The organism is Streptomyces sp. NPDC020192, assembly GCF_044388685.1.
Lineage (GTDB): Bacteria > Actinomycetota > Actinomycetes > Streptomycetales > Streptomycetaceae > Streptomyces.
This window is the reverse complement of sequence record NZ_JBIRXG010000040.1, coordinates 1-48,532: the sequence shown is the minus strand read 5'-3', so window position 1 is coordinate 48,532 and position 48,532 is coordinate 1. Positions and strand designations below refer to the sequence as shown.

The 48,532-nt window shown below is 70.4% G+C and carries 35 protein-coding genes and 6 pseudogenes; 22 read left to right on the top strand and 19 right to left on the bottom strand.

Annotated features, from left to right (window positions below; genetic code table 11):
- The first annotated feature begins 612 nt into the window (after positions 1-612).
- The 5 genes and pseudogenes from ACH47Z_RS41635 to ACH47Z_RS41615 all read left to right on the top strand — a co-directional run bounded on the left by ACH47Z_RS41635 (position 613) and on the right by ACH47Z_RS41615 (position 3,984).
- A complete protein-coding gene (locus tag ACH47Z_RS41635) occupies positions 613-1,698 on the top strand; it encodes an alpha/beta hydrolase (RefSeq protein ID WP_399084029.1) in 1,086 nt (361 codons plus the stop codon).
- Between the two features lie 240 nt (positions 1,699-1,938).
- Positions 1,939-2,757 carry a hypothetical protein gene (locus tag ACH47Z_RS41630; protein WP_399084026.1) on the top strand — a complete coding sequence of 273 codons (819 nt, stop codon included), beginning with the start codon at positions 1,939-1,941 and terminating at the stop codon, positions 2,755-2,757.
- A pseudogene (locus tag ACH47Z_RS41625) lies at positions 2,658-2,906 on the top strand (FAD-dependent monooxygenase); the annotation flags it as partial. The gene ACH47Z_RS41630 and the pseudogene ACH47Z_RS41625, both read left to right, overlap by 100 nt.
- Positions 2,907-2,920: 14 nt before the next feature.
- A complete protein-coding gene (locus ACH47Z_RS41620) occupies positions 2,921-3,367 on the top strand; it encodes an FAD-dependent monooxygenase (protein WP_399084023.1) in 447 nt (148 codons plus the stop codon).
- On the top strand, positions 3,334-3,984 hold the full coding sequence (locus ACH47Z_RS41615) for an FAD-dependent monooxygenase (protein ID WP_399084020.1): 651 nt from the start codon (positions 3,334-3,336) through the stop codon (positions 3,982-3,984). The genes ACH47Z_RS41620 and ACH47Z_RS41615 overlap by 34 nt, the downstream gene beginning before the upstream one ends.
- Here ACH47Z_RS41615 and ACH47Z_RS41610 read toward each other — a convergent pair.
- Together ACH47Z_RS41610 and ACH47Z_RS41605 are read right to left on the bottom strand one after the other, a co-directional pair.
- Positions 3,891-4,951: pseudogene (locus ACH47Z_RS41610) on the bottom strand (IS701 family transposase); the annotation flags it as partial. The gene ACH47Z_RS41615 and the pseudogene ACH47Z_RS41610 sit on opposite strands and share 94 nt — an antisense overlap.
- A 414-nt stretch (positions 4,952-5,365) precedes the next feature.
- A complete protein-coding gene (locus ACH47Z_RS41605; RefSeq protein WP_399084017.1) occupies positions 5,366-7,348 on the bottom strand; it encodes a TIM-barrel domain-containing protein in 1,983 nt (660 codons plus the stop codon).
- A 285-nt stretch (positions 7,349-7,633) separates the two neighbouring features.
- On the opposite strand from ACH47Z_RS41605, the gene ACH47Z_RS41600 reads away from it, so the two are divergent.
- Complete coding sequence (locus ACH47Z_RS41600) at positions 7,634-7,870, top strand: hypothetical protein (protein WP_399084014.1); 237 nt, start codon at positions 7,634-7,636, stop codon at positions 7,868-7,870.
- A gap of 536 nt (positions 7,871-8,406) precedes the next feature.
- Here ACH47Z_RS41600 and yicI read toward each other — a convergent pair.
- The 7 genes and pseudogenes from yicI to ACH47Z_RS41565 all read right to left on the bottom strand — a co-directional run bounded on the left by yicI (position 8,407) and on the right by ACH47Z_RS41565 (position 17,750).
- Entirely contained in the window at positions 8,407-10,689 is a 2,283-nt protein-coding gene (yicI, locus tag ACH47Z_RS41595; protein WP_399084011.1) for an alpha-xylosidase, read from the bottom strand.
- Complete coding sequence (locus ACH47Z_RS41590; RefSeq protein ID WP_399084008.1) at positions 10,686-12,086, bottom strand: GH1 family beta-glucosidase; 1,401 nt, start codon at positions 12,084-12,086, stop codon at positions 10,686-10,688. The genes yicI and ACH47Z_RS41590 overlap by 4 nt, the downstream gene beginning before the upstream one ends.
- A 41-nt stretch (positions 12,087-12,127) precedes the next feature.
- The gene (locus ACH47Z_RS41585) at positions 12,128-13,111 is read right to left on the bottom strand and encodes an acetylxylan esterase (RefSeq protein ID WP_399084040.1); all 984 of its coding nucleotides are present in this window, start codon (positions 13,109-13,111) and stop codon (positions 12,128-12,130) included.
- A 271-nt stretch (positions 13,112-13,382) separates the two neighbouring features.
- Positions 13,383-13,924 (bottom strand): annotated as a pseudogene (locus ACH47Z_RS41580) (phytanoyl-CoA dioxygenase); the annotation flags it as partial.
- 93 nt (positions 13,925-14,017) lie between these two features.
- On the bottom strand, positions 14,018-14,971 hold the full coding sequence (locus ACH47Z_RS41575; RefSeq protein WP_399084005.1) for a carbohydrate ABC transporter permease: 954 nt from the start codon (positions 14,969-14,971) through the stop codon (positions 14,018-14,020).
- Positions 14,968-16,014, bottom strand: a complete 1,047-nt coding sequence (locus ACH47Z_RS41570) for an ABC transporter permease (protein ID WP_399084002.1) — start codon at positions 16,012-16,014, stop codon at positions 14,968-14,970. Before ACH47Z_RS41570 ends, ACH47Z_RS41575 begins: the two co-directional genes overlap by 4 nt.
- 53 nt (positions 16,015-16,067) lie before the next feature.
- Positions 16,068-17,750 carry a Tat pathway signal sequence domain protein gene (locus ACH47Z_RS41565; RefSeq protein WP_399083999.1) on the bottom strand — a complete coding sequence of 561 codons (1,683 nt, stop codon included), beginning with the start codon at positions 17,748-17,750 and terminating at the stop codon, positions 16,068-16,070.
- Between the two features lie 393 nt (positions 17,751-18,143).
- On the opposite strand from ACH47Z_RS41565, the gene ACH47Z_RS41560 reads away from it, so the two are divergent.
- The 4 genes from ACH47Z_RS41560 to ACH47Z_RS41545 all read left to right on the top strand — a co-directional run bounded on the left by ACH47Z_RS41560 (position 18,144) and on the right by ACH47Z_RS41545 (position 26,670).
- Positions 18,144-20,987 (top strand): glycoside hydrolase family 3 C-terminal domain-containing protein, encoded by a 2,844-nt coding sequence (locus ACH47Z_RS41560; RefSeq protein WP_399083996.1) that lies wholly within the window; start codon positions 18,144-18,146, stop codon positions 20,985-20,987.
- A gap of 92 nt (positions 20,988-21,079) precedes the next feature.
- Positions 21,080-22,594, top strand: coding sequence for a glycoside hydrolase family 43 protein (locus ACH47Z_RS41555; protein WP_399083993.1), 1,515 nt, complete (start codon positions 21,080-21,082; stop codon positions 22,592-22,594).
- A gap of 55 nt (positions 22,595-22,649) precedes the next feature.
- Positions 22,650-24,404, top strand: coding sequence for a cellulase family glycosylhydrolase (locus tag ACH47Z_RS41550; protein ID WP_399083990.1), 1,755 nt, complete (start codon positions 22,650-22,652; stop codon positions 24,402-24,404).
- A 127-nt stretch (positions 24,405-24,531) separates the two neighbouring features.
- Entirely contained in the window at positions 24,532-26,670 is a 2,139-nt protein-coding gene (locus ACH47Z_RS41545; RefSeq protein ID WP_399084038.1) for a beta-galactosidase, read from the top strand.
- Between the two features lie 7 nt (positions 26,671-26,677).
- Here ACH47Z_RS41545 and ACH47Z_RS41540 read toward each other — a convergent pair whose 3' ends face one another.
- Both ACH47Z_RS41540 and ACH47Z_RS41535 read right to left on the bottom strand, forming a co-directional pair.
- Complete coding sequence (locus tag ACH47Z_RS41540) at positions 26,678-27,610, bottom strand: RICIN domain-containing protein (protein WP_399083987.1); 933 nt, start codon at positions 27,608-27,610, stop codon at positions 26,678-26,680.
- A gap of 6 nt (positions 27,611-27,616) precedes the next feature.
- Complete coding sequence (locus tag ACH47Z_RS41535; RefSeq protein ID WP_399083984.1) at positions 27,617-28,522, bottom strand: hypothetical protein; 906 nt, start codon at positions 28,520-28,522, stop codon at positions 27,617-27,619.
- A gap of 179 nt (positions 28,523-28,701) precedes the next feature.
- Between ACH47Z_RS41535 and ACH47Z_RS41530 the strand changes: the two genes are divergently transcribed.
- The 3 genes from ACH47Z_RS41530 (at position 28,702) to ACH47Z_RS41520 (ending at position 34,100) form a co-directional block, all read left to right on the top strand.
- Positions 28,702-30,687, top strand: a complete 1,986-nt coding sequence (locus tag ACH47Z_RS41530; protein WP_399083981.1) for a beta-galactosidase — start codon at positions 28,702-28,704, stop codon at positions 30,685-30,687.
- 44 nt (positions 30,688-30,731) lie between these two features.
- The gene (locus ACH47Z_RS41525; RefSeq protein ID WP_399083978.1) at positions 30,732-32,891 is read left to right on the top strand and encodes an alpha-galactosidase; all 2,160 of its coding nucleotides are present in this window, start codon (positions 30,732-30,734) and stop codon (positions 32,889-32,891) included.
- Between the two features lie 108 nt (positions 32,892-32,999).
- On the top strand, positions 33,000-34,100 hold the full coding sequence (locus ACH47Z_RS41520; protein WP_399083976.1) for a LacI family DNA-binding transcriptional regulator: 1,101 nt from the start codon (positions 33,000-33,002) through the stop codon (positions 34,098-34,100).
- A 61-nt stretch (positions 34,101-34,161) separates the two neighbouring features.
- Here ACH47Z_RS41520 and ACH47Z_RS41515 read toward each other — a convergent pair whose 3' ends face one another.
- Positions 34,162-35,214, bottom strand: coding sequence for a substrate-binding domain-containing protein (locus ACH47Z_RS41515; protein ID WP_399083973.1), 1,053 nt, complete (start codon positions 35,212-35,214; stop codon positions 34,162-34,164).
- 200 nt (positions 35,215-35,414) lie between these two features.
- Positions 35,415-36,624: pseudogene (locus tag ACH47Z_RS41510) on the bottom strand (IS110 family transposase).
- 1,038 nt (positions 36,625-37,662) lie between these two features.
- On the opposite strand from ACH47Z_RS41510, the gene ACH47Z_RS41505 reads away from it, so the two are divergent.
- On the top strand, positions 37,663-38,463 hold the full coding sequence (locus tag ACH47Z_RS41505; RefSeq protein WP_399083970.1) for a hypothetical protein: 801 nt from the start codon (positions 37,663-37,665) through the stop codon (positions 38,461-38,463).
- 390 nt (positions 38,464-38,853) lie between these two features.
- On the opposite strand, the gene ACH47Z_RS41500 is transcribed toward ACH47Z_RS41505, so the two are convergent.
- The 3 genes from ACH47Z_RS41500 to ACH47Z_RS41490 all read right to left on the bottom strand — a co-directional run bounded on the left by ACH47Z_RS41500 (position 38,854) and on the right by ACH47Z_RS41490 (position 40,074).
- Positions 38,854-39,492, bottom strand: a complete 639-nt coding sequence (locus ACH47Z_RS41500) for an ankyrin repeat domain-containing protein (protein ID WP_399084035.1) — start codon at positions 39,490-39,492, stop codon at positions 38,854-38,856.
- A 163-nt stretch (positions 39,493-39,655) separates the two neighbouring features.
- Positions 39,656-39,859, bottom strand: coding sequence for a hypothetical protein (locus tag ACH47Z_RS41495; RefSeq protein ID WP_399083967.1), 204 nt, complete (start codon positions 39,857-39,859; stop codon positions 39,656-39,658).
- The gene (locus ACH47Z_RS41490) at positions 39,832-40,074 is read right to left on the bottom strand and encodes a LexA family protein (protein WP_399083964.1); all 243 of its coding nucleotides are present in this window, start codon (positions 40,072-40,074) and stop codon (positions 39,832-39,834) included. The genes ACH47Z_RS41495 and ACH47Z_RS41490 overlap by 28 nt, the downstream gene beginning before the upstream one ends.
- 565 nt (positions 40,075-40,639) lie before the next feature.
- Between ACH47Z_RS41490 and ACH47Z_RS41485 the strand changes: the two genes are divergently transcribed.
- Positions 40,640-41,035 (top strand): DUF6924 domain-containing protein, encoded by a 396-nt coding sequence (locus ACH47Z_RS41485; RefSeq protein ID WP_399084032.1) that lies wholly within the window; start codon positions 40,640-40,642, stop codon positions 41,033-41,035.
- Here ACH47Z_RS41485 and ACH47Z_RS41480 read toward each other — a convergent pair.
- The gene (locus ACH47Z_RS41480; protein WP_399083961.1) at positions 40,986-41,906 is read right to left on the bottom strand and encodes a hypothetical protein; all 921 of its coding nucleotides are present in this window, start codon (positions 41,904-41,906) and stop codon (positions 40,986-40,988) included. The two genes, ACH47Z_RS41485 and ACH47Z_RS41480, sit on opposite strands and share 50 nt — an antisense overlap.
- A gap of 130 nt (positions 41,907-42,036) precedes the next feature.
- Between ACH47Z_RS41480 and ACH47Z_RS41475 the strand changes: the two genes are divergently transcribed.
- Positions 42,037-42,387, top strand: a complete 351-nt coding sequence (locus ACH47Z_RS41475) for a DUF6233 domain-containing protein (protein WP_399083958.1) — start codon at positions 42,037-42,039, stop codon at positions 42,385-42,387.
- On the opposite strand, the gene ACH47Z_RS41470 is transcribed toward ACH47Z_RS41475, so the two are convergent.
- Positions 42,384-42,875 (bottom strand): cupin domain-containing protein, encoded by a 492-nt coding sequence (locus ACH47Z_RS41470; RefSeq protein ID WP_399083955.1) that lies wholly within the window; start codon positions 42,873-42,875, stop codon positions 42,384-42,386. The two genes, ACH47Z_RS41475 and ACH47Z_RS41470, sit on opposite strands and share 4 nt — an antisense overlap.
- Positions 42,876-43,231: 356 nt before the next feature.
- Positions 43,232-43,813 carry a DinB family protein gene (locus tag ACH47Z_RS41465; RefSeq protein ID WP_399083952.1) on the bottom strand — a complete coding sequence of 194 codons (582 nt, stop codon included), beginning with the start codon at positions 43,811-43,813 and terminating at the stop codon, positions 43,232-43,234.
- Positions 43,814-43,908: 95 nt separating this feature from the next.
- On the opposite strand from ACH47Z_RS41465, the gene ACH47Z_RS41460 reads away from it, so the two are divergent.
- From ACH47Z_RS41460 to ACH47Z_RS41435, 6 genes and pseudogenes are all read left to right on the top strand, one after another.
- A complete protein-coding gene (locus tag ACH47Z_RS41460; RefSeq protein WP_399083949.1) occupies positions 43,909-44,100 on the top strand; it encodes a hypothetical protein in 192 nt (63 codons plus the stop codon).
- Between the two features lie 161 nt (positions 44,101-44,261).
- Positions 44,262-44,621: pseudogene (locus ACH47Z_RS41455) on the top strand (hypothetical protein); the annotation flags it as partial.
- 676 nt (positions 44,622-45,297) lie between these two features.
- On the top strand, positions 45,298-45,864 hold the full coding sequence (locus tag ACH47Z_RS41450) for a dihydrofolate reductase family protein (RefSeq protein ID WP_399083947.1): 567 nt from the start codon (positions 45,298-45,300) through the stop codon (positions 45,862-45,864).
- 221 nt (positions 45,865-46,085) lie between these two features.
- Positions 46,086-46,982, top strand: coding sequence for an aminoglycoside phosphotransferase family protein (locus ACH47Z_RS41445; protein WP_399083944.1), 897 nt, complete (start codon positions 46,086-46,088; stop codon positions 46,980-46,982).
- Positions 46,983-47,259: 277 nt separating this feature from the next.
- The gene (locus ACH47Z_RS41440) at positions 47,260-48,036 is read left to right on the top strand and encodes a hypothetical protein (RefSeq protein WP_399083941.1); all 777 of its coding nucleotides are present in this window, start codon (positions 47,260-47,262) and stop codon (positions 48,034-48,036) included.
- A gap of 210 nt (positions 48,037-48,246) precedes the next feature.
- A pseudogene (locus ACH47Z_RS41435) lies at positions 48,247-48,532 on the top strand (aminoglycoside phosphotransferase family protein); the annotation flags it as partial.

The window sequence follows — 48,532 nt, the reverse complement described above, 5'->3', positions numbered from 1 at the left end:
GCCACGGCTTCAGCACCGCCGATATCGCGGCCTCCAGACCGCACTTGCGGACCGTCCCGACCAGCAGCACCGACCCGGCCTGCAAGACCACCCCACGGCCGCCGCCCTCGACACGGACACGCGGATACAACCCGCTACGCTACTTCACTGGAGAGTGCTTCTTTCCTCGCAACTGACAGGATCCTCGACAAGTCCCATCGTTGCAGGTCAACAGCACTCTCCGCTTGCCGCCCGGGCCCGGAGGCGTGATGGATCCGCCGAAACTCAGAACCGGGGAAGGCCCCGCTCCGCGAGTTCCGCCCCGATGCCGTACCGCTGCCTGACCGCCGCGCAGCGGCGCGACGCGCACCGGCTGGGCTGACCGACGCCCCGCTACGACCGCGGGCCCACGCCGCCACCCCCGCCAGGGTGCCGCACACCCGGCCCAACAGGGCCCGCACGCACAGGAACTGACCGCGAGGTACGTTGTCCGCACCCGCCCGTCCGGCGCCGTGCCCGGCTCGGCGACCCCGAGCCGGGCACGGCCCGCGGGAGGCCGCCACCCCGCGGCCGGTACCCCGCAGGACGGCACGCCAGAGAGCTGATGCTTCACCACCTTCCGGAGTGACCCCCATGCCATCCCCCGACGTGACCCCCCGCCCCCTGCCGCCGCGTGCCCGTGTCCAGCGGCAGGTGATGCGTACCGTGTTCCGGCTGCCCACCGCGCTCAAGCGGCGTCTCGCGGGCGCCCCCATCAGCATCGACGGGCAGACCCTCGCCCTCGACGCCCAACTCATGGCCGTGCTCGGCCGGCGCACCGGCACCCGCATGGTCGTCGACGCGTCCCCCGCGGCCTCCCGCAAGGCCATGGAGGACGGTGCGCCCCTGCTGCGCGGTGCCCCCATCCCCTCGGTGCGCAGCCGCGACATCACCATCCCCACGGGGGAACAGCCCCTGCGCGCCCGGCTCTACCAGCCCGGCGGGCGTTCGGGCCCCGGGCCACTGCTGGTCTGGTTCCACGGCGGCGGGTGGGTCATCGGCAGCATCGACTCCTACGACGCGGTGCTGCGCTTCCTCGCCCACCACTCCGGCACCGCGATCCTGTCCGTCGACTACCGCCTGGCCCCCGAACACCCGCATCCGGCCGCCTGGCACGACGCCCTGGCCGCCTTCGCCTGGGCCCGGGAACACGCCGGGGAGCTGGATGCCGACCCGTCCCGTATCGCCGTCGGCGGCGACAGCGCCGGCGCCCACCTCTCGGCCGTGCTGTGCCAGACGCTCGCCGAACGGGGCGGCCCCGGCCCCGTCCACCAGGTCCTGTTCTATCCCGCGGCCGACTTGACCACCCGGCACCCCTCGCGGTCCCTGTTCGCCGAGGGTTTCGTGCTGACGGACGCGGAGATCGAGTGGTTCAAGGAGCAGTACGCGCCCGGCGCCGACCACTCCGATCCGGCTCTCTCCCCGCTGCTCGCCGAGGTCCACCCCGACACGGCGCCCGCCACCGTCACCACCGCCGGCTTCGACCCGCTGCGCGACGAGGGGGAGGCCTTCGCCGGCCATCTCAAGGCGGCCAGAGTCCCCGTGACGCTGCACCGCGAGGCGGACCTCGTCCACGGCTACCTCAACTTCTACGCCCTGAGCCGCCGTTTCGACACCGCCGCCAAGGCGGCCGCGGCCAGGATCCGCGAGGCGCTGCACCCGGCCCTCGAACGTTCCTGACCGCGCGGGCCGGGTGGGCCGCCACCGGGTCACCACCCTGTTCGCGCAGCCGAGCTTCCTGGCGCGGCTGCTGCTGGAGCCCGGCCGCGCCGAGGTGCTCGGCCGACTGCGGCAGGTGACGAGCGCAGGGGAGGTACTCCCGCCACCCGCGGCGTCGCCCGGAGCAGCCCCGGCCCCGATCAGCTCACCGACACCTGGTGGCCGACCGGGGACCTGGCGTCGCTCGACGAGGACGGGGTCGTGCGCGTCCACGGGCGGCTCGACGACGTCGAGGTGATCGGCGGGCGGAACGTGGTGCCGGGCGAGGTCGAGCGGCTCCTGGAGACCCACCCGCGCGTGTTCGAGGCGGCGGTCAGCGCCGTGCGGCGACCGGCCGGGGACACGAGCCTGCGCGCTTATGTGGTGCCCGTCCCCTCGACCGCGTCGGACGCGGGCACGGACGGCGACACCCTGGCCGCCGAGCCGACCGCCCCCTCGCCCGTGCCCACCTGTCCTGGTACAAGGTCCCGGACGACGGCGCGAGGGCGGCAGTGGCCGTCGCTCTCCAGGGCGAGCAGCACGGTGCGGAGGTCGTCGTTGAGCGGCGCCGGCGCTCCGCGGACAGCGGTGGCACCAGCCGCAGTTCGGTCTGCGTCTTACAGCGGGGGCATGAGGGCTGCTCGGGAGAACATCGGCGCCTTGGTCACCGCCGAGGGCATCGCGGCCGCCCTGCCCTCGCTCTGGCAGACCGTCACCCACATCACGGACGACACCTACCGCGTCCCGGAGGTGCGCCACGGCAAGGGCCATGTGCAGTACCACATGGCGCGGGAGACCCTGATCACCGCCGGGGCGCTGGGCACCGTCGCGATCGGCGTCCTGCGGGGCCGCGGCGCGGGCGCGCGATGTGGCGGGGGATGGCCGCCGCGGCGGCCGGGTTTCACGGCGGCCATGTGGTCCGGCGGGCCGACCACCGGCGTGTGGGCGCCCAACCGCACGGCGCTCGCCCTTCACGCCGCGTCCACCACCGGCCTGACCGCCGGGATCCTGCTGCTGTGCCCGCGGGAAGCCGGCCGGTGAACACCGATGTCGCCGTGGCGGGGGCCGGTCCGGTCGGGCTGCCGACCGCGGCACTGCTGGACGCCGCCGGAGTGGCCGTCCAGGTCTTCGAGCGCGACGAGGGGCCCAGCGTGCACTCGAAGGCCACCACGGTGCACCCCCGCACGCTGGAGGTGCTCGCCACATGCTGGGGGCCGACGGCAGGCGCATGTCCGACATCCTGCTCGACCAGGGGCGGCCGACGCCGCACGCGCACTTCGCGGCACTGCCGTCGATGCTGGACTACTCGGCGCTGGACACACCCTTCCCGTTCGCCTTGCCGATCCCGCAGGCGCGCACCGAGCGGGCGCTCGCCGACCACCTGCGGGACCGCGGCGTCCCCGTGCACTACGGGCGGCCCGTCACCGGGCTCGAACAGGACGCGGACACGGTGCGGGTGCACACCCCGAAGGGGGTGTGCGAGGCCCGTTACGTGGTCGGCGCGGACGGCGCCCACAGCCTGGTCCGCAGGCTGGCGGGCATCGGCTTCCCCGGCACCCCGCCCACCCTCGTCGCCTTCGCCGCCGACGTGGAGCGGCCGATCCGCCCGTCGGGCCGGTGCACCGCTGGTACCGCGAGACCGGCAACGTGAGCGTCCTGCCGCTGACCGACGGCCTGTACCGCGTCTTCGGCACGGAGGCGGCCGACACCGGCCTCACCGCCGAGCAGGTGCGGGAGCGGCGCGCGCGGCCGCTGCCACTGGCGGAGCTGCGCGCCACGCTGCGGCGGATCACCGGCACCGACTGCGGCGTACGCGCCGCCGCGTGGATCTCGCAGGCGACGGACAGCACCCGGCACGCCGACCGGTACCGGTCCGGGCGGGTGCTGCTCGCCGGTGACGCCGCGCACATCCATCTGCCCGCGGGCGGCCAGGGCCTCAACGCCGGGCTCCAGGACGCCACCAACCTGGCCTGGAAGCTCGCCGCCGAGCACCACGGCTGGGCCCCGGACGCGCTGGTCGACGGGGTGTCCGACTACGACCGCGAGCGCCGGCCGGTCTCGGCGCTGCTGGCCGCCAACGCCCTCGCCCAGGGCCCTTTGATGAACACCTTCACCCCCGCGGGCGAGGCGCTGAGAGCCCTTTTCAGCGACCTCATCGCCCGGGGCGGCGCAGTTCAGCAGGTCCTGGAGGGCGTCGAGGATCTGGTAGAGGGTGAGTCCGTTGTGTCGGCTTTTGGGGCCAGCCGCTGCTCGGTGAGGAACGCGTGAGCGGCGGTGACCAGGGTGGCGTGGTGGTGCCCGCCCGGCCAGGAGCGGCCTTCGAAGTGGTCCAGTCCCAGGCCGTGCTTGAGTTCGCGGTAGTCGTGCTCGATGCGCCAGCGGATCTTCGCCAGGCGGACCAGTTCCGGGATCGGGGTGGTGGCGGGCAGGTCGGACAGCCAGAACCGGGTCGGTTCGTCCTCGCCGTCGGGCCACTCGGCCAGCAGCCGCACCTGGGGCAGGACACCGTCCCAGCGCCGTGGCCGGCCACCGCGGCCGCCCGGGCCAGCCGACGCGGGCGCACCCCGGCCGGCCGGACCCGCACCGCGAGGAAGCGGAAGGCCATCGGGCCGCGCGAGCCTTCCCGCCAGGTCACCTCCTCGAAGGCTTCCCGTCCGGCGGCCGCTGCCAGTTCCGCCACCGTCATTGCCGGCTGCCGGTAGCGGGGAACCGGCCGCCGGCCGTTGCCGGACCAAGCCGGGGTATCAGGGACTGCGTCATGCGGCTGGACGGTCAGATCACCACGGATGCCGACCACGTACGCGTGTCCCCGCCCGGCCAGGGCGGCACGGAAGTCCGCGTTCTGGCCGTAGCCCGCATCGGCCACCACGACCGGCGGCACCAGTCCCCATCCGGCCAGTTCGTCCAGGGCGTCCAGCGCCAGGCGCCACTTCTCCCGATGCCCGACGTCTTCCGGCATGCCGGTCCGCCGGCGCCGGACGGCGTCATCCGCCCATTCCTGGGGCAGGAACAGCCGCCAGTTCAGCGGGCACGAGGCCGCATCGGAGACCGCGTGCACGCTGACCGCAACCTGGCAGTTGGCCTGCTTGCCCAGCGCACCGCAGTACTGAGGAGCCACCCCCACCGACATCCTGCCGTCCTTGGGGAACGACACGTCGTCGACCGCCCAGGCGTCCGGGCTGATCTGAGGAACCAGCCGCTCGGCGATCCGCCGGCGCACCGGAACCGGATCCCAGCGCCAACGTCGCCCGGACACGGTTCACTTCATGTGCGTCCACATGCTCACGGTGCCCCTGAAGAAGGTCAACACACAGACCTAACGGAGTCCTACCAGTACTCCAGTTGCAGTTCGCTATTCCTGCTGGTCAGGAGCGCTTTCGTGAGTGTCCTTGGCTGACGCTCCGTCAGATGGCGGGAGTTCGTGACTTCGGGTGCGGCGGGTACCGCGCAGGGTCTTGCCGTCCACGGCGAGGGAGGGCAGGGGCCGGTCACGGTCGTTCTCCTCCCTGGCCGGCGGCGCGTTCGCGCCTGGCGAGCCAACTTCCGACGGCCGTATCCCAGCGCGTCGCCGTCGATGCGCTGGAGGATACGACGCACGGTGGCCTCGGCCGGGGCGATGGGGCAGCGGTCCGGCTACCGGCATGGGAGGTCAGCCGAGCCGGGCTGCGACGTCGGCCCCTTGCCGTACGAAGACGGGGATGCGTTCCAGTGGGGCCTGCGCGTCGAGCGTCGTTCCGCCCTCCACGACGTCTCCGGTGACCGGGTCGAGCCAGCGGGTGCCGGACGGCAGATACACCCGGCGGGCCCGGGCGCCCGCCTCGTACACGGGTGCCACCAACACGTCGGGGCCGAGCAGGAACTGGTCGTCCACCTCCCAGGCGCGCTCGTCCTCGGGGAAGTCGAAGAACAGGGGGCGCATCGGCGGGGCGCCGGTGCGGTGGGCGTCCTCGGACAGCCGCCGCAGGTATGGGCGCAGGCGCTCGCGCAGCAACAGGTGGTCGCGGAGGATGCCGTACGCCTCCTCCCCGTACGACCAGACCTCGTTCGGCCCGCCGGTCATGTCCGTGGAGAAGGTGGGGTGGTTGGGCTTCCTGTCCCCGTGCAGCCGCATGACGGGGCTGAAGGTGCCGTACTGGAACCACCGGATCAGCAGTTCGCGGTACGCGGGGTCGTCCGGGTTGCCGCCGAAGAAGCCGCCGATGTCGGTGTTCCACCAGGGGATGCCGCTCATCGCGACGTTCAGCCCGGCCCTGATCTGGCGCGCGAAGGAGTCGAAGGTGGTGGGGATGTCGCCGGACCACAGCAGGGCCCCGTACCGCTGGCTGCCCGCCCACGCGGAGCGGATCAGCGACAGCGGCCGGTCCTCGCCCGCCGCGCGCAGGCCGTCGGCGACCGCGCGAGCGTGCAGCAGGGGGTAGAGGTTCGCGGCCGCGGCGGCCGGCCCGGCGGCGTAGACGGCGCGGTCGGAGTGATCGCGCGGCAGGTCGGGCTCGCAAGCGTCCAGCCAGAAGCACGCCACACCCAGCGAACGGTAGTTGTCGTTCAGCCGCTGCCACAGTGCGGCGCGTGCTCCGGGGTGGGTGGCGTCGTAGTACGCCATCGGGCGTATCAGCGCATCTCCGCCGTACCGGGACGGCCACGGGAAGGTGAGCAGGCCGCCGTCGGTGTCCCGTACGAGGTGTCCGGCCGAGCGCAGTTCGTCGTACGTGTCACTGCCGGGCTCGACGGTGGGCCACACCGAGACGGCGAGTTTCACCCCGAGGTCCGTCAGCTCGTCGACCATGGCGGCCGGGTCGGGCCACTCGCTCTCCTCGAATCGCCAGTCGCCCATCCTGGACCAGTGGAAGAAGTCGCAGACGATGACGGACAGCGGCAGTCCCCGCTGCTTGTACTCCCGTACCACCGCCAGGAGTTCGTCCTGGGTGCGGTAGCGCAGCTTCGACTGCCAGAATCCGGACGCCCACTCGGGCAGGAGCGGCGGGCGTCCGGTGGCCCGGGTGTAGGAGTCCAGGATCCGGGCCGGGGTGTCGCCGGCGGTGATCCAGTAGTCGACGCGCCCGCCGGCGTCGGCGGTCCACCGGGTGGTGTCGGCACCCAGTTCGACACGGCCCGTGGCGGGGTTGTTCCACAGCAGTCCGTAGCCGCGCGAGGAGTGCAGAAAGGGGATGGCCGCCACGGTGTTGGCCTGGACGAGGTCGATCACACAGCCCTTCTGGTCCAGGCGCCCGTGCAGATGCTGCCCCAGGCCGTGCAGCCGTTCACCGTCGTAGGCCTCGAAGGACTGTTCTGTCCGGCCGCCCGCCGCGTGGACGCGAGAGCCTGTGTGATGCGCGTACGGGCTCCTCTCGGCGAGGAGTTCGCGGCCCGAGACGGCGTGGCAGAACCTCAGCCCGCCGTCCGCCGAGGCCTCGACAGCGACGAGGCCGTTGACCAGGCGGGCACAGCCGTCGTCCGATACGGACAGTTCGGCGTGCGGGCAGGGCGCGGGGTTCTCCAGCGCACCGGGGGCGGCGGGGTCGATGGTCCCGGACGAGGCCCGCACCCGGACGGCGTCCGGTCCCCAGGGCTCGATGCGGAGGATCTCTGCGGCGGTGTGCCGCTCCAGACCGCCCGCGACAATGCTGTAGGACAAGGCGTTTCCTCTGTTCTTCTCAAGTGGCGGGTGAGTACGGCCGGTCGCCGATCACCGACGCCGTCTGCGCTTTCCACAGCAGGAGCAACGACCCGGATCCAAGGCTGTCCATCCCAGCGCCCGGAGCCGGGCGACGGAGTCGGCGAGCATTCGGCGGCAGCATGCGAGGTGGTCCTCCCCGTAGCCGCGCGGGGCGCGCTCCACGACCGGCAGAAGGGCCAGGTAGAGCTGGTAGAGCGCCACTCGGTGCCGGAGGGCGGGGCTGAAGTCCAGGCTGCCGCCTGCTTGGGTGTAACCGGTGGCGAGGTCGCTGTCCGGGCCGCTGCCGCCGCCGAAGGCCAGGGAGACCAGCTCGGCGGCCGGGTCGCCCCAGAAGGCCTGCTCGTGGTCGAGCGGATGTCCGATGACGACACGGCCAACGGCGAGCGCCAGCGGTCGGCGTCGTCGAGCAGGGCCTCGACCATGGCGCTGAAGGCCGTGCGCCAGGCTGCGGCGGACAGACCGGACTCAGCGGCCGGGTAGCCGAAGAGGCCGTCAGCCGGGGCCAGGGTGTGCAGTCGGGCGGTGATCGCGCCCAGTTCCCGGCGGAGCAGGGCCCCCGCGTCGGCGGAGAGCTGCTCGCCCGCCTTGTCCCACGGAGTTCCCTCCAGGAGCGACAGGACGATGAACTCCTCGTCCGCGTGGAGCAGTTCGGGCACCGGAACTGTGCCTTCCGGCAGGGCTGCGAGCCGCCGGCGGACCATCGTCTCCGTCCCGAGGATGCCCCGCTCGTGCCGCAGTACCGGTGCGTCGGCCGGTGGCGCAAGCTTGACGACGGCGGGCCGGCCATCATCCAGCAGCACGCGGTAGGCGCTGTTGAACCAGCCGTCGGTCAGCTCGTGCTCCAGACGGCACCCCAGGCCGATGGAGCCGCGCAGTAGGGCGTCGAGCGCGGCGGGCGTGAGATGACGTTTGGTGCGGCTCTGCACGGACACCTCCGGGTGCCGGGTTTGGAGGGGGCAGGGCCTTCGCACGCCCTTGCGGGGGCGCGCGGGGCCTCGCGCTTCCTTGGGCCGGCCTCAGCCCGGGTAGGGCAGCTCGGCCTCCGCGGTGCCGGGCGGGCTGACGTGCAGGACGCCGTCCGGGCCGCCGATGCGCAGCTGCCAGGGGTGCGGGCTGTCGGTGGTCACCCGCAGCAGGCCACCCTCGCGGCGCAGGTGGAAGACGGCGGTCCGGCCGGGGCCGTCGGTGTTCGGGATCACCACGGTGCGCTCGGCGCCGTCGGTGAAGGCGTGCACCCGCAGTTCCACGCCCTCGGCCCAGGCGGAGACCGGGTGCTGGTCGTCGGCGGCGAGGGGGACGACGGAGTCGGGGCGGGCGAGCAGCGGCAGGGTGTGGAAGCCGTGCTGTTCGCGTACCCAGCGCGGGCCGGTGACCTGGTCGCCGGTCAGGAAGTTCGTCCAGGTGCCCTCGGGGACGTAGTACTCGACCGTGCCGTCGTCGGTGAAGACCGGTGCGACGAGCAGGTCGTCGCCGAGCAGGTACTGCCGGTCGAGCGCGGCGGCGGCGGGGTCGTCGGGGAACTCCAGCACCATGGCGCGCATCACCGGCACGCCGGTGGCGTGCGCCTGCTGGGCGGCGTACTGGAGGTAGGGCGCGAGGCGGTGCTTGAGGAGGGTGAACTCGCGGGTGACCTCGACGGCCTCCTCACCGTAGTCCCACGGCACGCGGTAGGACTTGCTGCCGTGCAGGCGGCTGTGCGAGGAGAGCAGGCCGAACTGCACCCAGCGCTTGAAAACGGTGGGGGTAGGGGTGCCCTCGAAGCCGCCGATGTCGTGGCTCCAGAAGCCGAAGCCGGACAGGCCCAGGGACAGGCCCCCGCGCAGCGACTCCGCCATGGCGTTGAAGTGCGATTCGCAGTCCCCGCCCCAGTGCACCGGGTACTGCTGGTCGCCCGCGGTGGCGGACCGAGCGAAGAGCAGAGCCTCGCCCTCACCGCGCTCCTCGCGCAGCAGCTCGAAGACGGCCTGGTTGTAGAGGTGGGTGTAGTAGTTGTGCATCAGCTCCGGGTCGGAGCGGTCGTGCCAGACGACGTCTGTGGGGATGCGCTCGCCGAAGTCGGTCTTGAAGCAGTCCACACCGAGGTCCAGCAGAGTGCGCAGCTTGCCGGTGTACCAGTCGCGGGCGGCGGGGTTGGTGAAGTCCACCAGGGCCATTCCGGGCTGCCACAGGTCCCACTGCCAGACGCTGCCGTCCGGGCGGCGCACCAGGTGGCCCTCGCGCATGCCCTCGGCGAACAGCGCGGACTTCTGGGCGATGTAGGGGTTGATCCAGGCGGAGATGCGCAGGCCCTGCTGCTTGAGCCGGGCCAGCATCCCGGCCGGGTCGGGGAAGGTGTCGGAGTCCCAGTCGAAGTCGCACCACTGGTACTCGCGCATCCAGAAGCAGTCGAGGTGGAACACGCTCAGCGGGATACCGCGTTCGGCCATGCCGCCGACGAAGCGGTTGACCGTGGCCTCGTCGTAGTCGGTGGTGAACGAGGTGGTCAGCCACAGGCCCAGGGCCCAGGCCGGGGGCAGTGCGGGGCGGCCGGTGAGCGCGGTGTAGCGCTCCAGGATCTGCTTCGGGGTCGGGCCGTGGACGATGAAGTACTCCAGCGACTGGTCCTCGACGCTGAACTGCACCTGCCCGACCGACTCCGATCCGACCTCGTAGCTGACCTTGCCGGGGTGGTTGACGAAGACGCCGTACCCGCGGTTGGTCAGGTGGAACGGGACGTTCTTGTAGGCCTGTTCGCTGCTGGTGCCACCGTCGGCCTGCCAGATGTCCACCACCTGCCCGTTGCGGACGAACGGCGTGAACCGCTCCCCGAGCCCGTACACCAACTCGCCGACACCCAGCGAGAGCTGGCCGAACATGTGGTGGCGGCCTTCGGCGTCGGTGACGAACCCCGTGCCGCGCTCGCCCACCGTGGTCAGTACCCGGCCGCCGGCGGTGAACTCCAGCCGCCACGGCTGGGAGGTGTCCACCCGCAGCGTGAGGTCACCGGAGCTGAGCTGCACCGCCTCGCCCTCGCGGTGCACCTTGCCGACCCCCTGCTCCGCACCCGGGAGGTCGAACTGCGGTCCTCGGCGTACCGAGCCGGCGTGGTGCGTGGTGCGCACCCCGATCACGCCCTCGGCCGGCGACCAGCACTCGACGGTCAGCAGCGGGCTGTTGAGCGTGCCACCGCGGCCGCGCACGTGCTTGACGGGCGCGTAGAGGGTCATCCGGTCCTCGCCGGTGCGGACATCGGCGACCTCAGTGGAGTAGCGCGCGGTGACGCCCGGGCGCATCAGCCAGTAGCCGTCGGTGAACTTCATCGGGCAGGTTCCTCCGTCCGCGCACGGTGCGCGGTGATCAGGCCCCGGTACCAGTGGTAACTGTCCTTGGGGATTCGGGTCAGGGTGTCGTAGTCGACGCGGACCAGGCCGAAGCGCTGCTCGTAGCCGCGGGCCCACTCGAAGTTGTCCAGCAGGGACCAGACGTAGTAGCCGCGCACGTCGACGCCGGCTGCGATGGCGTCGGCGACGGCGGTGAGGTGGCCGGCGAGGTAGTCGATCCGTTCCGCGTCGTGGACGAGGCCGTCGGGGGCGACGGTGTCGTCCTCGGCGGAGCCGTTCTCGGTGATCCAGACCGGCGGGAGCTGCGGGTAGCGGGCGTGGAGTCCGCAGAGCAGTTCGGTGAGCGCGGACGGGACGACGGGCCAGCCCATGGTGGTGAGCCGGGTGCCGTACGGGTTCGGCTCGGCGACGCCGATGTCCATGGCGGTGCGCAGTTCGGGGTCGTCCTCGCGGTGCGGGGCGGCCTCGACGGTGATCGGCCGGTAGAAGTTGATGCCGACGAAGTCCATTGGTGCGCCGATCAGTTGCAGGTCCCCCGGCCGGCGCCAGGGGCCGTCGGCCAGGCCCTCCCAGGTCTCGGCCTCGTGCTCGGGGTAGCGCCCGGCGAACAGCGGCTCCGTCCAGAACTCGTTGTGCAGCACCTCGGCCCGGCGCAGGGCTGCGAGGTCCTCGCACCGGCCGGAGGCGGCATGCAGGCAGTCGAGGTTGAGCGTGATGCCGACCTCACGGGCGCCGGCGGCACGCAGCTCCCGCACGGCCAGGCCGTGGGCGACCAGCAGGTGGTGCGCGGCCGCCAGGGCCCCACCGCCCTCCCGCGCGCCGGGCGCGTGCCGGCCCTCGGCATAGCCGACGAAGGCGGAGCAGAACGGCTCGTTGAGAGTGATCCAACGCTCCACCCGGTCCCCGTAGCGCTCGGCGGCAAGGGCCGCATAGTCCGCGAACGCCTCGGCGGTCTCCCGGACGCGCCAGCCACCGCGCTCTTCCAGGGCCTGGGGCAGGTCCCAGTGGTAGAGGGTGGCGGCGGGCGCGATCCCGGCGGCGAGCAGTTCGTCGATCAGCCGGTCGTAGAAGTCCAGGCCCTTCGGGTTGACCGCTCCGGTACCGTCGGGCAGCAGGCGCGGCCAGGAGATCGAGAAGCGATAGCCGTCGACGCCGAGTTCGCGGAGCAGGGCGACGTCCTCGGGGTAGCGGTGGTAGTGGTCGCAGGCGGTGTCGCCGGTGGCGCCGCCGAGGGTACGGCCCGGGGTGTGGCTGTAGGTGTCCCAGATGGACAGGCCGCGGCCGTCCTCGTCGTGAGCGCCCTCGATCTGGTACGCGGCGGTGGCGGCGCCGAACCGGAAGCCGGGCGGCAGTTCCGGGAAGGCCAACCTACTCATGCGGCGCACCTCACTGTTCTCTCGGTGATCGGGCAGGGCGGTCACAGCTCCGGCGCCAGCCCGCGGTCGTGCAGCCAGGACAGCTGGACGGGCGGGTTGGAGCCGCAGCCGCCGGCGTGGTCGGCGAAGGGCCAGACGGTCATGGTGCGGTCCTCGCCCGCGTAGTGGTTGAACGCGGCGTAGACCGTCCGGGGCGGGCAGACCGGGTCCATCAGACCGACGCTGAACAGCGCCGGCGCGGTGGCCCGCTGGGCGAAGTGGACGCCGTCGAAGTAGTCGAGGGTGGCGAAGGTCGGCTGCACGCGGTGCCGGCTGTGCCAGCGCAGGTACTTGACGAGCTCCTGGTACGGGCCGTCCAGGGATGTCTGCGCGCCCTGGCGGTAGTGGCACAGGAACGGGACGTCCGGCATCACCGCAGCCACGCGGTCCCCGGTGAGCCCGGCGACGGCGAGGGCCAGTCCGCCGCCCTGGCTGCCGCCGGCCACCACGATCCGGTTGGGGTCGAGGCCGGGCAGCTCTGCGACGGCGTCCACGGCGCGCACGCAGTCGGTGATCAGGCGCCGGTAGTAGTAGTTCTCGGGCGAGTCGATGCCGCGGGTCATGAATCCCTCGACCCACTGCGTGCCGTCGCCCAGGGTTCGGTCCGGGGTGTCGTGGCCCTGGCCGCGGCTGTCGACGACGAGCTGGGCGAAGCCCGCCGCGGACCAGAACAGGTGCTCGGTGGGCAGGCCCCTGCCGCCGGTGTATCCGACGTAGGTGACGACGACCGGCAACGGGCCTTCGGCGCCACGCGGGCGCAGCAGCCACGCGGCCACCGGTTCGCCGTTCCAGCCGGGGAAGCGCACGTCGTCCACCTCGATGGTGCGCAGCCGGTGCCGGTCGGTGACCGGTTCCGTCTTGATGGCCCCGGCCCGTGCCCGGGCGTCGTCGAGGGTGTGCTGCCAGAACGCGTCGAAGTCGAGCGGGGCGGCTGACTCAGGGCGGTAGCGGACGAGTTCGTCAAGTCCGAAGTCGGTGAACGGCATGGGGTGTTCCTCCGGGTGGAGCGAGTTGGAGGTGACGGACGAGAGGATGACGTGCGACACAGGGGAGCTCCTGGGTGTGGCGGGGCGGCACGGCTGGGCGGGTGGTGCCTACGCCCCGGTCTCCGGGACCTCGTGGAGCCTCTCGAAGAAGAACTCGCACTTGAGGAAGGAGACGTCGTACTCGTGTCCCGGGTAGGGCGGCAACAACTGGGCAGCCTGGAACAGCCGCCGACCGTCGCGGAGAGCGGCGGTGGTCTCGTGCTGCCTCCTGGGGGCGGTTGGCGACCCTGGTCGCCCAGTGGTCGAGGTCGAAGCTGTCGTCCCCGGTGAGCGCCCGCCACAGCAGGACCCGGTGTACGGCTCGAGGCGGCCGGTCGCCTGCTCGTACCAGGGGAACCACGCCCTCAGTTCGACGGTGACCCGGGGGTCGTCCAGGTCGGACGTGTCCCACAGCAGGCGTTGGCGGACGGTCGGATTGAAGCGGATCTTGAACATGTAACGGGTCACGTCGCTGTCGTTGCGCCGCCCGCCACGCCAGAGGCCGTGGTGCACAAACACCCCCGTGCGCGCCGGGCAGACCAGCCGGTCCTGCCCCAGCAGGTTCCGGTAGCGGCCGGTGTCGGTCTCGTTGATCCGCCGCAGACGGCTGCCGGGCACGCTGAGCGTGCCTCCCATCTCCAGGGTGACGTGCTGCGGGCAGTACATCAGCTGCACGTCGAAGGCATCCGGGCGGACGTCGATGATCGCGTCGGCGTGCAGCGACTGCGCCTCCCCGCCGTGCGGCTCCCGGACGTGCACGGCGTGGTGGTCGATCGCGCCGGCGCGCGGGCACCACGCGGCCTTGGCCACCTCGGCCAGTGTCACCATGCCGGTGGTTCCCTCTCTCGTTCTGTCGCTGACGTGCCGTCAGCCCTTGATGGCGCCGGTGAGCACACCGGTCTTGAAGTGCTTCTGCATGAACGGGTAGACGAGCAGGATGGGGACCAGCGTCAGCACCACCACCGCCATCTGCAGGGACAGCGGTGCGCTCTGCTGATGCAGCGACCCGAACCCGGAGTTGGTGGTGCCGGGGATGGACTGGCCGTAGCTGACGTACTGGAGCAGCACGTACTGCAGCGGCCACTTGGCGCTCTCGGTCGGCATGTAGAGCATGACGTTGAAGAAGGAGTTCCAGTAGCCGACCGCGTAGAACAGGGCGATCACCGCGGTGACCGCGCGCGAGGTGGGCAGTACCACCGACCACAGGATGCGCCACTGGCTGCACCCGTCCATGCGGGCCGCGTCGATGAGGTCGGCCGCCGTGCCGGAGTAGAAGGCGCGCAGCACCAGGATGTTGAAGACGGAGACCGCGCCGGGCAGGATCAGCGCCCAGTACTGGCCGTAGCCGCCGAGGCCGGTGACGACCAAGTAGGTGGGGATCAGTCCGCCGCTGACGAACATGGTGACGATCAGCACCATGAGGATGGTGCGGTGTCCGAACGAGCGCGAGCGGGAGAGGCCGTAGGCGCAGAGCACCGAGACGACCATCGACAGGAGGGTGCCGACCGCGGTGATCACCAGGCTCACCAGCACGGCCCTGGTGACCGGGCCGTCCCCGAGCACCGCACGGTAGGCGTCCAGGGTGAGGCCGTCGGGGACCAGCACCAGGCCACCCGCGCGGTTGATCGCCCCGCTGGTGGAGAAGCTGGTCAGCACCACGATCCAGAGCGGCACCAGTACGACGGCGAGGACCAGGAGCAGCACGCCGCCCTTGAGGGTCTGTCCGGCGGCGCCGGGCTTCTCGTCCCACGCAGGGCGGCCCTTGTTGCGGTCGGGCCGAAGCGCGGGCCGGTTCTGAGTGTGCGTCAGCGTCTGACTCATTTCCGGTACAACCCGTCCTCACCGAAGGCGTGCGCGATCCTGTTGGCGCCCCAGATCAGCAGCAGCGAGATCACACTCTTGAACAGCCCGGCGGCGGCGCCGTAGCTGTAGTTGTTGGTGGTGATGCCGTAGTAGAAGGAGAACGTGTCCAGCACGTCCGCCGTGTCGTGGCCGACGGCGTCGCGCTGGATCAGGAACTGCTCGAAGCCGACGGTGAGCGCGTTGCCCAGCCGCAGCACCAGCATCAGCACGATGACGCCGCGCATGCCGGGCAGGGTGATGTGCCACATCCGGCGCCACCGGCCCGCGCCGTCGACCGCGGCGGCCTCGTAGAGGTTCTGGTCGATCGCGGCCAGCGCCGCGAGGAACACGATGATGCCCCAGCCGGCCTCCTTCCACACCGCCTGCGAGGTGACCAGCAGCGCGAAGGTGTGCGGGTTGGTCATCACGTCCCAGGTGACCAGGTTGTGCTGGGCGAGGAAGTGGTTGAGCACCCCAGCGCCCCCGAGCATCTGCTGGAAGATGGTGATGGCCAGCACCCAGGAGAAGAAGTGCGGCAGGTAGACGACCGACTGGATGAAGTTCCGCAGCCGCTCGCTCGTCACCGAGTTGAGCACCAGGGCCAGCGCGATCGGGATCGGGAAGAACAGCACCAGTTGCACGAAGCTCAGCCAGAGGGTGTTGCGCAGCGCACCCCAGAACAGCGGGTCGTTGAACAGCATCCGGAACTGGTCGAGCCCGGCCCAGTCGCTGTGGAGCACGCCGACCAGCGGGTCGTAGTACTCGAACGCGGTGATCAGGCCGAACAGCGGCGCGTAGTTGAAGACCAGCAGCAGCGCGACGGCCGGCAGGGTCATCAGGATCAACGACCTGTCCCGGCGCAGGCGCAGCCGCCAGGTCAGTCCGCCCTCCTGGGCCCGCCCGGGCCGCGTCCTCGGCCGGGCGCGGCCGTCGGCGTCCGGCTCCGCGCCGGCCGCCGGTTCGGTGCCGCCGGAGCTGCCTCCGCTGACCTTCTTCGTCTTGGTGGTGAACGTGCCGGCCACCGTTCCTCCTCGCTCCGCGGCGAGCCGAGCGGCCCGCCGCCTGACGTCGTCTGCTACTGGCCGGTGCCGTACTTGTCCAGGACTTCGGTCTGATACCAGTTCTTCAACTGGTCGCCGCCGCTGGACTTCCAGGAGGACACGGCGGCCTGGAAGTCGGAGACCTTCTTCAGGCCGTGGGAGACCTCGACGATGGTGTCCACGACCGACTGCGCGGCGGCCGCGGTGGCGTACCGCTGCGGCACGGTGATGTTCATGCCGTAGAACACCGGCTTGTAGACGTGCGGGGCGGTGCGGGCGAACCAGGACGTGTAGTCCTTGGTCACCTGGTCGGCACCGGGGTTGCTGATCACCTGCGGGGGCGCGGCGAGGAAGTCGTAGGTGGTGGGCTGGGCGTACTTCTTGCCCTCGTCCGTGTAGCTGGGCATCCCGTTCACCATCGTGTGGTGGACGCCCTCGGCGCCGTACGTGATCATCGTGTACTCGGTCGAACCGTAGGGCGCCGCAAGATAGTTGGCGACAGCCAGCAGTTCCTCGATCTGGTCCGGGGAGAGCTTGGCGTTGAGGTAGCTGATGACGCCGGTGGCGGCGCCGAGGAAGATCTGCGGGTTGGACTTCCCGTCGGCGGCGATGACGTTGAACGCCCCGCGCCGGTAGTTCTTGTTCGCGGCGGTGCCGGACTGGTGGTCCGACAGGTTCCAGGCGCCGGTGCCGCCGCCCTGGATCAGTTCCTTGCCCGCGTAGAAGCGGGTGGCACTGGCGTTGACGTTGCCGGCCAGGGCGTCGGGGTGCACATAGCCGGACTTGGCGAGCTTGTAGTGCCAGTCGAGTGCCTCCAGGAACTCGGGCAACTCGTAGCCGTGGACCAGCTTCCCGCCCTTGACCGTCCACCCGGGCGGGAGCCCCCAGGAGAGGGACAGGTAGGTCCACACGTCGCCGAACGCCCACACGCCGGCCTTGGCGCTGGTCAGTTCCTTGCCCAGGCTCATGTAGTCGTCGGCGGACCTGACCTGGTCGGCGGTGATGCCCTTCGACTCCAGGATGTCGGCCCGGTAGAAGACATGGCCGGCCAGCGACATGCCGCTGGCGTTGCACGGGATGCCGTAGAGCTTGTCCTCCCAGGCTCCGACCTGCCAGGCGAAGGTGGGTATGGCGGCCAGGTTCGGATACTTCTTGATCTTGTCCCCCGCCAGGTACGGCGTAAGGTCCGCCAGCTGGGTACCGGCCAGCTCCCCCATGTTGAACGCCGCGTTCCACCAGGTGGGCAGCTGGATCCAGTCCGGCAGCTTCTTCGACGCGGTCATCGTCGGGACGATGGTGTTGTAGTTGACGCCGTTGGCCGGCTTGATGGTGAGGTTCACGCCCAGCGCCTTGTTGACGGCCTGGTAGAACGAGTTGTTGGCCGGCGGGATGGTCCCCCAGAGGGGGGTGACCGCGGTGTAGCTGCCGCCCTTGCCCGGGGTGCCGGACACCGTCGAGATCTGCTTGGCCGGGTAGGTGAGGAAGCCCGGGTCGGTGAACGCGCCTGCCGCTCCCCGCACCGAGGGGATGTCGGGCTTGACGGCCTGTCCCGGCACGTAGTCCGGCAGGGCGGCGCTCAAACCGCTCTTCGAGTTGGTCCCGCCCTTGCTGCGGGAGGAGCCGCCGCCGCAGGCGGACAGCAGGGGTGACAGGGCAGCAGCCCCGGCGACGGCGACTGCGCCGTTCACGAAGGCTCTGCGGTTCATTGCGATGCTCATGGTGGGCGGCCCTTCGCCGGTGACGATCCGTATCGAGCGACGTGCGGGTGTGCGACGGTGCGGCGGAGACGGCGCGAACGGAACCGTCGACATGCAGGCAACCGGCAGGTTGTCGTCGCGTCCCTGCGGAGCGTCGAAGCGCTTCAATGTTGCCGCGAGGTTAAGGGTGGCTTCACGCACGATGCAAGAGGCGCGGCAGAAAATCCTCCCACCACTATGAACAGGACTTTCTTGGAAACTTTCTCTTGACAGCCCTTTGGGTGCATGCCAGCGTCGAAGCGCTTCAACACGCCATCCTCACCACCGCCCTCGGACCACCGGAGCCGGCCATCTGGCCCTGCCGTCCGGGGCGTACCACCCTGCCTCACACACACCTGCAAGGGACTTCCACCTGTGAGCACTGCTGCCGTCACGCTGCCCTTCCGCGATCCAGGGCTCCCGCTCGCCGAGCGCGTCGAGGACCTGCTCTCCCGGCTGACCCTCGAGGAGCGGATCGCGATGCTGCACCAGTACTCGCCCGCGATCCCGCGTCTCGGGGTCGCCGAGTTCCGCACCGGCACCGAGACCCTGCACGGCGTGTCGTGGCTGGGCGAGGCCACCACCTTCCCGCAGGCCGTGGGCCTGGGCGCGACCTGGGACGATGACCTGGTCCGTGAGGTGGCGGCGGCGATCTCCGTCGAGCAGCGGGCGTTCCACCACCACCGGCCGCCCGTCATCGGCACCGGCCGCAACAGCCTGCAGGGGTGGGCGCCGGTGGTGAACCTGCTGCGGGATCCGCGCTGGGGCCGCAACGAGGAGGGCTACTCCGAGGACCCGCTGCTGTCCGCCCGGCTGGGGACGGCGTTCTGCCGGGGCATGACCGGCGACCACCCGACGTACCTGCGCACGGCCCCGGTGCTCAAGCACTTCCTCGCCTACAACAACGAGGACGACCGCTGCACCACCTCCTCGGCGATTCGGCCCCGGGTACTGCACGAGTACGACCTGGCCGCCTTCCGCCCGGCCATCGCCACCGGCGCGGCGACCGGCGTCATGGCCGCCTACAACCTCGTCAACGGCCGCCCCTGCCACGTCAGCCCCCTGCTCGAGCAGGAGCTGCGCCGCTGGGCCGAGCCCACCGGCCACGAGCTGTTCGTCGTCAGCGACGCCGAAGCCCCCTCCAACCTGGTCGACCCGGAGCACTACTTCGACGACCACGCCGCCTCCCACGCCGCCGCGCTCAAGGCCGGCATCGACTCCTTCACCGACCACGGCGAGGACAGCGCCGTCACCATCGGCCGGATCACCGCCGCCCTCGAGCGCGGCCTGCTGACCCAGGACGACATCGACCGGGCGGTGCGCCGCCAGCTGTCGATCCGCTTCCGCCTCGGCGAGTTCGACCCCGACCTCGACCCCTACGCCGGGATCGGCTGGGACGTCGTCAACTCCCCCGCACACCAGGCCCTGACGCTGCGCGCCGCCACCGAACAGGTGGTGCTGCTCAAGAACACCGGGCTACTGCCGCTGGCTCCGGAGCGGCGGATCGCGGTGGTCGGGCCGCTGGCCTGCACCCTGTTCGAGGACTGGTACAGCGGCACCCACCCCTACCGCGTCACCGTTTCCGACGGCCTCGGCGTCGAAGGGGTCGAGGGCGTGGACCGGATCGTGCTGCGCACCACCGACGGACAAGCGGTCACCGCCGTGGGCGAGGACGGCCTGCTGGTGCTCGGCCAGGCCCAGGACACGGACGCCGCCGCCCAGTTCGACCTGTTCGACTGGGACCTGGGCGTGCTTACCCTCCGCTCCGCCGCCACCGGCCGGTACGCCTCCCTGCGCGACGCCGACCAGCGCGTCACCGCCAACCGCGACCAGCCCGGCGACTGGTTCGTCCACGAGACCTTCCACCTCGAACCCGCCACCGACGGCACCGAGGTGCTGCGCAACCAGTTCACCGGCCGCTACGCCCAGGCCGACCCCGCCACCGGCGAGCTGACCATGACCGCCGACACCCCCGAGCAGGCCCTGCGGTTCACTCGCACCACCGTCCGCGACGGCATCATCTCAGCCGTCGCCGCCGCCCAAGCCGCGGACGTGACCATCGTCGTGCTCGGCAACGACCCTCACATCAACGGCCGCGAGACCCAGGACCGCGCCGGGCTGCGGCTTCCCCCGCAGCAGGACCGGCTGCTGCGCGAAGTCGCCGCCGTCCAACCCGACACCGTTCTCGTCGTCATGTCCAGCTACCCCTACGCGGTGAACTGGGCCGACCAGCACCTGCCCGCCGTCGTCTGGACCTCCCACGCCGGCCAGGAGACCGGCCGCGCCCTCGCCGCCGTCCTGCGCGGCGACACCGACGCCACCGGCCGCCTCCCCCAGACCTGGTACCGCAGCGACGACGAACTCCCCGCACCCCTCGACTACGACATCATCAAGGCCGGCTGGACCTACCAGTACCACCAGACCGCGCCCCTCTACCCCTTCGGCCACGGCCTGTCCTACACCACCTTCGACTACGGCGAACTCAAGCTCCGCCACATCGAGTTGGACGCAAACGGGGAGATCACCGCCACCCTCACCGTGACCAACACCGGCACCCGCCCCGGCACCGAAACCGTCCAGCTCTACACCCGCCACCTCGACGCCCGCTACCACGCGCCCCAGCTCCGCCTCGCCGCCTACCGCAAAGTCCGCCTCGCGGCAGGCGAGGCCACCGAGCTCGAGTTCACCCTCCCCGCCACCGACGCCCTCGCCCACTGGGACGTGGCCACCAGCGCCTTGACCGTCCACCCAGGCCGCTACGAACTGATCACCGCCCGCTCGGCAAGCCGGCCGGTCCGCAGCGCCACCCTCACCGTCACCGGCCCCGCACCGGAGCCTCGCCGCGTCCTCGAAGTCCCGCTGCACGCCACCGACTTCGACGACTACGAGAACATCACCCTCGTCGACGCCACCCCCACCCACGGCGACGCCGTCACCCCCACCGCCGACCACGGCGAACTCCTCTTCCGCGACGTCGACCTCACCGGCGCCGGCTCCGTCGCCCTCCAGGTCTCCCGCACCGCCCCCGGCACCGCCCAGCTCCAACTCTGGACCAGCGACCGCCTGCTGACCGCCGTCACGGTCCCCTCCACCGGCGACCGCCGCACCTGGACCACCGTCCTCGCCGACCTCACCGATCACCAGCCCACCGGTGTCCACGACCTCCGCGTCATCCTCACCGGCGAACAACACCTCACCACCCTCACCTTCACCCCCTGAAAGCCAACGGCGGCCGTACCTCTGTGAGGGGAGGCACGGCCGTCGTCCCCAACGCTCTCCTTCCGTTTCCCTGCCGAGGACCTGACTGCCCTATGCCGACGCCCCAGCCGTCCACCGTCGCGACGAACCCGGTGATCCCGGGCTTCCATCCGGACCCGAGCATCTGCCGGGTCGGCGAGGACTACTACCTCGCCTGCTCCAGCTTCGAGTACTTCCCCGGCGTGCCGATCTTCCACAGCCGCGACCTGGTGAACTGGACGCAGATCGGTAACGTCCTCGACCGGCCGAGCCAGCTGCGGCTGCCCGTGGAGACGTCCTCGTCCGGAGGCATCTACGCGCCGACCCTACGCCATCACGACGGGCGCTTCTGGCTCATGGTCACCAACGTCTCCGGCGGCGGGAACCTGGTGGTCACCGCGACCGATCCGGCCGGCCCCTGGTCCGAGCCCGTTCACGCGCCCGGCGTGCCCGGCATCGACCCGGACCTGGCCTGGGACGAGAAGGGCAACTGCTGGTGCACCTTCGCAGGCGTCGGGCAGGTGCGGTTCAACCCGTACACCGGCGAGACCCTGGGCGAGCCGTACCGCGTGTGGTCCGGCACGCCCGGAGCCGCCGCTCCCGAGGCGCCGCACCTGTACCGGATCGGCGAGTACTGGTACCTGATGATCGCCGAGGGCGGCACCGAGCGCGGCCACGCCGTCTCCATCGCCCGTGGCCCCTCTCCCAGCGGGCCCTTCGAGCCATGCCCCGCGAATCCGATCCTGACCCACCGCAGCACGACCAAGCCCGTGCAGAACACCGGGCACGCCGACCTGGTCCAGGCGCCGGACGGGAGTTGGTGGATGGTGCTGCTGGGCGTCAGGCCTCAGGGCGGCACCCCGGGCTGGCACGTGCTGGGACGTGAGACCTTCCTGGCGCCGGTCACCTGGGAGGACGGCTGGCCCGTGGTCGGCGAGGTCGGCCTCGAACTCGCGGAACTTCCCTGGCAGGTGTCGCCGCCTCAGCCGCTTGCCGAGCGGGACGACTTCGACTCCGCCGAGCTCCGGCCCTGCTGGATCTCGCTGCGGGACCGCCCGGCGGAACTGGTCGGCACCAAGGAGCGCGACGGCTGGCTGACCCTGCGCGCCCGCGGCAGCTCCCTCGACGAGCCGGACGTCGTCTTCGTCGGCCGCCGCCAGCAGCACCTCGCCTTCGAGGCGCGCACGCTGATCGACCCCGGTACGGGCACCGGCGGCCTGGCCGTGCGACTGGACGAGCGCCACCACTACGCGATCGAGGCCGACGCCGACGGGCGGGTCCGGGTGACCGCCCGGATCGGCACGGTCCGGTCTGTCGTCGCCGAACGCGCGCTCCCCGCAGGCCCGTTGGTCCTGTCCGTGCGCACCGGCCCGGCCCCCGAGCCGCACGACGCGCGCAGGGGCCCGGATTCACTGGTCTTCGCGGCTGGAACGGCGGACGGCACCACGAGCGACCTGGCGTCGGTGGACGGCCGCTACCTGTCCACCGAGGTCGCCGGCGGCTTCACCGGCCGCGTGATCGGCCTGTACGCCACCGCGGGCACGGTCTGCTTCGACTGGTTCGACTACGAGCCTCTCCCGCGTCCCTGAGCACGCATCAGAGGCCTCCTCGCCCCACCACCCATGTCATCCGAAGGGACGAACCGTGAACGACGCACAGCAGAAGGGCACACCACGCGCCGCCCGCCTACCCAACCGCCGCCTGCACCGGACGGCCGGGCTCCTCGCGGCCGTGGTCACCGCCGGCAGCCTCACCTGCGGCACCGCCGTCGCCTCACCGGCCGGCCAGACGCCGGAAGCAGCGGACCACACCCCCCGTAGCGCGATGGCCGCCGTGGCCCGGATGCAGCCCAGCTGGAACCTCGGCAACACCTTCGACGCGATCCCCGACGAGACCTCGTGGGGCAACCCGCTCACCACCAAGGCCACGTTCGACGGTCTCCGCGCCCAGGGCTTCCGCAGCGTCCGGATTCCCGTCACCTGGTACCCCCACCAGTCCGACACGGCCCCGTACACCATCGACCCCGTGTGGATGAAGCGGGTCAAGCAGGTGGTCGACTGGGCGTTGGAGGACGGCCTCTACGTCGAGATCAACGTCCACCACGACTCGTGGAAGTGGATCGAGAACATGTCCACCGACCACGACAACGTGATGGCGCGGTTCAAGGCGACCTGGCAGCAGATCGCCACCGCCTTCAAGGACGAGCCGCGCAAGCTGCTCATGGAGAGCATCAACGAGCCGCAGTTCTCCAACGCGACCGACGCCCAGAAGACCCAGTACCTGCGGGAACTCAACACCTCGTTCTACGACGTCGTGCGCAACTCCGGTGGCGGGAACAAGGACCGCCTGCTCGTCCTGCCCTCGGAGGAGACCAACTCCGCCCAGCACTGGCTCGACGACCTGTCCACGACGATGAGCTCGCTGCACGACCCCAACCTGGTCGCCACCGTGCACTACTACAGCTGGTACCCGTTCAGCGTGAACATCGCCAACGGGACCACCTACGACGCAACGGCCCAGAAGGACCTGACCGACGGCTTCGCCCGCGTGCACGACACCTTCGTGGCCAAGGGCATCCCCGTCTACCTCGGCGAGTACGGCCTGCTCACCTCGCCGTACTCCGGCGTGGTCGAACGCGGCGAGATGCTGAAGTACTTCGAGCACGTCAACTACGAGGCGCGGATCAACGGCATGACCTCCGCCGTCTGGGACGCCGCCAACGACTTCCTGAACCGCTCCACCATGCAGTGGCAGGTCCCCGAGATGAAGGCCCTGATCCAGAGCTCCTGGCGGACCCGCTCGGGCACCGCCTCCACCGACAACATCTTCCTGCCGAAGTCCGGTCCCATCGCGGCGCAGACCATCACGCTCAACCGCAACGGCCTCTCGTTCACCGGCGTCTGGCAGGGCGACCGCCCGCTGATCCCGTCCGTCGACTACACCCTCAAAGGCGACCGGCTGACCCTGACCGCCGACGCCCTCACCCGGCTCGCCGGCGACCGTGCTGCCGGCGTCAACGCCACCCTCGAGGTCCGGTACTCCGACGGCGTCCCGTGGAAACTCTTCGTGCGCTCGTACGACAAGCCGGTGATGACCGACGCCACCGGAACCGACGACGGACTCACCATCCCCACCCGGTTCAACGGTGACCTGATGGCCAACGTCGAGTCCACCTACGCCGACGGCACCGCCGCCGGCCCGGCTTCCTGGACCACCTTCCAGTCGTTCGACAACTACCGCCCCGACTACGGCAACAACAACACCACCGTCAAGGCCGACTTCCTCAAGACGCTCAAGGACGACGCCCCGGTGACGCTCACCTTCCACTTCTGGAGCGGCGCCACCGTCACCTACCACCTGACCAAGTCCGGCACCACCGTCACCGGCACCGCCTCCTGAGCCAGGACGCGCCGGCACCGCGAACCGCTCCGGTGCGGAGCCTCCCCGGCTCCGCACCGGAGCACTCATGTCAACCTCCCGACAGCCGACGAGAGTGGCCGCCGGGACGATCCGGCCGGAGACCGCAGTGACCACCCTTCCGCCCCGCGTGCTGTTCGGGGCCGCCTACTACCCCGAGTACCACCGGATGGACCGCATCGAGACCGACCTCGACCTGATGGCCGAGGCCGGCTTCACGGTGGTGCGCGTCGGCGAGTCGGTCTGGTCCACCTGGGAGCCGGAGAACGGCCGCTTCGACCTGGAGTGGCTGCAGCCGGTCCTCGACTCCGCCCACGCCCGCGGCATCACCGTGGTGCTGGGCACCCCGACCTATGCCGTCCCCCCGTGGCTGGCCCGGCTCCACCCGGAGATCGCCGCGGAGGACGCCACCGGCCGCCGTGCCCCGTGGGGCGCCCGCCAGGAGATGGACATCACGCATCCCGCCTTCCGCTTCCACGCGGAGCGCGTGGTCCGCCGCATCCTCGCCCGCCACGCCGGCCACCCGGCCGTGATCGGCTTCCAGGTCGACAACGAACCCGGCTGCCGGCTGCCGCACAACCACGGCGTGTTCCAGCGCTTCGTCGACGACCTGCGGGCCCGCTACGGGGACGTGGAGACGCTCAACCGGGAGTGGGGACTGGTCTACTGGTCGCACCGGCTGACCACCTGGGCCGACCTGTGGACCCCGGACGGCAACGCGCAGCCGCAGTACGACGTGGCCTGGCGCGCCTTCCAGGCCCGGCAGACCACCGAGTTCATCACCTGGCAGGCCGACCTGGTCCGGGAGTACGCCCGGCCGGACCAGTTCGTCACCACCTGTCTGCACTACCACCATCCCGCCCTGGACGACGACCGGCTGACAGACCGTCTGGACATCGCGGCGGCCAACCCGTACTACGAGATGCAGGACGCGCTGGCACTGCCCGCCGATCCGGACCGGCCGCTGCACGCGTGGCTGGCCGGAGGCGTATGGGGGCTGTTCCAGGAGGCGGACCGGGCCTGGTCCTCACGCCAGGAGCCCTTCCTCGTCACGGAGACCAACGCGCAGGCGGTGGGCGGCACCCACGACAACCGTCCCGCCTACGACGGACAGTGGCGGCAGGCGGCCTGGGCGCTGGTCGCCCGCGGGGCGCGCATGGTCGAGTACTGGCACTGGCACACCCTGCACTTCGGCGCCGAGACCTACTGGGGCGGGGTGCTGCCGCACAGCGGGCGTCCCGGCCGCGCGTATGCCGAGCTCGGCCGTCTGGGCCGTGAGTTCGCGGCGGCCGGCGAGCTGGTGGCCGGGCTGGAGCCGGACGCCGACATCGCCATGGTGTACTCGCTGCCGAGCAAGTGGCTGATGCAGAAGTACCCGCCGCTGGCCGCCGCGGACAACAGCCCCGACAACCGCTCCTACCACGGCCTGTTCGACCCCTTCTACCGGGGCGCGGTGGAGTCAAGCCGGCAGGTACGCATCCTGCACGCCCGGCAGCTGCACGACCTGGAGGACCCCGGCGGGGGTCCGGCCCCCGACGTGGCCGCACGGCGCCACCCGGTGCTGGTCGCCACCGGACTGTACCTGGCCGACGACGGTCTGTTGGACTGGCTGGCCGCCTACGCCGAGGCGGGCGGCCACCTGGTCCTCGGCCCGCGCACCGGCTATGCCGACCTCGAGGGGCGCGCCCGGCTCGAACCCGCGCCCGCGCGGCTGTCCGGTGCGGCCGGGGTCTACTACGAGGAATTCAGCAACCTCTCCGCCGAACTGCCGCTCCGGGCCGTGCCGGAGAGCCCGTTGCGGCTTCCGGCGAGGGCCCGGGCGACCCGCTGGGTGGATGCCCTGGTCGCCGACGGCGCCGAGGTGCTGGCCGGGTACCGGCACCCGCACTTCGGCCGCTGGCCCGCGGTGACCAGCCGCGTCCACGGCCGGGGCCGGGTGACCTGCGTCGGCACGGTCCCCAACGGGGTCGCGGCCCGGGCGCTGATGGCGTGGCTGGTGCCGAAGCCGTGCAGCGGCTGGCGCGACCTGCCCGCCTCGGTGACGGCCTGCACCGGGACCGCGCCGGACGGCCGCCGCGTCCACGTCGTGCACAACTGGAGCTGGGAGCCCGCCTCCGCCGTCGCGCCCGGTGACCTGGTGGACGTGCTCGCGGCCGGGACAGGCGGCGCGGCGAGGAGCGCTGTCCCGGCCGGGGCCTCGGTCGAGCTGGGGCCCTGGGACGTGCGTGTCCTCGCCGCGGATCGGTGACATGGCGTCAGTTCAGCTGCCATTTCTGGTTGGCGGCCCCGGTGCAGCTCCACAGCTGGACCAGGGTGCCGTCGGTGGTCCCGCCCCCGGTGGCGTCCAGGCACAGCCCGGACAGGGCGCTGGTGATGCTGCCGTCGGAGTTCAGTTTCCACTGCTGGTTGGTGCCACCGGTGCAGGACCAGATCACGGCCTTGGTGCCCGAGGTGGTGCCCGCGCCGTAGGCGTCCAGGCACATCTGGGAGCTGCCCGAGTACACCGTCAGCTGCCCCGAACTGGTGGCCGTCCAGCGCTGGTTGGCGCTGCCGATGCAGTCCCAGAGCTGCACCTGGGTGCCCGCGGTGGTGGTGGCGCCGGGGACATCGAGGCACTTGGAGGCGCCGACGGCGTGCAGGGAGCCCGTGGCCGCCGCGCCGGAGGGGTGCAGTTGGACCACGACGATCGAGTAGGGCGGCACGGTCTGCTGCGAGGGGCCGCCGGTCGCGGCCGAGCTGAGGCCGCCTGCGTTCTTCAGGTACGACCAGACGGTCGGAGTGGCCGACGCGGGGGTGAAGCCGTTGTAGGAGAGGGCCACGTTCGCCGCGTTGTTCGGGTCCTTGTTGATCAGCATGACGTCGAGGTCGCCGTTGCTGCGGCGGACGGCGTGGGCGCTGACCAGCGAGGTGGAGCTGGTGGACGACAGCATCGTGTCCCCGGGGGCGCCGAGCTTGGTGATCAGCTGGAGGCTGTAGTACGGGGCGAAGGGCGTGTTGAGGGCGGGCTCGCAGGAGGCGCCGCTGGAGACGAGACCGCCGTCGGCGTAGTCCGTCGCGCCGTCGACGTTCGTCACCGAGGAGCAGTCGGTGCCGTTGCGCAGGTCCCACCAGTCGACGTTGAAGATGCCGTTCTCCCACCAGGTCAGGTACTCGTCCGGGGCGAACAGCGCGTTGGGCGCGGTGTCCACGTCCCGCTAGCCGTTCGTCTCGGTGATCGCGATGCCGACGTTGGGCGCGTTGCTGCCGGCGTACTGGTTGATGAGCGAGCGGACGGTGGAGGTGATCCGCGGGATGTCCGCCTGCGGCTTGGTCAGCAGGTCGCTCTCGCTGGTGGTGCTGGGGTAGTGGTGCACGATCACGAAGTCGATCTTCGGGCCGGCGATGGAGAGCACGGTGTGGTTCCAGTCGGCGGTGTCGCCGGGCCCGGTGATGCCGTCGGGCCAGCTGCCCGGAGTGGTCAGGACCGCGCCGATCTTGACACTGGGGTCCACGGCCTTCATCGCGGAGACGAACTGGAGCAGGTTGGTGGCGTAGGTGGTGGCGCTGTGGCTGCTGTGCTTGTCCAGCTCCCAGCCGCTGCCGTTGCTGTACTCGCCGTTGCCGGGGACCTCGTTGCCCACCTCCCAGTACTTGATCCCGTAGCCCTTGGTGATGTTGGCGTAGCGCACCCAGGCCGCGGCTTCGTCGGGGGTGCCGGAGCCGTAGTTGACCGTGATGACCGGCTGCGCGCCGGCGGTGCGGACGGTGCCCATGAAGGCGTCGAAGCCGGTGTTCGGGGCGACGTACCCGCCGTTCTCCTCGGTGTTGGTCTGCCAGTGGTAGGCGTCGGAGACGCTGCCGCCGGGGTAGCGGACGGCCTTGAAGCCCGCGCCGGCGATCAGCGAGGGCGTGGCCGAGGAGTTCATCTGCCCGTCGAAGACGGCGGTGTTCACGCCCGAGCCGATGGACGGGATGGAGCCCAGCGGCCGGTTCGCGTCCACGGACACGGTCACCGCGGTGTCCGCGTGGGCGGCGGGAACGCCACCGAGGAGCGCAGCCGTCGAGGCGAGCAGCGCTGTGGTCAGGCCGGCAAGGGCGCGGGTGAGAAGCGTTCTGCGCACAACCACCTCCGCAAGAAAGTTTCTTGGTTGTTTCCAAGTAATTTCTGCGGCAACGTACTGCTTGGGCATGAGCGCGTCAATGACTTCCGTCCGACTCCGGACCTCCCCGGCGGCGTATGCGCGCCGGGCGCACCCGCCCCTTCAAGAAAGTTTCGTTCATACGTCCGCGAGGAGTGCCATTGTCCGCACAACAACTGAGCCGGCGCCTCCGGGGCCTGGCCTTCGGCGGCGACTACAACCCCGAGCAGTGGGACGCGGCCGTCTGGAAGGAGGACGACGAGCTCATGCGCCGAGCCAGGGTCAACCTGGCGACGGTCGGCGTGTTCTCCTGGGCCCTGCTGGAGCCGGAGGAGGGCCGCTACGACTTCACCTGGCTCGACGCCCACCTGGACCGGCTGCACGCCAACGGCGTGGCCGTCGACCTGGCCACGCCCACCGCCTCCCCGCCGCCGTGGTTCTCCCTGGCACATCCCGACGCCCTGCCGGTCACCGCCGAGGGGGTGCGGCTCACCCACGGCAGCCGCGACACCTACTGCCTCGCCGCCCCGGCCTACCGCGCGGCGGCCCGCCGCCTCGCCGCCGCGCTGGCCGAACGCTACGGCGACCACCCGGCGGTGGCGCTGTGGCACGTCCACAACGAGTACGCCACGCTGTGCTGGTGCGACCACGTCGCCGCCGCCTTCCGGACCTGGCTGCGTGCCCGGCACGGTTCCCTCGACGCCCTCAACGAAGCCTGGGGGACCGCCTTCTGGAGCCAGCGGTACGGCAGTTGGGAGCAGGTGCTGCCACCGCGCGCCACCCAGTGGCACCGCAACCCCGGGCAGAGCCTCGACTTCCGGCGGTTCTGGTCCGACGAGGTGCTCGGCGCCTACCGGGAGCAGCGCGACGCGATCCGCGCCCGCAGCGACCGTCCGGTGACCACCAACCTCATGCTGCCCGGCTACCAGAACCTGGACCTGTGGGCCTTCGGCGGCGAGGTCGACCTGGTCGCCATCGACCACTACCCGGTCGCCCCCGGTCTGGACGCCGCCGCCGACACGGCGTTCGGCGCGGACCGCGCCCGTTCGTTCGGCGGCGGCCGGCCGTGGCTGCTGATGGAGCAGGGCACCAGCACCGTCTACGACGGAGACCGCGTGCTCGGCAAGGAACCCGGGGAGATCCTGCGGCACTCCCTCGGCCACATCGCCCGCGGGTCGGAGGGCGCGCTGTTCTTCCAGTGGCGCCAGTCCCCCGCGGGCGCCGAGCAGTGGCACTCCGCGATGGTCCCGCATGCCGGCCCCGACAGCCGCGTCTTCCGCGAGGTGGAGCAGACCGGCGCGGCCGTGGCCCGCCTCGGTGAACTCGCCGGCTCGACCGTGACCGCCCATGCCGCGGTGCTGCACGACTCCGACGCCTGGTGGGCCCTCGACGTGGACGGCCTGCCCTCCGCCGAACTGGACTACCACGACGCGCTGCGCCGCGCCCACCGCGCGCTGTGGGACGCAGGCGTCACCGCCGATCTCGCGCACCCCGGACAGGACTTGAGCCGCTACCGCCTGGTGCTCGCCCCCGCGCTGTTCCTGCTCACCGACGCGGCCGCCGGCAATCTGCGCCGCTACGTCGAGCACGGCGGCACCCTGCTCGTCCAGTACGCGAGCGCCTGCGTCGACGAACGCCTGCACGCCCGTCTCGGCGGCTATCCCGCGCAGCCGCTCCGCGAGGCGCTGGGCGTCCGGGTCGAGGAACACCGGCCGCTGCGCCGGGGCGAGCGCATCGTCCTGTCCGACGGGACCGAGGCGGGCTCCTGGTCCGAGAGCCTGCGCACCGACAGCGCCGAAACCCTCGCCCGCTACACCCACGGCATGCTGACGGACCGACCGGCGCTGACCCGCCACCGGTTCGGCTCCGGCCAGGGCTGGTACCTGTCCACCCGGCTCGACGAGGCGGCCTACACCGCCCTGGTCCAGCGGCTGGCCGCGGAAGCCTCCCTCGAACCGGAGTCGCCCGGCCTGCCTCAGCACGTGGAAGCAGTGACCCGCCACGCCGTCGACGGACGCGCCTGGCAGTTCCTGCTCAACCACCGCCGCGACACGGTGCCGCTGCCCGACCCCGGCCACGACCTGCTGACCGACACCGGGGTCAGCGAACTGCCGCCCGGCGGCTGCGCCGTACTCCGAAGGTTCTGAACTCCCCTGCCACCCTTGACCGTTCCTCCGGAAAGGAAATCCCCGTGACCGAAGAATCCCCCACCATCCGCTGGGGCCACGATGCCCTCCACCTGGAGATCGACACCGACCCGGACGGCCCGCCACGGCTGCGCAGGATCGGCGTCCCCGGGCAACTGCCCGCGGAACCGCCCGCGGCAGCGCCCCTGCCGCTCGTCGAAGCCACCACCACCAACCACGGCCACCACTGGTCCGGACACCGGGTGATCGACACCGTCATCGGCGCCGACCTGCGCTACCGCGGGCACACCGCAGCCCGGGACGGCGACTGGCACCGGCTGACCGTCCAGCTCCATGACCCGGCCGGCGGACTGGCCGCGGAGGTGGTCCTCAGCTCCCCCGACGGCGTCCCGGCGCTGCGCAGCCAGGTTGTGATCCGCAACGAGAGCACCCGGAGCCTGCGCCTGGAGTCCGTCACCTCCCTCGTGCTGGGCGGCCTCACCGCGGATGCGGACCTCGAGGCGGCCGACCTGCTGTGGGCGGAGAACGACTGGCTCGCCGAGTACCGCTGGCAGCGCCGGCCGATGCGGCTCAGCTCACCGGTCCTCAGCGGCCGCGTCCACTACCGGTACGGCAAGGGCGGCTTCGCCGTCGCCGGGCAGGGCACGTGGTCCAGCTGCGACCGGCTGCCGATGGGCGGGCTGACCGACCGCCGGACCGGCCGGACGTGGGTGTGGCAGATCGAGCACAACGGCGGGGGCTGGCACTGGGAGTGCGGCGAGCACGACGACTCCGCATACCTGGCCCTGTCCGGCCCGAGTGCCGGGCGGCACGGCTGGTCCCGGCTGCTGGAGCCCGGCGCCTCCTTCGAGACCGTCCCGGTCGCGATCGCCTTCGGCGTCGAAGGACCCGACGAGGCCTTCGCCGCGCTCACCCGGTACCGGCGCGCCGTCCGCCGACCGCACCCCGACCACCGGCGCCTGCCCGTCATCTTCAACGACTACATGAACTGCCTGATGGGCGACCCGACCACGGCCAAACTGCTCCCCCACATCGACGCGGCCGCCGCGGCGGGTGCCGAGTACTTCGTCATCGACGCCGGCTGGTACGACGACGACGAGGGCAACTGGTGGACCAGCGTCGGCGCCTGGGAGCCCTCGTCCTCCCGCTTCCCCGGGGAGCGCGGCATCCACGAGGTGCTGGACCGCATCCGGCAGCTCGGGATGGTCCCCGGCCTCTGGCTCGAACCCGAAGTCGTCGGCGTGACCAGCCCGTTGGCCCACTCGCTGCCGGCGGAGGCGTTCTTCCGCCGCGACGGCGTCCGGGTCGTCGAGACCGGCCGCTACCACCTGGACCTGCGCCACCCGGCCGCACGCGACCACCTCGACCGGGTGGTGGACCGCCTGGTCGGCGAACTCGGCATCGGCTACCTCAAGTTGGACCACAACATCGACCCCGGGCCGGGCACCAGCGGGAACCCGGGCGAGGCTGCCGCCGACGGCCTGCTCGGCCACAACCGCGCCCACCTTGACTGGCTGGACGGCGTCCTGGACCGCCACCCCGACCTGGTCCTGGAGAACTGCGCCTCCGGCGGCATGCGCACCGACTACGCGCTGCTGTCCCGGCTCCAGCTCCAGTCCACCAGCGACCAGCAGAACCTCGCGCTCTACGCGCCGATCGCGGCCTCCGCGCCCACCGCGGTCACCCCCGAACAGGGCGCTGTCTGGGCCTACCCGCAGCCGGAGGACACCCTCGACGAGGTCGCATTCACCATGGCCAACGCCCTGCTCGGGCGGATTCACCTGTCCGGTCGGCTCCCGGAACTGTCGTCCGCCGCACAGGACTTGGTCGCCGAGGCGGTGGCCGTGCACAAGACCCTGCGCGCCGACCTGGCCACCGCGCTGCCCACCTGGCCGCTCGGACTCCCTGCCTGGGACGACCCGTGGATCGCCCTCGCCCTGCACACCCCGGCCACCACCTACCTCACTGTCTGGCGCCGCCCGGACGGGAAGGACACCACCGTGCTCCCGCTGCCGCGGTTCCGTGACGCCGCCGTACGCGCGGAGGTGCTGTACCCCTCCACCAGTCAGGCACGCTCCCAGTGGAACCAGGAGAGCGCCGCCCTGACGCTGACCCTCCCCGCCGCGCCGTCCGCCGTCGTGCTCCGGCTCGTCCCGGAAACCGGCGGGCAGAAGGCCGCGGGACCTGCGACGCCGACCGGGTGAAGCATGAGGGCTCCGCCCCGGGCCGGGGATGCCAGAATGACCCCAGCAGGCACGCTCGCGCGTCGCAGCCGTCCCTCCCGTACCAGGAGGCGGGTCCCGGGTGGAGCCATGGTCGAGAAAGGGGCGAACGTGACGGACAACGGATCGGGCGAGCCGACGGCGGACGAGCAGAGCTCTCCTGACGACAAGCCGGGTTCCGTCACCATCGCCTACATCGCGGAGTCCGCCGGCGTCTCGATCCCCACCGTCTCCAAGGTGCTCAACGGTCGCTCGGGAGTCTCCGACCAGACCCGGGCCCGCGTCGAAGAACTGATCAACCGTTACGGCTACCGGAAGTCGGTGGCCAACCGCGCCAACGTGGTGGAGTTGGTCTTCCGGGAGCTGGAGAGCCTGTGGGCGGTGGAGATCATCCGCGGCGTGGAGCGGGTGGCGCGCAGGAGCCGCGTCGGCGTCATGGTCTCCGAGCTCGCGCTCCACGACAGCCAGCCCATGTCCATCGACGCCACTGTCAGGCGCCGTCCCAACTGCGTGCTGTCCGTGTCCCAGCTCTCGCAGAAGGAACGCGATCAACTGGAGGCGAAGGGCATCCCGTTCGTCGTCATCCACCCGATCAACGACCTGCCGGACGACGTGCCCTTCGTCGGCGCCACCAACTTCCGCGGCGGCCACACCGCCGTCCGGCACCTGCTCGGCCTGGGACACCGGCGCATCGCCATGATCACCGGCCCGGACCACCCGTACTGCCTGGCCCGCAAGGCCGGATACCTCGCCGCCCTGGCCGAGGCCGGCGTCCCCGCCGAGCCCGACCTGCTGGTGCAGACCCAGCTCACCCGCGAGGAGGGACACGCGGCCGCCCGCGACCTGCTGTCCCGCGGCGACCGGCCCACCGCCGTGTTCACCGCGAACGACCTCCAGGCCGCGGGCGTCTACCAGGCCGCCCGCGAGCTGGGCCTGTCCATCCCGGCGGACCTGAGCGTCGTCGGCTTCGACGACCTGCCCATCGCGGCCTGGGTGGAACCACCGCTGACGACCGTGCATCAGCCGCTGACCGAAATGGCCGTGGCCGCGACCGAGTTGGCTCTCGCGCTCGGCCGCGGCGAGGAGGTGGGCCAGGTCGGCCTCGAGATCGCCACCACTCTCACCGTCCGGGCCAGCACCGCCCCGCCGAAGGCTCGCCCGGCGCGGGCAGCCCGCAAGGAGCCCAAGTAGCACGGGAACCGCTGTTCACGGTGCGCCGCCGGGCAGTGCCGCCGACTGCGGCGACAGTCGCTCAGGACGCCGGCGGGGCGGTGCTGTCCCGGACCACCAGTGACGTGGCGATGTCGAGCCTTGTCTGCGGCACGTCCTCGCCGCTGCCGAGAGCGAGGGCGAGTTCCGCGGCCGCCCTGGCCATGGCCGTCAGCGGCTGGCGCACGGTCGTCAACGGCGGGTCCATCCACGCTGCGACGGGAAGGTCGTCGAAACTCGCCACACTCAGGTCCCGGGGGATCGACAGGCCGAGTTCCCGGGCGGCCTGATAGAGGCCGATGGCCTGCATGTCGCTGGCGGTGAACACGGCGGTGGGCCGGTCCGGACGGGACAGCAGCTCACGTGCCGCCGCATATCCGTCCTCACGGGTCAGCTCGGTGCGAAGGAACAGATCCGGCTCCCGCCCGAGGCCCGCCTCCTGAAGCGCGGAGGTGTACCCGGCCACCCGGGCGACGCAGAACGAGTGGTCGGGCCCGCTGATCATGCCGATGCGCCGATGTCCCAGGTCTGCCAGATGCCCGACCGCGGCCCGTGCCCCCTTCCAGTGCGTCGCGCTCACGAACGGCACGTCCTCGGCAAGCTCCTCGGCCGGGTCGAACACGACGAAGGGGATTCCCTGGGCCCGCAGTTGCTCCCGCTGGCCCTCCCGCAGGAACGTGACCGACAGCACATCCTGCCCGCGCTGCCCCCCGCTGCCATCGAGGTACACCGCGGTCGCCCGGTCGAAACCGAGCTCCGAGAACACCACCCCGACGCGGTTCTCCCTGGCGACGCGTTCCACACCGCGGAGGATCTCCGCCCCCCACATGTGCACCAGCTCCGGGAACAGGATCTCCACGATGTCGCCCTGGTCACCCCCGGCCGAAGGCTCGCGGTGAGCGTGCTTTCTGATCAGCTCCCCGAACCGTCTCCGGCTGCGGTCCCAGGTCCGGGAACCGTCCTCGAGCACCGAGAGCGCGGGCACCGGCACGCCGTCCATGGGCTCGGGTATGTAGGCGATGGTCGGCCACGGCGGATCCACGAGGCGCGAGCGCTCGTGACCGACCGGGGCACCTGCGGATTGAGTATCAGTCACAGCAGCAATTCCTGTTCACCGTGGCCTGGCCGCCCCTGTCCAGCCAAGAAGCCTGTGCAGGAGCACTGGGACACAGGCTATTCACCAAGTCCTCCGTGCAACAGCTCCCGAAACAAAGCGCTCCGCCCGGACACACACAGGGGGCGGGCTCGGCTCTGCCCCGGCGGTTCCGCGGGCGGGGGGTGCCTCTATGTCCTTGGTCAAGCCTGAGGGGCTTGTGCGACGGTCGGTTCGGGGACTCGTGGTTCGTAGAAGGTGCCATCGCGGAGCATCGCGAACAGCACGTTGATCCGCTGGCAGGCCAGGCGGATCAGGGCTTGGGTGTGGGTCTTTCCCCTGGCCCGGCATTTGTCGTGGTAGGTGCGGAAGGCGGGGTCGTGCAAGGCGGCGAAGGCGGAGAGGAACATGGCCCGTTTGAGCTGCCGGTTTCCGCCTCGTGGTGCGTGTTCGCCGTGGATGGAGGTCCCCGAGGATTTCGTTGTCGGGGCGAGGCCGGCGTAGGAGGCGAGATGGGAGGCGTTGGGGAAGCTGGTGCCGTCGCCGACGGTGACCAGCAGGACTGCGGCGGTCCTGACCGCGACCCCCGGCATCGAGCTCAGGACCTGGGAAAGAGGGTGCTCCTCGAGCAAGGCTTTGATCTGGGCTTCCAGGGCCCGGCGCTGTTCGTGGACGGCGGCCAGGGAGGGGATCACGACGTCGAGGGTGCCGGTCCCCGGAACGACGACGGTCTGTTCGTCGAGCGCGTCGAGGATCTCGTCGATCAGGCGGGCGGCCATGCGTGGGGCCCTGGGTCTGATCACCTCGACGAGTCGGCGGCGTCCGGCTTTCCGCAGGGCGGCTGGGGAGCCGTAGCGTTCCAGCAGCCAGGTGACGACGGGGTCGTTAAGACGCGGCCCGAGGACGCGCTCCAGGCTGGGGTGGAACTGGGTGAGCGGGCCGCGTATCCGGTGGGGGGTGCGAGTGGCCTCGGCTGCGAGGTCCTGGTCGAAACCGACCAGCACGGTCAGTTCGGCGGTGATCTCGTCGGTGAGCTCGAGCGAGCGCAGCGTGTGCGGCATCGTCCGGGCGGCGTCGGCGATGACCGCGGCGTCGTTCGCATCGGTCTTCGCCTCGCCCGGCTAGAGATCGGCGATCCGCCATCGCCAGGCCGGGCAGGCAGGCGACCTTGCAGCCCGCGTCCCGGGCCACGGTCAGCGGGAGGGCACCGATGGATGCGGGCTGGTCGACGATGACGAGCACGGTGCCGAACTTCGCGGCCAGCTTGTCGAAGACGGCCCGCAGCTTCGGCTCGCTGTTGGGTAGCTGCTTGTCGAAGACCTTCTTGCCGGCCGGGGTGAGTCCGTGGCCGTGATGAGCGGTCTTGCCGACGTCCAGGCCGAGGAAGACGCCCACGTCACCGGTGTCGAACATCGTGCTCCCAACTGCTTCGGTGTGGTGCTGGCCGGGGAGTTGGCGCCGTACGCGCGCATCCACGTTATGCAGACCTGCCGCCCGCAAGCGGCCGGGCATTGCGCTCGGCCGGGCGGTAGTCGGACCTCTCCTCAGCGACGAGTCCAGCGATCACCGTCGGCGACAACCCGGTGACCCGGTACTCCGCCACGATCAGCTCACGCGCCCCAGCCCCCACCATGCCCCGTTCAACGAGCTACCTGAACGCTGAGCCACGGCCAACCGTGACGAGGTCGTAAGAGGCCGCGTGGACAGACATGTGGTCAGGGGACTGGTCCAGGTTCGGCTTCACACCGGGGCAAGGCGATGGAGCAACTCAACCAGGTTGTTCGTGCGCAGATTCACCTGTCCGCGGCCGTCTCCAGCCAGATGCGGTTGCCGCGTTTGGCGTCGGAAGCTGACTCACCGTCTGTGGCCGTGACCTCCACCAGGAGGCGCTCTGGCTCCCGCGTGTGCTCCTGGCGGCCGAAGGCGTCGCCGGAGGCCTGTTGCGGTGGGAGACGGTTGGGCAGATCTTCGGCCGACACTGGGCAGGTTCTGCCTGACCGCCGGGTTGCCATGGTGACGGCAGTGATGATCGCGAGGTCCCGTCCAGTTCAACTGCACAGACCCAGGCCAGGACACACATACCGCACAGATTCACAAGGCCGACGACACCGGCATCCCCGGGAGGGCCGGCTCACGTGCCGGGCTGCACGACAAGCAGGCTCTGGCGCTGCCGCCCTCTTAACACGGATCGGTCATGGCTTTCGTAGCGACACGCGGCAGGCAAGGGGTGAGCAGGCGTCAGTAGATCATCCAGGGAGGCTAATGGTCATTCAATCTGCCTGGTCCTCGGGTCGCTTCACATTCTGACAGGGCAGCAGGCAAGGCCGTATATCCCCCGATCGGCCCCTGCCGCACAGCTTTCAATATGACCGGATATGACAGCTGTGAGTACTTTGATCGCAGTCGGCTGACGAGCCGGCATCTCCGAGATATCCAGACAGGAGAAGCGACATGAAGCTCGCTCGTACCACCATGGTGACCGCAGGTGTCTCGGCCGCCGCGGCACTCGCCGTGACCGGCATCACCTACGCCTCGGCGGCCCCCGCCCAGGCGCCCCAGGCGGCCCCGGCCGCCGTCGCCCCGGCCGCCGCCTCGGCAGCGCCCTCCGGCGGCGACTCCGGACAGAACAAGACCAACAACAACGAAGCGCAGGGCAAGGGCAACGAAGGCAAGGGCAACGAAGGCCGGGGCGAAGGCCGGCGCGAAGAAGGCCGGCGCCACGAGGACAGAGGCCGGATCGAGATCAACGAGCGGTCCTACTCCGCCCACCCCGGCGACTGCATCACCGTCATCAGCGGCCTGGGCGCCAAGACCCTCAACATCCGCAACGACAGCCACAAACGCGTAGAAGTCTTCCGCGGAGCCGTCTGCGACAACGGCGCCCCCATCGCCACCGTCGGCCCCCACAGCTCCTCCAACGGCGTCTGCCCGAGATTCAAGGACGAGGACGAGAAGGGCGAGCACGAGAACTGCGAGGAGCGCGAGCACCACGAGAAGGGCGAGCACGAGGAGAAGGGCGAGCACCACGAGAAGGGCGAGCACGAGGAGAAGGGCGAGCACCACGAGAAGATGGAGGACGGCGTGAAGGTCAAGAACGGAGTCATCGCCAGCTTCCGCGTGGTCTGCGACCACGACGACCGAGGCGACCGCGGTGAGGGCGGCGACCGCGGTGAGGGCGGCGACCGCGGTGAGGGCGGCGAAGGCGGCTGGGGCGGCGAGGGCGACTGGGGCGGCGAGGGCGGCTGGGACTGACCCGAAGCCGACAGCACAATACGAGGCCCCGGCCCGCCGGAATCGGGCCGGGGTACTCCCATCCCATTCTCCGACAACCCACGCGCCAAGCGCGCACCGCCGGCCCGGACACCAGACATCACACCCCTGGTGCCCGGGTCGGCGCCCTTGCTCCCGCCAGCCCACCCACCTGGGGTTCTCCGCCCCGAACGCTCCCCGCGGGCACATCTGATCGCGCCCTCGCCACCCGTTTCCCTCCCGGCGTTTCCACCGCCCCGAACGGAGGAACAAGCTGGGACACCGGTCCGCTGTCCAGTACCAAGCCGGTGTCGGCCAGGTCAACGTGGCACGATGCCCGGACTTGTCTGAGACAGGACATGTACGTTCCTTCCGGCCACCCGCACGGGTGAATCAGACACGCGTATTGTCGATCTTGGAACATCCTTGAGGCGTCACCCGGTAGTGCTCTCCGCCGCCGTAGTCCATCCGCGAGCTGGCGTTCACATGCACGTAGTCGTGTTCGAGGTGATAGAAAAAGCCGCCCATCATGCCGATCACCTGAAAGAAGATCTTCACGGACGGCCCCTCCGTGAGAGGGGACAGCGGCGGCAGCAGGTGCTCGATCTCCTCGAAGCAGCGGCCGGTCGTCTCCCGCAACAGCGAGTGGAAGTGGCGCTCCAGTGCGCCCGAAGGGGCGGGAAGCTGCCGCACCGCGACTGGTTCCAGCAGCTCCAGCAGATGCGTGTGCCCTCGCCTCCGCGCGACGTCGACGGCGCGCCGTCCGTCCCGCGTGCGCTGCGTCCGCCAGGCGCCGTGCGCGATCAGCCTGGAGGCGACGGAGAAGTCCGCGCCGTGCCAGGCCGCCTGATGCAGCGCGGTGAAGCCGCTGCGGTTGCCGGGCCGGGGGAGGTTGGCCCACCCCGGATTCTTGCCCAGCACCTGGAAGAGACCGTTCCAGTCGGCGTCCCGGGCCATGTCCGCGAACTGGTCCCGCTCGTCCAGGTACCATCCGTTGAATCGCTCGCGGTCGGTGACGCCGTCCCAGTTCATGGTGATCACGTCAGCACGCTAACCCTCCCCCGCTTGGTCCTCCTCGGCGGCCCCAGGGCTCCCGGAAGACCACGCTGCGTCCGTTGGTGGCCGAGCAGCTGGGGCTGACCCGCCAGACGTCGTCAGGGATGGCGCCGGGATCGGAGCCGGAACGCACGGGGACCTACCGCTGGTCGGGCCATGAGTCCAGGACGACGCCGCTGTCCTCGTCGGACAGGGTGACGCGGGCGTCGGACAGGGTGCGCCGGTACAGGCGGACCCAGTCGTCGAACTTGTCGCGGGCGACGTCCTCGCTCCACCACCAGCCGTGCTGCACCGACCGCTCGGGGGTGGCGAGCATCAGGTGGTAGCCACCCGGGCTGGCCATGCGAGCCGGATCCCTCTCGCCCGGCCCGGCTCACGGACGATCGCCTGCTTCGTCTCCGGCTCGACCAGCCGGTAGTGGACGCTGGCCCGGCTGCGCATGCCGGCCGCTTCCCCGATCTCCTGCATGGTCGGCGCCTCGCCGCGGTCGGCGATCGCCTGCCGGATACAGCGCAGCACGCGCTCCTGGGTGTCGGTGAGGTGCTCTACACGGTGCATACTCAGACTAGAGAACGTGTTCGAATCTTTCGGCAGGCGAAGACACGGCAGCGCGGAGAGGAGCGGACAGGTGTCCTCCGCCATTGAACCTTGACCGGTTGCCACCCAACCTTGACCAACGCCAGTTTGTGACAGGGAAGTCTGATCGCCGCGGGTCAGCGGCAACCAGCGGCACAATGCCGGCCCTCGGATGGTCCTTCGCCGGCCATCGGCAAGGATGACAATCGGCCCATGAGTTTTCTGCAGGAGAAGGTAGAGCGGAACGATCTGATCAGGGTGGTGATCACTGGTTCGCCTGCCCCGCAGCAGTTCACCGCGATCGTCGAAGAGGTGTACTCGGCACGGGTCTTCGATGGCAACGTGGGATCGGAGATCCGCTTCGTCGGCAAACCGACCCACTGGGGCCAGCGGTCACTCGCCGTGGGCCAACGCGCGCTCCTCTTCATCAGCCGTGTCTCCGGCAGGTGGTACGAGGACGCCTGGGAGGGCGACCTTCCCATCGAGGAGATCGACGGCTCCGAGTACGCGCTGAGGAGACAGGCAGCACGAGGCGCACGTCCACTTCATCGACGATCCGGCCTGGGCGGAGGCGACCGTCGACGAGGTGCTGACTGCGGTGTGCGGCGACGACAACCTGGCCGTTGTCTTACTCGCCGACCGTACAACCATGCAGGCCGAAAGCCTCGCGCTGCCGGCGGCCACCACACTGATGAGAGAGGACCGTGTGGACAGGGGATCTACCGGTCCTTCTGAACGGGGTTCACGAAACTGCGGACAGAGCCAGATTCAGGGTTGCAACCGGCCTTGCGCGCTGCTCTTCAGCCGTCGGCAAGGGCCGCACCGGCCATGCCCTGCCATCGCGCGGTGGGCCCGGCCATTGCCGACGGCGCGCCGTGGCGGTGGGCTCGGGGTCAATAGTGCTCCCCGCGGGAGGGGTGCGTCCGTAGGCCCAGGCCGGTGAGCCACAGCTCGCCGTCGTCGCCCGCGCTGATGTCGTGTGCCTTCAGTTCGTCCGGACAGGTGGCTTTGCGGGCGCGGCACTCGGCGATGGTGAGCTCGGCGAGCAGCCGGGGTGCGTAAGGATCCGTTTCCGGCAACTCGGTACGCCACCACTGGTGGTCCTCCTGGATGCGCCATCCGCGCTCGCGCATCCGTGCCTGTCGCTCCTCGGTCTGTTCGGTGCCCCGGTCATGGATGCCCACGGCCAGCTCGCGTCCGTGGTCGGCTGGTGAGTACGACACGATCATGTCGCGGCCCCAGTCGCGGGCGGTCCACAGATTGAAGCCGATCCAGTCCCCTGGTGCCTGCACGGGATACTGCTCCACCCACGCGGCGAGCATGAGCTCAAGTCCCGTGACCGCATGATCCCAGTTACCGGCGACCATCACGCCGTTGTACGTCGACGGCGGAGCGAATCCAGGACCCTTGCGGTCGAGCTGCCATATGTAGGGCAGCGCGTCGAAGCCGTGTGGCTGCCCGTCGCGTCCGGGGTGAGTCCGGTCGAAGGTCCGCCATTCGTCACGTTCGAAGTCATCGGCGTCGTGCACCGACAGCTCGGCATGCGTGTGGTCGCCGGAGAGCAGCAGGACCCGTTCAGGGGTGCACCAGCGCACGCTTGGCCCCTTGACGGCGCCGCCGAGCAGGGTCGGCGTGCCGATACGCGCCACGATCGCCTCGTACACCGGGCGCAGGGCCTCGCGCCGGGCGAGACGATCCGCTCCTGCGGGGTAGGTCAGGACAGGGACCGGCTCTGAGCCGACGCCGCCGGAGAGGGTGAAGAGGGCTTCCGCTACGTCCCCGGCGGGGGCTGCAGAGTCACTTGCGTTAGTCATGTGGATCATCGTCGCAGTCTCGGCCTGTTCGAGTACGCCTGGTTGCGTACAAGAGGGGCCTGCCGCCCACGTATCGCTCACGAAAGGGCGGCCAGAACCAAGTAGCGCGCCCAGCCACAGGAGCGGGCAGGTGAACCAGCCGACCTCGCGTCTGGACATGCTGCGGTTCGCCCGCCGCGTCGTCGAGCAGCAGCCCGCGCGGCAGCTGGCCCTCATCGACCGGTGCATCGCCGACGAGGAACGCCGCGAGCGCGAACGACGGCAGGGCGAGGAGCGCCGGCCGACGGAGCCGGAGTTACTGATCCGGTACGGGCTCAACCGCAGCAACGTCGACGCCGTACACGTAGGCGGCTGCTGGGCGGCCACCAACGGCGGGCGATGCCGCCCGGCGACCCGGCACCAGGCACTGACGCACTGCGCGGTCAGGTACCGGCCCTGCCCCCACTGCCGACCGGACACGGCACTCGGCATCCTGGACTAGGGCCTGTCCGACGGAACCGGGTAGGAGCTGGTCCGGTAACGGCTGCGGAATTCGGCCAGCAACTCATCGGTCGCTTCGTCCCCGGCGCTCACGGCGGCGTGGACATCGCGGAAGTAGTTTTCGTAGCCAGCAGGGGTGTAGAGGCACAGGGCGTGTGCGGGGACCGCTCCTGCGTTGCGGAAGCCGTGCGGGGTGCCGCGCATCGCGGCCAGCAGATCTCCAGGGCCGGCCGTTACCTCGCCGTCGCCGGTGTGCAGTGTCAGCTCGCCCTCGAGGACGTAGAAATACTCGTCGTGTCCTTCGTGCACGTGTGGCCTGGCGCCGATGGTGCCAGGGGCGAGGCTGAACTCCTCGAAGGCGAAGCGCCCGCCCGTGTGCTCGCCGGTGAGCCGGAAGAAGTGCGCGACTCCGGCGACGTCAATGAGCTCACCTTCCCGGGGGCGGCGCAGCAGCGGACGGGTGGGAACAGGGGACTGATCATCGGTCATGGGTGCATTGTGACTCAGGGGGCAGTGCCGTGCGGGCGGCAGAACCACGGCAGAGTGAGGCCCCAATTGAGCGCATTCCCCGGCTGAAAGATCGTCGAGTTGTGCCCAGGTAGATGATCGGCTTGGGCGCGGCTCGTGACTGCCTTGAGTGATCTCGTACGCCCGGACCGCTATCCGCGCTCTTCCCGCTATGACCCCGGCTGGTTGCTCGACCTGGACATGGGGCCGAACCCGTTGTGGCTGTTGGGGGACCTATGCCGGGACCTTGATCTGCATCCCGGGATGCAGATTCTCGACCTCGGCTCCGGCAAGGGCGCCACGTCGGTACTGGTGGTTCGCAGGCGGGCAGCAGGAACTCAGTAAGCCTTGATTGGTGCGGCCGTCCTGGCGGCCTGTTCGATCTTCGCACAGTAGGCTGCACGGGCTTCCTCGTCGATCTGCTTCTCGAGTTCGGCGAATGACCCGGTCCGGCCGTCGAGGCCCTCGCGCAGGATGTCGGCGTGTCCGGCGTGCCGGATGGACTCGCCAAGGACGTGGACCATGATGGCGAACAGCTTCGTGTCGGGCTCCGGCCACCACGGCACGTGGCCGGGGGCGTCGAGGGGAAGCTCGTTGATCGTCGCGTCCGAGTGTTCCCACGTGCGCCGGTAGAACCCGATGATCTGATCGCGGGTCTCGTCCTCGGTCGCCCACAGATCGCTGCCGTCGTGGTCCTGCCACCGGGGCAGTGATTCCGGGGAAGGGCGGTCGAAGACCTCGCCGAAGTACCGGGCCTCGACGCTGGCCACGTGTTTGACCAGGCCGAGGAGGTTGGTCCCGGTCGCTGTCAAAGGTCGGCGGGCGTCGTATTCGGATAAGCCGTCGAGTTTCCAGAGCAGCGCCTTGCGGTGCCGCCGCAGTCCCTCGTGCAGGTAGTCTTTCGCGAATTCATCGATCATGCGGCATGAGCCTGCCATGGGCTGCTCGTGGTCTCAACCCGTGCGACCCCCGCGCGAGGACCCGGTCATCGTGCTGCCGGGTTGCGGCGTAGTCGGTGAGCAGCGAGATCGCCGACGTCCCCGACCCGGACCAGTTCCTCGCGCAGGTCGGCGCTGTTCCTCGCTGGCTCGACCGAGTGGAAGACCTCACCAGCCGCTCACCTATCCGCTTGGCCCTTGAGGCGCTGGAGCGCGGACTCGCCGTCCACATGGGCCGCGTCAAGGGACTTCACAAAGCATCACCCTGACGAGCCGAAGTCAGTAAGGGCTCGCAGAGAATCAACGTGCTGCTTCCCGTGATGCGGCTCGTTATTGTGATATAAGCGTCTCCGATGAGGCCTGCGGTCAACTCGCTGTGAAGTTCGGGGTGTTGTTCCCGTATCTGGACGAGCGGCAGCGGCGGCTGGTGATGGCGGCAGAGGCCCGCATCCTGGGGCACGGCGGTATCCAGGCGGTCGCGCGGGCGGCCCAAATCAGCGAGACGACGGTCCGCAAGGGCGTAAACGAGTTGGTGGCCGGCGAGGAGCCTCTGGGCCGGATACGCAGGCCCGGTGGCGGCCGGAAGAAGGCCGTGGACCTTGATCCGGGTGTGCGCCTACATCACGGGATCTACGGCATCGCCGCGAATACCGGCTGGGTGAGTGTCGGCACCGATCACGACACGGCCGCGCTCGCGGTCGCCTCGATTCGCCGGTGGTGGCAGGCCCGGGGCCGGCACGACTACCCGGCCGCTACCCGTCTGCTGATCACCGCGGACGCGGGCGGGTCTCCATCACCGCGCCGGGTCGTGGGGATTTCCCTTGAATCCGCACGTCCAACGGCGCGTTCCATGCGTCAGTGCGTGGTCGGGGCGTGCTCCAACGCGCCTCCGGGTTCAGCCTGAGAGCCCTGGCCACCCGCACCGGACTCTCCGCAGGCCATCTTTCGCGGCTGATGGCCGGTGAACGCTTCGGATCTGGCGTGGGTAGCGTGTGGGCATGACCAGCGGCCGAAGGCAGCGTCGGGACGGTTCGTCCAAGCGCGTCCAGCTGACGAGCGGGGACCAGGGCGGGCCGAAGGACAAAAAGTCCAAAGGCCGACGGGCGAAGACCATCAGCCCCGGCGGCAAGGCCGCTCATGCCGCGGGTCTGCGCGAGGTAGAACGCTTCCGGGAGTCCATCCCATCCGTGCTGCCGAACAGCGTCGGGCAGCACGCCGGAACCCAACGTATGCAGCACCGCTCCCGGCCGACGCCGTTCAGCAGATGGCCGTGGAAGAGCACCCCGTCGACGCTCACGCCGCGCTGCACGTTCACCTCACGCAGTGCCTCCAAGCAGCCCAGCACCACGACTGGAGCCTGCTCACCCCGAGCACGCGGACTACCGGCGAGCCCAGATCGCGCACCGATGAGTTTCCCGCGCCGCGCTGGTCTATACGCCGGACACCCACGGACGGAAGGCTGGGCCATGCGGAAACTGATCTACGGCATGAACCTGACCCTGGACGGCTACATCGCCGCGGCCGGCGACGACATCGGCTGGAGCGGACCGCCGAGCCACGAGCTGTTCCAGTGGTGGCTCGACCACGAGCAGGCGAGTGGCCTGTCGCTGTACGGGCGCAAGCTATGGGAGACGATGAGCTCCTACTGGCCGACCGGCGACCAGCAGCCCAACGCCACCCCGGCGGAGATCGAGTTCGCGCGGAACTGGCGGGACACGCCGAAGGTGGTGTTCTCCTCGACGATCGACAAGGTCGACTGGAACACCCGCCTGGTCACCGGCGACGCGATCGCCGAGATCACCCGGCTCAAGGCCGAGGACGGCGGCCCAATGGACATCGGCGGCGCAACGCTCGCCGGGGCGGCCATGCGCGCCGGGCTGATCGACGAGTACGTGATCGCCGCCCATCCGGTCCTGGTGGGCGGCGGCACGCCGTTCTTCACCGCGCTGGAAAGCTGGGTGAACCTGAACCTGGTGGAGACGCGGACGTTTCCCGGCGGCGTGGTCCTGACCAGGTACGAGACGAGGCGCTGAGCAGCAGCACCCAACACGCTTTAACTTCACGGTGATGTCGTACACGACATCGGTACGACACGGCCCGTGAGATTACGACATCAGCAGCGAGACCCTATTCCGTCCCAAAGCCTCTGATCTGTAGCTCTCTGAAACCGAATTGGTGGTGTCGGAGGGATCACAGCCAGATGTTCCGGAGAGCGAGAACTCCTCCGCATGCCGCCTCAGTACTGTGACTTCGCATGACCGACATCGAGATCGAGATCACCGCAGACCTGGTCCGCGACCTGCTGCAGGAGCAACATCCAGACCTTGCGGGGCTGGCCATCCGCGAGGTGGCGGGCGGCTGGGGCAACCAAATGTGGCGTCTCGGGGACGAGTTGGCCGTGCGCATGCAGCGCATGGACCCCACCCCGGAGCTCCAGTTCAAGGAGCGGCGGTGGCTACCCGTGCTGGCTCCGCGCCTGCCGCTCCCGGTGCCGACTCCGGTGCGGTTCGGCGAACCGTCCGAGCGCTTCCCCAAGCACTGGACCGTGATGACGTGGGTTCCCGGCGAGCCGCTGGACCACGGCTCGATCAGCCGCGGCGCCCACGCGGCCGACACGCTGGCGGGCTTCCTCCGGGCGCTCCATGTGGAGGCGCCCGCCGAGGCGCCGATCGCTACGGACCGCGGTGCCCATCCCAGGAACTGCACGGACGGCTTCGAGAACTTCTTCCAGGCCGTTGCCCCCGACGACATCGCTGCCGACGTCCGGGCCGTCTGGGACGACGCCGTTGCGGCCCACGCGTGGGAGGGCCCGCCGGTGTGGGTGCACGGCGACCTCCATCCCGCGAACGTCGTCGTCTCGGGCGGAACGCTCTCGGGCATCGTCGATTTCGGTGACATGTTCGCCGGCGATCCGGCGTGGGACCTCGCCGCCGCATGGGTGCTGCTTCCCGCGGGCACGGCCTCACGGTTCTTCGACATGTACGCGCATGCAGACAAGGCAGCGATCCGGCGCGCCCGCGGGCTGGCCGCGATGAAGAGCCTCTTTCTGATGCTCATGGGGCAGAACGGAGATCGGGGCCTTCCCGGCGGCAAGCCGAACTGGGGACCTGTAGGCCGCGCGGCACTTGATCGTGTTCTGAAGGGCGTTTGATGCGCGCTTCTTTGAACTTGTTCTCGATCTTGGGTGAGGGTCACGCGGCAGTCCACCTTCGTGGGTTCATCGATCATCACGCGTAGTGGGGATGCCAAGGTCCACGGCCGTATGCTGCCCGTGGCCCCATCGAGCTGGCGGAGCTTCTCCTCGGCGCGAGCCAGCCTGACCTGGAGACCTTCGGCCTCGCCGAGCAGCGACCACCATGTCCGACGGCCCTGTGGAGGGGCGCTGCAGGCCACCGCTGGGAGTCGATACGGCCCGATACTCTCCCGGTATGAGCGACACCGCGGAGATCGTGGACATCCCGGAGTACCTGGACTTCGAGCTGGTCGCGAGTGAGCAACTCGCCCGCGAACCGGCCTTCTGGCTCGTCCACCTGCTGGTGACGATGGGTGACCTCTCCGCCGATGCGGATGAGTACGGCGTCACGCCGTCGGCGTACGAGGCGATGCTGGAACGCCTCAGCGATGCCGAGCAGCCGTGGCCCGTGCTCCGCGTGCCTTTCGGCGGCGGACACACGGCCTTCGCCGTGTATGCCAACTTCGAGGACGAGAACACCGTCGAGTTCGCAATACGCCACCCTGCATGGGGCCGCCTCGGGCATCTGGGGCAGTGCGGCCCCGAGTCGGCCGGCCCCGGACTGTCCTGGGCGGAGCTGACCGCCATCGCCGCGAGCGTGCCGGAGAGCGCGTCGGACACCGGGGGTCTCGTCGATCCGGCACAACGCCTGCTGCTCCTGCTGCCCATGCTCGGGGACTCGGCCACGCCAGAGGAGGCGTGGACTGTCGTGGCGCGAGCCCTCTCCAACTGCGGAATACCTGGAGACGTGGCCCTCCGGTTCGCGCGGGAACTGCTCGGGACGGAGGCGGACGACCGGCATGTGGAACCGTTCTGGACGGTGGCCGGGGACAATCCGGTGCCCGTCTGCTCCTCCCGCTACAGCCCGCGCCAGGTCCCGATCGCCCTTGGCATCACTCTGAATCAGGCTCAGGCCCTGGCCGACGCGCTCCGCGGCGACGGCCAGCCCACTTGTGAGCTTTGTTGGTCGTAGTCGCGAGCGATCAACGTCGTGAGTTGACCCGACGGGGGTGGGAGCCGTCCCCGGACGACTGGGCCGAGGTCGAGGACTATGTGGGCTCGGCGCTGCCGAGCGACTTCAAGGCGTTCCTTGACGCCTATGGCACTGGCGCGATCTGTGGAGAGCTGGTGGTTTTCCATCCCCGAGGGTCCAGCCCGCTGCTGGATCGGATGCGGAAGATCCACTGGGTTCGACGCGGCTCCGAGGCCGATCCGTCTTACCGCAGACGGCCGCGAGCAGCTGACCTTCATCCCGGGCGACGTCGCTCTACCGCCGTTTCCGCGCCGGGTGATGACCGAGACCGCGTTGAGCTCGGTGGGAAGCCTGTTGCGGCGCCTGCACGACGCCAGCGCGGCCATCGCGGTTGACGCATGCGCTGAGTGGCCCCGATCCCTGGCCGACCCGGCGGGAGGAACGATGCTGTGCCACAACGATGTGTGCCCGGAAAACGTCGTCTTCCGCGACGGCC

Excerpts from the sequence above, each read along its gene's own strand:
- ACH47Z_RS41635 (WP_399084029.1), top strand. The coding sequence starts at position 613 with ATGCCATCCCCCGACGTGACCCCCCGCCCCCTGCCGCCGCGTGCCCGT.
- ACH47Z_RS41620 (WP_399084023.1), top strand. The coding sequence starts at position 2,921 with ATGCTGGGGGCCGACGGCAGGCGCATGTCCGACATCCTGCTCGACCAG.
- yicI (WP_399084011.1), bottom strand. The coding sequence starts at position 10,689 with ATGAAGTTCACCGACGGCTACTGGCTGATGCGCCCGGGCGTCACCGCG.
- ACH47Z_RS41590 (WP_399084008.1), bottom strand. The coding sequence starts at position 12,086 with ATGAGTAGGTTGGCCTTCCCGGAACTGCCGCCCGGCTTCCGGTTCGGC.
- ACH47Z_RS41585 (WP_399084040.1), bottom strand. The coding sequence starts at position 13,111 with ATGCCGTTCACCGACTTCGGACTTGACGAACTCGTCCGCTACCGCCCT.
- ACH47Z_RS41575 (WP_399084005.1), bottom strand. The coding sequence starts at position 14,971 with ATGAGTCAGACGCTGACGCACACTCAGAACCGGCCCGCGCTTCGGCCC.
- ACH47Z_RS41565 (WP_399083999.1), bottom strand. The coding sequence starts at position 17,750 with ATGAGCATCGCAATGAACCGCAGAGCCTTCGTGAACGGCGCAGTCGCC.
- ACH47Z_RS41555 (WP_399083993.1), top strand. The coding sequence starts at position 21,080 with ATGCCGACGCCCCAGCCGTCCACCGTCGCGACGAACCCGGTGATCCCG.
- ACH47Z_RS41520 (WP_399083976.1), top strand. The coding sequence starts at position 33,000 with ATGGTCGAGAAAGGGGCGAACGTGACGGACAACGGATCGGGCGAGCCG.
- ACH47Z_RS41505 (WP_399083970.1), top strand. The coding sequence starts at position 37,663 with ATGAAGCTCGCTCGTACCACCATGGTGACCGCAGGTGTCTCGGCCGCC.
- ACH47Z_RS41500 (WP_399084035.1), bottom strand. The coding sequence starts at position 39,492 with ATGAACTGGGACGGCGTCACCGACCGCGAGCGATTCAACGGATGGTAC.
- ACH47Z_RS41495 (WP_399083967.1), bottom strand. The coding sequence starts at position 39,859 with ATGGCCAGCCCGGGTGGCTACCACCTGATGCTCGCCACCCCCGAGCGG.
- ACH47Z_RS41490 (WP_399083964.1), bottom strand. The coding sequence starts at position 40,074 with ATGCACCGTGTAGAGCACCTCACCGACACCCAGGAGCGCGTGCTGCGC.
- ACH47Z_RS41480 (WP_399083961.1), bottom strand. The coding sequence starts at position 41,906 with ATGACTAACGCAAGTGACTCTGCAGCCCCCGCCGGGGACGTAGCGGAA.
- ACH47Z_RS41470 (WP_399083955.1), bottom strand. The coding sequence starts at position 42,875 with ATGACCGATGATCAGTCCCCTGTTCCCACCCGTCCGCTGCTGCGCCGC.
- ACH47Z_RS41465 (WP_399083952.1), bottom strand. The coding sequence starts at position 43,813 with ATGATCGATGAATTCGCGAAAGACTACCTGCACGAGGGACTGCGGCGG.
- ACH47Z_RS41450 (WP_399083947.1), top strand. The coding sequence starts at position 45,298 with ATGCGGAAACTGATCTACGGCATGAACCTGACCCTGGACGGCTACATC.
- ACH47Z_RS41445 (WP_399083944.1), top strand. The coding sequence starts at position 46,086 with ATGACCGACATCGAGATCGAGATCACCGCAGACCTGGTCCGCGACCTG.
- ACH47Z_RS41440 (WP_399083941.1), top strand. The coding sequence starts at position 47,260 with ATGAGCGACACCGCGGAGATCGTGGACATCCCGGAGTACCTGGACTTC.